We start from the raw sequence: 57671 nt of genomic DNA, 5'->3' as shown, positions 1-57671 counted from the left end.
AAGAGAATCCAGAAATTCGGGGCGAGCGCGCACGCAATGGATCCGAAGGCAAACATGAAGATGGAGAGGATCATTGCGGGCTTGCGGCCGTACCGGTCACCAATGGCGCCCAACACCAGACCACCGAGCCACCGACTAATAAAGGCGGCAGAAATGAGCGAAGCGCTTTGGACCAGGGAAAGGTCAAATGTTTCTTTGATAGCGGGAAGAGCGAAGGCGATGAGCACGAAATCGTAGCCATCCAGAAGTACGCCTAGCCAAGCGGCGAAAAAAGCTTTCCAATCTTCACGCGAAAGATACTGGTACCAGCGCTTTGGTCGGGATGTTGTTGGGGAATGCGGCTCACTCATATCGGTGCCCTTCCTGAGTATTTCATCATTGAAAATAGTTGTTGAACTTCGGTTGTCTGACAACGGGAATAAACTACGCTCATGCCTTGAGCTGCGCAAGCGATGGTTAAGGAATTACCCAGTGCCGTCCTTGTGCAAAGTGAAATGACATTGCTAACCTGTCAGACAATTGGTGAATCAGTCACAGCGTCCCCGCGTTTGCGTTCTCTTTGCCAAGGGGAAAATAAATACGATAAACCCGCGATATTGCGGGATTCCCGCCATGATGTGGTGGAGGGAGAAGGAGACCTTATGGGTCATATACGAGAAAAAATTCAGAGCCTTGGCGTTGCCGGTGCCCTCGTGGTCGCGGGTGGGCTTGCCGTCGTGGTTCCGGATGCCTTGGCCGATACTGAGGGGGTAGTTTCTGGCGCTATTATTGATATTGACAATCGTTATGAACAAGCCGAGGGTGATCCCGGCCAGGACCTTGGCGCACATATTGGAAAAGTGAAAAATCTCACTGAGGGTGCGGTGGCGGTAACGTTCTCCACAACCCAGGATTCCGGTTCGGCGGCCCTCCTCAGTGCATCGAATTCCACGGAAGATTCCACGAATCTCACCCTCGCCCTGCGGCACGGCCATCTCTACTGGGAAGTCCGCAATGAGCCTGAATCCGGGAAAGGGTGGTTGGCCAAAGCCGATGCTGAAGATGCCGGCCCGGTCAATGATGGGCGCGAGCACACGGCAGTTGTGAATGTGACGGGGGAGAATACCGCCCTCTACCTGGACGGACAGCAGGTCTTCTCCACCACCTCAACGAGTTTCTTCGATGATGTGGACGGCCTGGATTCGCTGCGCCTCGGGGCTAACTATGACTCCCACGGGAAACAGTGGGGATTCGCGGGAACGGTGAGCCGGCTGCGGGTCTTCGGTACGCCCGTCACGCCCTCTGATGTGGCGCAACTTTCCCCCGCCCCTGAACCGATCCTGACGGTGGCCGATTCCCGCGCGGAGGTGCCGGAAGCGGTGCGAACCGCCGCACGTAAAGGAAAAATCACCTACCTTTACGATATTGACCCGCAGGCAAGCGCAAGCGCGGCCCTGCGCCGTGGTGAGACCTCCGTTCAGGAACTTTCGGTGCGCGAGGATGATCTCAGCCTGGCCCAGGGAGGGGAGCGAATCTCGATTCCGGGTACGTGGACCCAGTCTGCGCAGACAAGTGTCGCCGTCGTCGTTGATGGTGACGCAAGTAAGGTTTACGCCAACGGAACACTCATCGGACGTAAGAATCTTCCTGCGCATTCGTTAAATACGATCAACAACGTGGTGCTGGAACATGCCCGCCTGCGCGTCTTTGACGGTGCCCTCAACGATGCTGAAGTCAAGACTCTGAGCGGGTATAGCAACCCCGGGGAATTCGCCCTTTTCGATAGCGGGTATGAGGATGCGGCAAGCTACCGGATCCCCGCGTTATTGCGCACACGCCAGGGAACTTTGCTCGCCACAGCTGATCAACGCGTACCCAATGCTTATGACAGCCCGAATGATATTAACCTCGTGCTGCGCCGCTCAACGGATAACGGGAAAACCTGGTCGCCACTGCGCACGCTGGTGAATCTTCCTGGAAGCGGGAAGCAAGCGGCCTCGGTTATCGATTCCTCGATGGTACAGAACGAAAAAACCGGAAGGATCACGCTGCTTGTTGATCTTTATCCGGGCGGGGTGGGCCAACCGAATAATCATGTGGGAACCGGAATGAACCCGGATGGTTCCCTCGCGTTGAGCAGCGCCACCGGTACCACTTTTGCCCTCAAAGACGGCGTTGTTACGGATACGCAGGGCGGGCACACCGATTATGCGGTGACGGAGGACGGCACCGTTACCCTCAAGGGCGAACGCGTCAATAATGTGTACGATCCGCTGTCGCAGAAGGTCCCCAACGGTTTATACATGCAGCCCACCGCGTACCTGGTGGAAATGCACTCGGATGATGACGGCGACACCTGGAGCGCACCGCGGCACCTCAACAACCAGGTCAAAGAAGACTGGATGAAATTCATTGGCACCAGCCCCGGGTCGGCTATGCAGATCCACGGCGGGGAACACGATGGTCGCTTAGTTGTTCCGATTTACTATTCGAACGCGGTAGCAACGGTGTATTCTAGTGCGGTTGTTTATTCTGACGACGACGGCGCCACCTGGCAGCGCTCCACTTCCCCGAATGATGTGCGGGTCTTCAACGGCGGGGCGATCAACTCCCAGACGGTGCGGCAGGGGAGGGCCTCCCTCCATGAATCCGCCGTGGTGCAAACCGGTGAGAACGAACTGACCATGTATATGCGAAATTCCAATCCGGGCGGGCGTATCGCGGTGGCGCGTTCCACGGACGGCGGGGCAACATGGAGCGCTCCCGAATTTGATAAGAACACCCCCGATATTTTCAGCTTGCCAGCAGCGAAGAACCTGTCCGGGCATACAAACGAGGTGCTCTTCGCTAATGCCTCGGCTCGCTTGCCCTTCCGTGGCCAAGGCGTGCTGCGCTACTCCAATGATGGTGGCCGGACCTGGAAGAATTCGCGAACTTTCCAGGCGGGGCGGTACGTCTACCAGGCCATGGTGGAGCTGCCCAACGGGAATATTGGGCTGCTGTGGGAACGTGAATGGCAGGGTCTTTACTACACGGAAGTTCCGCGAGCGTGGCTGCTCGATTACCCCGCCCAACTCATCAAATAACGCCATATAACGCAATAAAAAATAAAGGCGCACCATGTACACGGCAGTGTCGCAATGATGCGGAAAGAAAGGAAACAACATGGATAAGGCGACGGTTGGTGTGAGCTGGATGTTCCAGTTCCGCGCCGGGATGGATGGCGATCTCGTCGCTGTTCGCGGAGCGGAAAAGGGCTGGGTGCTCTCAATCAAGGCGGGGAGCTTATTCCTGGCCGGATCGAATGAGACGATGGAATTTGCCCTGGATATGGAGGACACCGCAACGGTGAGTGACCGTACCTGGCACACCGTGGCAATTACCTCCAGCTCCGCCGGTGCGAAAATCTACCTGGATGGATACCAGTGCTTCTCCACAACCGCGGACCTTTCTCCGGCAGCGGTACCGGGATCAAGCGCTCTCGAGAGCGTGTGTGCCCCGGGAACCGATATTCGCGGACTAGAAAGCTACGACCGTGTTCTGAGTAGCGGCGATATTCTGGCCCTCAGTCCGGCCCCTGAACCCCTGATTGAGTTCGCGGCCTCCCACCTCTCCGATTATGACGTGGCCGATGTGGCGGAGCTACGCGCGGGCAGCGTGTTTTTGCGCTACCGGGTGCGCGGGCCGGGGCAGCACGGAACGATGCTCGCGGCGGCCGGCAACGGTGTCGAGCAACTGAATGTATCGGTGACCGAACGCGGTATCGAATATCGGGTGCTAGGCCAACGGGGCGAATGGCGCACCTTCCTCGCCGAAGGCCACTGGGATGAAGGCCGGTGGCATGATGTGGTGCTGCGCGTGGGGCACGGCGCCGTTCAGATTTACGTGGATGGCTTCATGGAGGCCCACCTGCCCGGTCAAGCCTTCTTTGATGCGGTTTCGGCTTGCGATGAGATCGTCATCGGGCAGGACACGGCTGGCTCGCGCCTCTTCGGCGAGGTGCGTAATGCCGCTGTGTATTCCACGATCCTCAACGATGCGCAGATTAAGAAGCTTTCTTCTGTTCCGCCGCTGGAAACCCAGTGTCTTTTCGATGCCGGGTTTCACAACTCGGTAAGTTACCGGATCCCCTCGCTTATCACCTTGCAATCGGGCGTCGTCGTCGCGGGTGCTGATCAACGTGAAACGATTGCTAATGATTCGCCGAATTCTATTAACTTCACGATCCGGCGCTCTTTCGACAGTGGGGAAACCTGGGACGATCTCCAGACGGTGCTCACCTATCCGGGACACGGGGCGAGCGGTGCCTCGGTGATTGATTCCTGCGTGGTGCAGGATAAAAACACCGGGCGCCTCATTGTGCTCATTGATCATTTCCCCGGTGGGATGGGGCAGCCAAACGCGGAAGCCGGAATCGGCCTCGATAAGGACGGGAATTTCATCCTCCACGATGGGAACGGGGCGAGTTTTACCTGGCTCCCCGACGGCAGTGTTATCGATGCCGAAGGCCAGGCGGCGCCCTACCGGATTTCTCCTCGCGGCAATGTGACGGTGCTACGCGACGGGGCGGAGACGCCGGGAGGGAACGTTTTCCTTGCCGACGGCGAAGACCTGCACCAGACCTTATTGACGAAGCGCACCTGCTACCTTCAGATGATTTATTCCGACGACGACGGCGCCACGTGGTCGGCGCCCCGTAACCTCAGTCACGAGGTGAAAGAAGAGTGGATGTCCTTCTGCGGTACCTCTCCGGGGAATGGAATTCAGTTGGAAGGTAAGAAGCACCGCGGGCGGCTCGTGATGCCGATTTACTTCAACGGTGTGCACACCACGTACTTCTCCGCCGCGGTCGTCTATTCGGACGACGGCGGGGAAACCTGGAAGCGCGGCGCATCCCCCAATGACGGGCGCATCTTTGAGGGGCGCCAGATTGAGGGGCGCACGCTGGATACTGAAAAAGCTGCAACCCACGAATCCACCCTTATCGAGCGAGCTGATGGCTCTGTGCTTATGCTCATGCGCAACCAGCATCCGAGCGGGAAAATCGCGGCCAGCATCAGCGAGGACGGCGGTGAAACATGGGGCGACGTCTACTTCGTTGACGCCATCCCCGAGATCTTCTGCCAGCCCAATGCGGTGATGTGGCCGACCGTAGATTGCCCCGAACGGGTGATCTTTGCGAACGCTGCTCAGCTGCGCCCCTACCGGGGACGGGGCGTGCTGCGCCTGTCGGAAGACGGGGGCCGAAGCTGGATTGCCTCACGCACCTTCAACCCGGCGCATTATGTGTACCAGTGCATGGCGATTATGCCCGATGGCGATCTCGGTTTGCTCTGGGAACGCGAGATGCAGGGCTTGTACTTCACGAAGTTGCCCCTCGGCTGGATCAACGCGGCGAAGTAAGCGCTGAGTAATAGTCCAGATGATAACGGTGGCGCCCGCCGCTCGGGATATTCCCCGCGGCAGGCGCCACCGTTGTTCTGTCAGCACGCGTGCGCGCCGGTGCGCGCTTTTGCGCACTCGTGCCACTCGGCAGGAGCGTGGACAGTTGGGGTGCCGGCAGTTTTCCTAACCCATTATTTTTATCGCAGCGCCGGATCGCCGGTGCGGACGGTGTCGACCTCCGCGGGAGTGGGGGAGTAGGCGCCGTCATGGCTGACGGTCAGCCCCGCCGTAATAACCGCCTGGTGCAGGGCGGGGCGCACGTCGGAGAAGTGGGCGGCGCGCAGGCGCTGCTTGGCTTCCACCGATCCGAGGAGCCCGGCTTCCATAAGCCCGGCCAACATCCCGGCCATGAAGGAATCACCGGCTCCCACCGTGTCTCCCAGCTCCACATTGAGCGGATCGACGACGAGCATATCGCGCTCCCCGGCCAGCTTGACATAAGCACCCCACGGCCCGCGGGTGACCACCACCATGCCCGGCCCGGAGGTAACCCACCGGCGCATAATCCGCTCCACCGGTTCACCCGGGTAGAGCCATTCAAGGTCCTCATCGGAGGCCTTGACCACATCGCACAGCGCCACCAGTTCCTCAATGCTCTCCCGCACCTTTTCGGGAGAACCCATAAGATCCGGGCGGGCATTGGGATCGTAAGAGACCGTGCCGGTCAGTGCCTGGCGCTTGACGGCGCGTAAAATCTTCTTGCTCGAGGCACCCACCACCGCAGAGTACGAGCCGCAGTGCAGGTGGCCCACCGTATCCGGGTCCGGGATCTCAGGGAAGTCCGATTCGACGTCGAACTCATAACGCGCCCGGCCCTCGGCGTCGAGGAAGGCGCTCGCGGTAGTAGTGCGGCTGGCGCCGTCGGATCCGGGGACGATCTCCACACCCATGGCGGCGGCCTGCGCGGCGATCCGTTCCCCGCGCTCATCGCGCCCGAACCAGGTGGCGAGCTCCACGTGCTGGCCGAGCCGGGCGACGCCGGATGCCACATTGAGAAGTGAGCCGCCCACGACCTCGGTGCCGGGTCCGCTTTCTCCCTCACGGATAATGATGTCCACAAGCGCTTCACCGGCGCTCACAAATCGTGCCATTGGTGCCTCCCATCGCCACAGCTGTTCTGCGCGCAGGCCCGGGGCACCGTAACCTGGCTGCCCGACGCTGCGCACGCTTTCTTCGCACACCAGTTTATCTGGAAAATCGCCGTGATTTTGGGGCATACGGGGCGCGGAAGACCCCGCCCCGTGGCATAAAAATGTCAAGCCCGGGTGCGCAAAAAATTCTGGTTTTTGCGCGGGTGGGATAACGGGGCGAATAAGCTACCCTGGAGAACGTGCAGATTTGGACATCTCCTTCAGATATTTCGCCGGATTTTGACCGGAGCGTCGTGACCTTCGGGGTGTACGACGGCGTCCACCGTGGGCACCGTGCCGTGCTCACCCGCGCCGTTGATATTGGCCGGGAACTCGGTTGGCCCGTTATTGTTCTCACGTTTGATCCCCATCCGGCCACCGTCCACCGCCCCGAGGCACATATCCGCCTCGTTATGAGCCTGCAAGATCGCATTAACCGCATTGAAACGCTGGGTGTGGATGCGCTCTACCTTCAGCATTACGACGCCGCCTACGCCCGCGCCACCGCCGCAGAATTTGTACGGGACCAGCTGGTGGGCCAACTCCGGGCCGGCTTCGTGGTGGTCGGACATGATGCCCGCTTCGGGGCGGGGAACACCGGGGACGAGGCGGTGCTACGATCCCTCAGCACGGAGCTGGGCTTCGGCGTGGAAATCGTAGGTGAGCGGTGCGATGCGGCGGGGGAACGGTGGTCCTCCACCCGGGTGCGCGCCGCGCTCGCCACCGGCAACGTTGATCACGCCGCGCAGATCCTGGGGCGCCCGCACCGTATCCACGGCACCGTGGTACACGGGGCGCGCCGCGGGCGCGAATTGGGATTCCCCACTGCGAATCTCAGCGGGGATGACCTGGGTGAAGTTCCGGCTGACGGCGTTTACGCGGGGTGGCTGGTGCGCCGTGTGCCGGGCGGCAGCGCTGAAGAATACCTCCCGGCCGCCATCTCCGTGGGCACCAATCCCCAATTCGATGGCCAGGAACGCACCGTGGAAGCCCACGTGCTCGGGCGTAGCGACCTCAATCTCTACGGGGAGCCCATCAGTATCGATTTCGTCTCCCGCATCCGCCCCATGCTCACATTCGGATCGGTGGACGAACTGCTGGCCCGCATCGACCTTGACGTTTTAGAAACAGCGGATCGCCTGGGTGTTCCGCCCGCCGGCCGCGTCCCACCCGGCGCCGTGCAAGCCTAGCGCCGCCTGCGCCGTCAGCAAACGGCGGGTCGCATTCGCTAGGGTAAGTGCATGAGTACATTCGCTCTTCGCGTCGCCATCAATGCTGTTGCGCTGTGGGTGGCCACGCTCCTCATTCCCGGTCTGGCAATGGTGGGGGAGGCCCCCGATACCCTCCGTCTTATCGGATGGTTTGTGGTGGCTGGCCTCATTCTTGCCATTCTCAACGCTGTCATCCGCCCGATCTTGAAGTTCCTGTCCTTCCCGCTCTATATCCTCACGCTCGGGCTATTCTCCCTGGTGATTAACGCAGCGATGATCTCGCTTACCGCCTGGGCCTCCCAGGGTTTGGCGGTGCACCTGGTGGTGGGCAGCTTCTGGGCGGCGCTCTTCGGCGGGATTGTGGTCTCCCTCGTCAATATGGTGCTCAGCGGCTTCGTGGACCGCTCGTAGCGCCCCGCCGGCCCCACCGCCCGGTCAGCCCCGTCAGCCCCGCCACCCCCACCGCCCGGTCAGCCCCGTCAGCCCCGTCAGGCCCGTCAGGCCCCACCGTCCGGTCACCACCACCGAGCGGCAAAGGGAAAGCGGGGAAGGCCACACCCGCACTGGCGGATACGCCAGTGCGGGGCGTCGTCGCCGTGTGCTAGAATTTTTAGGCCGTTTACATCGGCCACGGTAGCGTCATGCCTGGGAGAACATGCCCCGGAGCTCCGTGCAACGGAAACTAAGGAGAATCGCATGGCCCTCAAGCCTGAAGAAAAGCAGAAGATCATTGCCGAATACGCCACGCACGAGGGCGATACCGGTTCCCCCGAAGTGCAGGTGGCGCTGCTCTCGGCTCGTATTTCGCAGCTGACGGAGCACTTCCGCTCGCACATCCACGACCACCATTCGCGTCGTGGCCTCATGCTTCTTATCGGCCAGCGCCGCCGCCTTCTCAGCTACCTCGCTGAGGAAGATATCGAGCGGTACCGGTCGCTGATCGCACGCCTCGGCTTGCGTCGATAAGTACTTAAAGCGGCTCGGGTTTCATCCCGGGCCGCTTTCCGTATGCCCGCAGGCGTGAGAAGTGGCTCAGCATCGCCGCAAGTGAACTGTGCGCGGCGCTCAGCTGCTTGCTCGGGCATTACGATAGACAGGGTGCGGTGCGCCTACGCACCCCAACATGTGGAGTACCGCGAACGTGGTCTTCGGTGATGGTTGACGAAGGCGGGAACGCTAGGGCCCGTTTTCGTGAATTACCACTGATGGCCGCCTCGCGGCCGAAATAAAAGGAGGTCCCGTGGAGGGTCCCAATATTCATAGTGTGGAAGCCGTTGTTGATAACGGCTCCTTTGGAACACGTACTATCCGTTTCGAAACCGGGCTGCTAGCCCAGCAGGCCAACGGCGCCGCCCTGGCCTACCTGGACGGGGAAACCACCGTTTTCTCCGCCACCACCGCTTCGAAAAGCCCGAAGGAACACTTCGATTTCTTCCCGCTGACGGTGGATGTGGAAGAACGCTCCTACGCAGCAGGTAAAATTCCCGGTTCCTTCTTCCGCCGCGAAGGCAGGCCCGGTACGGACGCCATTCTGGCCGCCCGCCTCATCGACCGCCCGCTGCGCCCGCTTTTCACCAAGGGCATGCGTAACGAAGTGCAGATCGTGGAAACCGTGCTCTCCATCCACCCGGATGATGCCTACGACGTTCTCGCGATCAACGCCGCGTCCCTGTCCACCTCGCTGACGGATCTGCCCTTTGCCGGGCCGGTTGGTGGCACCCGCGTGTCCCTCGTGGACGGGCAGTGGATCGCCTTCCCGCGCTGGTCGGAAATGGCGCGCGCCACCTTCTCTATGGATATTGCCGGGCGTATTGTTGGGGACGACGTCGCCATCACCATGGTGGAGGCCCAAGCTCCCGAACAAACGGAAGCGAACGTGGCCGCCGGTGGCATTGCCCCCACCGAAGAAGTTATTACCCAGGGCCTGGAAGCTGCCAAGGGCGTTATCCGCACCCTCTGCGAAGCGCAGCTCAGCCTCATCAACGAATGCGGGAAGCCCACCGCGGACTACCCCTTCTTCCCGAATTACACCGACGCCCAGTTCGAGGCCGTCGGCAATGTTCTTGGTGATCGTTTCAACACCATCCTCGGGATTGTGGACAAGGTGGAGCGCGATACCGCACTCAATGACCTCACCGATCAGATCGTTTCCGAGCTGACGGTGCCCGCCGATGCCCAGTTCAACCTGGAAGAAGACGGCCCCGGGCTCGCCGCCGCGGTCAATGACCACTTCAAGGAAGTCATGCGCCGCCACGTCCTCACCGAAAACGTGCGTATGGACGGGCGCCGCCCCACCGATATTCGTTCGATTTCCGCGCAGGCCGGTGTGCTGCCGCGCGTGCACGGCTCGGCGATCTTCCAGCGTGGCGAAACCCAGATCCTCGGGGTAACCACCCTCAATATGCTCAAGATGGAGCAGCCGCTGGATAATCTTTCCCCGATTACCCACAAGCGCTACATCCACCACTACAACTTCCCGCCCTACTGCACCGGCGAAACCGGGCGCGTGGGCAGCCCCAAGCGCCGCGAAATCGGGCACGGGCACCTGGCCGAAATGGCGCTGGAATCCCAGCTGCCCAGCCGCGAGGAATTCCCCTACGCGATCCGCCAGGTCTCCGAGACGATGGGCTCGAACGGCTCGTCTTCCATGGGTTCGGTGTGTGCCTCCACGATGTCCCTGCTCAACGCGGGTGTGCCGCTCAAGGCCCCGGTTGCCGGTATCGCCATGGGCCTTATTTCCGCTCAGATTGACGGGGAAACCAAGTACGTGACCCTCACCGATATTCTCGGTGCGGAAGATGCCCTGGGCGATATGGACTTCAAGGTGGCCGGCACCCGCGACTACGTGACCGCGCTGCAGCTGGACACCAAGCTGGACGGCATCCCCGCGGAAGTCCTCTCCGCGGCGCTGTCCCAGGCCCGTGACGCCCGGCTGGCCATCCTCGATCTCATGAACCAGGCCATTGACGGCCCCGATGAGATGGCGCCCACCGCCCCCCGTATCCTCACCGTGAAGATCCCGGTGGATAAGATCGGCGAAGTCATCGGCCCCAAGGGCAAGATGATCAACCAGATCCAGGAAGATACCGGCGCGGAAATCACCATCGAGGATGACGGCACCGTCTTCATTGGTGCTGCCGACGGCGCCTCCGCGGAAGCCGCTCGTGACACGGTCAATTCCATCGCCAACCCGCAGCTCCCCGAAGTGGGCGAACGCTACGTGGGTACCGTGGTCAAGACCACCACTTTCGGTGCGTTCATCTCCCTCACCCCGGGCCGCGACGGCCTCCTCCACATCTCCCAGATTCGCCGCCTCGTGGGTGGCAAGCGCGTGGAGAACGTGGAAGATGTCCTCAATGTGGGCGACAAGGTCGAGGTCGAAATCGGCGAAATCGATGATCGCGGCAAGATCTCCCTGGAAGCGGTCGTTCCGGAAGGCGAAGCGAACGCCGAAGCGGAAAGCTCCGATCAGGGCGATAACGGCGCTCACGGCGAAGCGGAGGAGAGCGCCCCGCGGCAGAACCGGGCGCGTTCCCGTTCGCGCCGGCGCAGCGAGTCCTCGGCGCCCAGCGCACCCTCGGCAGACGACTCCGATGCTGACTCCAGCTCAAGTCGCGGTTCGCGTGGAAGTCGCGGTTCGCGGCGGCGTCGTCGCACCGTCCACACGGACGAAGACTAAAACCCGCGCCCACGGGCGCTAAGGCATAGTGAACTCCCCGAATGTTTCCGGACGTTCGGGGAGTTTGCGTAACTATCCAGAAAAGTATTCCCATGATGTATAGCGAACTGCCCCTTCCGCTTAACGCGGGCGCCAGTCTCAATATTGACGACGACGGCGCACTCCTACGCCGCACCGTCCTCCCCGGCGGGCTACGTGTCCTCAGCTACCGCCTGCCCCATATTCACTCCACCTACGTCAGCATGTGGGTGGGCGCCGGGTCCCGCGACGAAGTGGCGGAGACCCAAGGATCCACCCATTTCCTTGAGCACCTGCTGTTCAAAGGCACGAAGCGGCGCAGCTCCCTCGATATTTCGCGAGAAACGGACTACCTGGGCGGGGGATTCAACGCGGCCACCTCGAAGCAATACACCCACTATCACGGCCATATTTTTGACGAGGACCTGCCCCAGGCCATCGATATCCTCGCCGATATGCTCACCAGCGCGACCCTCAGCGCCGAAGATTTCGCGGTGGAACGCGGCGTTATCCTCGAAGAACTCGCCATGTATGCCGACGATGCCACCGATACCGCCATGGAAAAAATCCCGCAGCTGGTCTTCGGGGATCACCCGCTGGCGCGCCCCGTTGGGGGAACGGCGCAGACGGTGCGGGCCCTCCAGCACGAGGCGCTCCTCGAGCACTATCACGGGGTCTACCATCCCGATGAAGTGGTGGTGGTTGCCGCGGGCGCCGTCGATCACGAAAGGCTATGCGAACTGGCGGTGGAGGCGCTGAGCGCCGGAGGCTGGGACCTGAGCACGGAGCGCGACGCCCACCCGCGCCGTATCGCCCCGCCTATCGTCTACCAGGAAGCGCGCGAGCTGCACGTTCCGAAGGAAGTGGAGCAGGCGGCGGTTATCGTGGGGATGCCGGGGTTGAGCTTGACCAGCGAGGACCTGCCCACCTTGCTCGCCCTCAATGCGATTCTGGGCGGAGGAACCTCCTCGCGGCTTTTCCAGGAAATTCGGGAACGGCGCGCCCTGGCCTACTCGACCTATTCCTTCCCGATCAGCTACCGCGAAGGCGGCATGTTCTGCCTGGCGGCCGGTTGCGCCCCGCATAATGTGGGCACCGTGCGCGAACTCATGATGACCGAATTGGATCGCCTCGCCCGCGACGGAGTGAGCGAAGAAGAAACGGAATCCGCTTTCCGGCGCCTGCGCGCCGATATTGTGTTCGACGCCGAACGGGTGGGCACCGCCATGACCCGGCTCGGCACCTCCGAGCTGGTACGTGGCAGCCTCATTTCGCATGAGGAACACCTGCGCCGTGCCCGCGCCGTGCGCGCCGCAGATATAAACGAGCTGGCCCGCCGCATCGCGGCAGGCCAGCGTTCGTGCGTAACCGTGGGACCGGAGAACTAGCGGGCGCTCCGCTGGGCCGCTAGTTCGCTAGTCGGTTTTCGGCTATTCGGCGTCCTCCGGGCTAGGCGCGGATGGGGCGCTATCGCTCGATGGTGCAGACGGGGCGCTTTCGGCCGACGGTGCGGACGGGGCACTGGGTGCGGAGCCCACGCTCGGCGCCGACGGCGCGGCCGCCCCAGTCTCCGCCTCGTGCGCTTCCCTCGCATCCGCCGCGGGCTCGCTCGCGGCCGGCTCGCCCACCGGGGCGTGCACCACCTTGAGGGTGCGGTAGCGGTTGAGCGCCGCGGCAATATCCACCGCGCGCGGCCGGGCCAGGAAGGCCGGTTTTTCGCCGGCTCCCAGGGCATCCAGGCCGTGCGTGGCAATGGTCTCCTCCAGGCGTGCAATACCTTCCGGAACGGTGTATTTGCCGCGCAGGCACAGAGCGCGGGTGGGATCGGTCAGGGAGCGAATCGCCCAGGCAATCGCAGCGGTTTGGCCCGGATCCACAATCTGGGGCACATCGCTGAGATCAATATCAGCGCGGTCCAGAGAAATAAGATCCACCCCGCGCGACTTCGTTTTCGCCTTGACCCCGTGGGCCTTGAGGGGGAGCGGATAGCGCGGCGCCGGGTGCGTAAACTCGGCAATATCATTGCGCTCCCGCGGGTGCGCCGCGGCAACCTCCCGGGCCTGCTCCGTAACATCGTGGCACACATAGTGGTCCATGAGGAGCACCCGATCCGCGGCATCCAAATAATCGCCCGAGCCACCCATGACCATAATGGTGGAAATACCGGCGCGCGCCATACCAGCAATCCGATCCACAAAAGGCGTAATTGGTTCCTGGTTTGCCGGCACCAGGGCACGCATCCGCTCATCACGAATCATGAGATTTGTGGCCGAGGTGTCCTCGTCAATAAGCAAGACCCGCGAACCGGCCTCAATGGACTCGGCAATCGCGGCGGCCTGCGAAGTAGAACCCGAAGCATTTTCGGTGGAAAAATCAGTGGTATCCGTGCCATCGGGCAGGGAATTGATGAAAGCTGAGACATCCACACCGGTCACCCAGCGCCCATCGGCGGCACGCACCTTCATCGCGCTGGGATCCATGGCGACCAGCTCGCGCCCATCCCCGGGAATATGCGGGTAAACGCTGCGCTCCAGCGCGGAGAGCAGCGTGGACTTACCGTGGTAGCCCCCGCCAACGATCACCGTAATACCCGGAATAACCGGCATACCGGTCACTTCACCGGCATGGGGCAGCTGCACGCTTTCACGCAAATTTTCCGGGCTGGAGAAAGCAATGGCGTCACTCAAAGGCAGATCGGAAATACCCGACCGGCGCACCAGTACTGCGCCGTCGTTAATAAAACCAATCCAGCCGCGCTCCCGAATCACGTCCTGAAGGGCGAGATAATCCTCATACGTTTCCACATGTTTACGTAACGCGTCCCGGTGAGCCGCAAACTCTTCCCCTTCGGAGGAGAAATTGAGCGTGGCTTCGATGATCTCGGGAAGGTACTCGTCGGCGGTTTGGGCCATGGCATGCCCGAGGATCGTGCGCCCTTGCGCGGGGAAATGGCATTGGAAACGCAGCTCCACGTGATTGGCGAAAACGGTGGCGCTGGAGCGCTCCAGAATTTCTTGTCCCACTTTCGCGATGGAAATATCGCGAGAATGGCGGGCGCGTTCCGCAAAAGTACGGGCTAGGAAATCAGCAACAGCCAGGCGTTGCTCCGGAGTGGTGAGCAAATCAGCGGGAATCCCCACCTTCGCTGGATCGGCGGTCACCCGCAGCGCGGAGGGCGGTGCGTAGGGATCGGATTGCACCCGATCAATATGCACCGTGTACATGCCGTAGTCGTAATCGCCGATAACAGACTTGTAGGCAGGGTAATTGCGTCCGTCCAGTTCGTGGAGGCGGTCGATAAGGTCGACGTCGTCTCCTTCGACCCGCGCAAATTCGCGCCGTTCACGGGGCGCCCCGCCCCGCCTATCCCGACGGTCATATTGGCGATCCCGGCCCCCGCGCGGGCCCCGGCCTCCCCGGTAGTCCCGCCCGCCGCGGGCATCGTAACGTTCCGAGCTGTGCTCATATCCAAAACTCATAACACCTAGTCTATCCAGGCCACGTAGCATGGACGGTATGACTATCAACGTAGCTGTGGTGGGAGCGGCGGGACGGATGGGGAGCACCGTGTGCACCGCCGTCACCGCCGCCCCCGACATGAACCTGACCGCCCGGATCACCAAGGATGATCCCATCAACGCCCAGACCCTGGCGGGCGCCACTGTGGGAGTGGACTTCACCGTTCCCGATGCCACGGAAGATACCGTGCGAGCCCTCCTGACTCACGGCTGCCACGCCGTCGTCGGAGCGACGGGGTGGACTCCGGAAAAAATCGCACGGATTGAGGCCGTGGCCAAGGAAACGGGGCGCCATGTGCTCATCGCCCCGAATTTCGGTTTGAGCGCCGTGCTCACCATGATGTTCGCGGAAATGGCCGCCCCGTATTTCGAATCCGTCGAAGTGGTGGAAATGCACCATCCCGATAAAGTGGATGCTCCCTCGGGAACGGCGCGCGCCACCGCGGAGAAAATCGCGGCGGCCCGGGCGGCGGCCGGATGCGCACCCGCCCCCGATGCGACCTGTGGGCCGGCGCCCGCCCGCGGGGAGAAAATTGCCGGCATCCCGGTGCACGCGGTGCGCCTACGGGGCCTGAACGCCCACGAAACGGTGCTGCTGGGCAACCCGGGTGAACAACTCACCTTGCGCCAGGATTCCTTCACTCGCGAATCGTTTATGCCCGGGGTGCTTCTCGCTATCCGCGGCATTGACCAGCATCCGGGCGTGCAGGTGGGGTTAGAGCAGTATATGAGCTGGGGACGATAGGCTGAGCCCATGGACGAGCACACTTTGCCTTCACGCAGTTTCGGATCCGTCAGCGTTGCGATGGTGACCCCATTCCACGCCGACGGCTCCTTGGATGTTGATGCCGCGGTGGCGCTGGCCACCACTCTCGTGGACCAGGGGTGTGATGCCCTGCTCCTCTCGGGCACCACCGGGGAATCTCCCACCACGCACCAGCCCGAAAAAGATGTACTGGTGCGGGAAGTGTGCGCGGCGGTGGGGGATCGCGCCATGGTCATTGCCGGTGCCGGTTCTAATGACACCGCCCACGCCGTGCGCATTGCCCGCGGTGCCGAAAAAAGTGGGGCGCAGGGGCTGCTCGTCGTCGCCCCGTATTACAACCGCCCCTCCCAAGAGGGCGTGTACCAGCATATTTTGAACGTGACGGAAGCAACCGATCTGCCCGTCATGGTTTACGACATCCCGGGGCGCACCGGGGTGCGGCTCGAATTGGATACGCTGCTACGGCTAGCGGAGCATCCGCGCATCCTCGCCGTCAAAGATGCCACCGGGGACGTGGCGGGCGGTTTCGTGAAAATGGCGCGCACCGGCCTGGAGTATTACTCGGGGGACGACGCCCTCAATTTCGCCTGGCTCGCCCACGGTGCCTCCGGGGTGATTTCGGTGGCCGGGCACGTTATTGCGGCGCGTTTGCGGGCTCTGGTGGAGCAGGTCGATGCCGGGGATCTTCCCGCTGCCCGCCGGGAAGCCGCCGCGCAGCGCCATATTATTTCCGCGATTATGGGCAGCGGCCAGGGCGCCGTTATGGCCAAAGAGGCGCTCAAGCTCCTCGGGGTTATCCCCTCGGCAACCCTGCGGCTACCCCTGGTGGGAGCCTCCGCGGCGCAGATCGCGGAACTGGCGGAAGCGCTGCGCGCCGAAGGGCTCCTCGCGGACTAGCAGGCCACTAGTTTTACGCCCGGGCATGAAGCACCTATGGAAGCGCCCCGCTTCGTGAGAGAATACAGGGGTGAGTGATGAAGTGAAGAAATCTGTACCACCGCTGCGGGACGCCGTTCGTATCGTTCCCCTAGGTGGGCTCGGTGAAGTTGGCCGCAATTGCAATGTTCTTGAATACCAGGGAAAACTGGTGGTTGCCGATTGTGGCGTGCTGTTCCCCGAAGAAGCCCAACCCGGTGTTGATCTTATTCTCCCCAATCTTGACTACCTGGAAGATCGCCTCGAGGATATTGCCGCCATCGTGCTCACCCACGGGCATGAAGACCATATCGGGGCGGTGCCCTACCTGCTGAAAATGCGCCCGGATATCCCGGTGATCGGCTCCCAATTGACCATTGCTTTCGTGGAGGCGAAACTCCAGGAGCACCACATCACCCCGAATGTCACCGTGGTGGCCGAAGGGGATTCCATGAGTATCGCGGGCATGGAATTTGAGTTCATTGCCGTCAACCATTCCATTCCGGATGCGCTGGCCCTGTTCATCCGCACCCCGGAGGGCAATATTCTCATCACCGGTGATTTCAAGATGGACCAGCTCCCGCTGGACGGGCGCCTCACCGACCTGCGTGCATTCGCAGCGGCCGGGGATGAAGGCGTGGACTTGTTCATGTGCGATTCCACCAACGCGGAAATCCCCGGTTTTGTGCATTCCGAGTCGGAAATTCAGCCGGTGATCGATTCGGTGATCGGCGGGGCCACCGGGCAGATCGTCGTCGCCTCCTTCGCCTCGCACGTGCACCGGGTCCAGCAGGTCCTCAACGCCGCGGCCCACAATGGGCGCAAGGTTGCCTTCGTGGGCCGATCCATGGTGCGCAATATGAAAATTGCGGAGGACCTGGGGTATTTGGACGTGCCAGAGGGCACCGTCGTCGATCTCAAAAATATGAAGGACCTGCCCGAAAACCGCCGCATCTACATGTCCACCGGCTCCCAGGGCGAACCCATGGCGGTGCTTTCCCGCATCGCGAATCGTTCCCACCCCAAGGTGGCGATTAATCCCGGGGATACGGTGCTGCTGGCTTCCTCGCTTATTCCCGGAAACGAAAATTCGGTGTTCCGGGTGATCAACGGGCTTATCAAGCTCGGCGCGAATGTTATCCACCAGGGAAATGCGCGGGTGCACGTATCGGGGCACGCCGCCCAGGGCGAATTGCTCTACTGCTACAACATTTTGCAGCCGGCCTACGCCATGCCCATTCACGGGGAGGTGCGCCACCAGGTCGCTAATGCCGGTGTCGCGGTGAAAACCGGGGTGCCTGCCGATAATGTGATTCTGGCGGAAAACGGTTCGGTTATCGATATGATCGACGGCGAAGTTCGCCTTGTCGGCTCGGTGCCTTTCCAGAATATTTACGTGGACGGCTCGTCGGTCGGGGATATTACCGAATCCGAACTCAAGGACCGCCAGATCCTCTCCAACGAAGGCTTTATTGCTATTTTCGCGGTGGTGGATACCAATGCGCGGCGCATCGTTACCGGCCCGCACCTCCAGGCGCGCGCCATGGCCGAAGATGAAACCGTCTTTGACAGCATCACTCCGGAAGTCACGCGTGCCCTGGAAGAAGCCGTGGCGAAGGGCTCGGATAGCTACGGGATGCAGCAGGCCATGCGGCGCGTGGTGGGGCGCTGGGTCTCGCGTAAATTGCGCCGTTCGCCCATGATTATTCCGACCGTCGTGGAGGTGTAGTCCCTCTCGCATGCGGCGCGCCGGGAGGGGCAACTTTTTGCACAAAGGCTAGGCTTTTGATGTGAAGTTTCAGCGACGTGTCAAAAAAACCGAGAAAGAGACGACGGCGCCCGCGCGCCGTCCGTCCCGCCGTACCGCACCGTCCGCTAACGGTGCGGGTATGGAGCGGGCGGAGGGGCGCCAGCTGACGGGGAATGTGCGCAACGCCCTCGTGGCGACGTTCCTCGGTCTCGCGGTTATTGTGGCACTGCGCGAATGGTTCAATATTTCCGGGGTGCTCGGCGGTGTTATTCACCACGCCACCGCAGGTATCTTCGGGCTGCTCTCCGTTCTTATTCCCGCCGTTTTCCTGGCCCTCGCTATCAGGCTGGTGGTCCCGGCGCGCGGGAATGAACACCGGCGGGGACTGCTGGGCGGGTTGGTTATTGTGGGGGGCCTTGCNCAGGCTGGTGGTCCCGGCGCGCGGGAATGAACACCGGCGGGTACTGCTGGGCGTGTTGATTATCGTGGTGTGCCTGGCCGGCATTATTCACGTTGTGAAACAACCGCGCAGCCCGGCCGACCACTTCGCGGACGTAGAAAACGCCGGCGGCCTGATCGGCTGGCTCGGCGGGGGCGTCCTCGAGATGCTGTTCTCCCCGTGGGGCGCTGTTCCCATCCTCGTCATTATTATTTTGTGGGCCGGGCTCTATATCGCCGACGTCTCCATGGCGGATATTGCCGCCACCATTCGGGACCGGCGCGAACAGCGCCAGCTTGATGCGGGGGAGGAGATCGCCAACCGCGGGCATTCCGCCTCGGTTCCCTACGATTCCCCGCATGATATTGACGCGGCGGAGAACACCACCCGGCTCCCCAGCGCCGGGCGCACGTCGCGGCGCGGCAAGAAAACCGCGCGCAGTTACTTGGATGCGGCACTGTCCGGGGCTTCTTCTGAGCACGACGACGCAGCTACCGATCCCGCCTCCAGTGACGGCGGGAACGGGGCGGACGGGGCGGCTGGGGCCGCCTGGGCAGACGGTGCCAGCGGCGCCAATGGCTTTGTCTTTATCACCCTCTGATGTGTTTCAGAGGGCAGGGACGAAGACCCAAACGGGGCGGGGCCCGCCCCGTCGGAAAAAGCGCCGGGGNCGCTCGACCCGAGTATTTTGTATGAGCTGCCCTCCCCGGATTTGCTCAAACGCGGGGCGGTGCATCCCGAACGCACCGAGGCGAATGATCGCGTTGTTGCCGCGCTCACCCAGGTCTTCACCGATTTCGGGGTGGATGCGCAGGTGGTCGGCTTTTCGCGCGGACCGACGGTTACCCAGTACGAAGTGGAGCTGGGGCCGGGCGTTAAAGTCGAGCGCATCACCCAGCTCTCGAAAAATATTGCTTACGCGGTGGCGAGCGCCGATGTGCGTATTCTTTCCCCCATTCCGGGTAAATCCGCGATCGGTATTGAGATTCCCAATGCGGACCGTGAAGTGGTGCAGCTAGGTGATGTTTTGGCTTCCGACGTGGCGCGCCGTGACCACCATCCCCTCACTGTGGCAGTGGGGAAGAATGTGCGTGGGCAGTTCGTGGTCACCAACCTGGCAAAAATGCCGCACCTGCTGGTGGCGGGCGCTACCGGCGCGGGAAAGTCATCGTTCATTAACTCAATGATTACCTCGGTACTTATGCGCTGCACCCCGGACGAAGTTCGGATGATCCTCGTGGATCCCAAGCGCGTGGAGCTGACGATTTACGCGGGTATTCCCCATCTCATCACCCCGATTATCACCAACCCGAAGAAGGCCGCCGAGGCGCTGGAATGGGTGGTCAAGGAGATGGATGCGCGCTACGACGATATGCAGTCCTACCGCTTCAAGAACATCACCGATTTCAACGAGGCGATACGGGCGGGCACCGTTAAGGCACACGATCCGCACCGTACCCTCCAGCCCTACCCCTACCTGCTGGTCGTGGTGGACGAATTGGCTGACATGATGATGGTGGCGCCGCGCGACGTGGAATCCTCCATCCAGCGCATCACCCAGCTGGCGCGCGCCGCCGGTATTCACCTGGTGCTTGCCACCCAGCGTCCCTCCGTGGACGTGGTCACCGGCCTCATCAAAGCAAATATCCCCTCCCGCCTGGCCTTTATGACCTCCTCGCTGGCAGATTCGCGCACCATCCTCGATCAGGGCGGGGCGGAGAAACTCATTGGCCAGGGCGACGCCCTCTTCATGCCGGGCGGTGCCCAGCCAATTCGCCTCCAGGGTGCCTGGGTGGACGAGGCGGAAATTGAGCGCGTTGTCGAGCACGTGAAAACACAGTTACGCCCCCAGTACCGCGAAGATTTCCAAGAAACGGTGGAAGCCGCCGGGCGCGAAAAGAAACAGCGTGAAGAAATCGGCGAGGACCTCGATATTCTGCTCCAGGCCGCGGAAATCGTGATCACCACCCAATTCGGATCCACCTCCATGCTGCAACGCAAATTGCGCATCGGGTTTGCCAAGGCGGGGCGGATGATGGACCTGCTCGAACAATACGAAATCGTGGGGCCCTCCGAAGGCTCCAAAGCCCGCGACGTGCTGGTGGCCCCGGAATTGGTGGAGGATGCCCTCGCCATGCTGCGCGGAGAACGCGACTCTATTTACGAGGACGAACCGAGCGAGGTGGAAACCGGGGCCGGAGCTGGGGCACCTGGCGTCGGTGCTCCGGGAGCTGGATCTGCCGGCGGGGCAGGCGGCGCGGCAACGGGGCACGGTGCGGACGGCGGGAACGCCGGGAACGGTGCTAACGGCGCCTACGCTGGAAACGGTGCGAACGGCGCAAACGGTGCGGGCACAGCGAACGGTGCTAATGGCGCAAACGGTGCAAACGGTGCGAACAGCGCCGGAGCCGGTACCGGGTACGCAAACCGCTACGCCGAAGATCCACTGGCACACGACCCGGAGAGCACCGCCCCCACCTGGTACGACGACGATGACCCCGCCGGCGAATCCGGGGAGGACGCCTGGCAGCTCACGGGGCGGTAAAGTAGGGCCATGTCTCACACGAACGCTCCGGAGGCGAGCGAGCCGCCCCTCCTCAATATTGCTAATGCTTTGACGGTCGCGCGGATCATCCTCATCCCCGTTTTTATCTGGGTGTTCTGGGAGCCGACCGCCACCCGCAGTTTCTGGGCCTGGGTAGTTTTCGCCGTCGCCGCGTTCACCGACCGTCTCGATGGGCAGCTGGCGCGTTCGCGGGGCCTCATCACCAACTTCGGGAAGCTCGCCGATTCCATCGCTGATAAAGGCCTCATCGCGGCGGCGCTCATCATGCTCTCGCTCCACGACCGGCTGTGGTGGTGGGTCACTATCCTCATGATCGCCCGCGAAATTTTCATCACCCTGGTGCGGATGCTCGTGGTGACCAAACAGGTCATGGCGGCCGGCTGGATTGGCAAACTCAAAATGTTTGCCCAGTCCATCGGCGCCGGTATCCTCATGCTGCCGTGGATTGCGTGGCTCGGGCACCCGGGCGGAGATATTTTCCAGTGGCTCGGGTGGATCACCCTCGGGGTGGCGCTTGTACTCTCGGTGTGGTCCGCCGTCGGGTACGTCGGCGATGCGGTGCGGATCGCCCGCGGTAGCGGCCACGAGGCGCACTCATGACGACGGCGCAGCCAACTGGCGCCGCGGACCTCGCCGCGCTCACGGAAACTTGCGTGAGGAACTTGCACGAACGCGGCCTCAGCCTCGCCTGCGCGGAATCCCTCACCGGCGGGCTGCTCACTGCACAATTCGTCACCATTCCCGGAGTTTCCGCGGTGCTGCGCGGGGGAGTGGTCAGCTATGCCACCGACCTCAAAGCCAGCATCCTCGGAGTGTCCAGCGAGCGTTTAGCCAGCCACGGGCCGGTGGACCGGGAAGTTGCGCTCCAGATGGCCCGTGGCGTATGCGACGTCGCCGGAGCGGATGTCGGCATGGCCACCACCGGGGTAGCCGGGCCCGGCCCGCATGATGGACACCCGGCGGGAACCGTGTGGATCGCGGTGAGCACGCGGAGCGGGGCGCACCTGGCGCGCGAGCTCCATATTGCCGGGGGGCGGAGCGACGTACGGAGCGGGGCGGTGCGCGGCGCCGTCGAACTTCTTGCCGCGTTTTTGCACGACGGCGCAACCGATCAGTGCGCCAATTCAGCTGTGTCCTGACTAACTCCTGTTCGCTCCCAGTAAATCTTCAGATTCGCCTGGCTTAATATTTGTGGAACCTTTTGATGGCCTCGTGCCACGAGCCTGGCACCGGAGGCGATGAAGATGTTTCGCTCTGTGGGGAATAAAAACAGGAAGTAGGCGTTGAGGTTAGTGATGACAATTGATACCCGTACCGGCGTAACCCGGAAGAATGATTTCGTAGTGCGTCCTGAACAACGCCAACCCGCTCTCCTTCGCGAAGAGATTGGCGAGGTTTTGCGGGCCTACCGGCAGCGGCAAGGGCGTACCCTGCGGGAAGTTTCCTCCGATGCACGTGTTTCCCTCGGATACCTCTCCGAAGTCGAACGCGGTCAGAAAGAAGCTTCCTCGGAACTCCTCGCCTCGATCTGCCGGGCGCTCAACGTGCCCATGAGTCACGTGCTGCGCTTGGTTGCTGATCGGATTGACCTGGTTGAAGGTCGCATCCCGGCTCACCTGCGCGTGCCGGAAAGCCCGGCAGAACTCATGCGCGGGGAACTTTCCACTACGAAGTAATCCCTATACACCACGTCGCAAACGGCGCGGTCAAGGTAGCGCCCCGCTCGCGAAGCGGGAGTGCTCGGAGCTAGCTACCTAGCTTCAGTTTCCCTTGATACGCGCCGTTATGCTGTGTCGAGCGCTTCTCACCAGGCGCCCTAATCGAAGCCCCACACCAATAAAGGAATGCAAAGCACCGGTGCGCGAATCTGAATTCTGGCTCAATATTGATCGTGCTTTCCCGCACGGGCGCGGGAGAAGCGCAGCCCAAGATCTCGTTCTTTCCGCTCTGGGTGACCGTAGCCCGGCCCAAGCCCTCGAAGCCGGGGAAGATCCGCAGCGGATCTGGGATGCCGTGTGCGAGACGATGGGATTCCCGGATTACTACCATTACCTCCACCGGCTCACCCCGGAAGATTTCGCGGCCCGCGAGTAGCTGCGCGAATGCAGCGGGTGACACACCGCCTCCATGCGGTACCGAACAACCGTTCGTATTAGAATAGTCCACAGATCCTCAGGCGTCAGCGTTATCCACAGGAGTTTCGCGGCGCCTAAGTATGTCGTAGGCCGGATATACAGTGATCTCGAGCCTCTCGGAGAGGGAGTGTCTCGCCTAGGCCTGATCTGTAGGAAACGTGAGTAAGGATGGGATATGGCCGCAGCTAAAGCTAGTGCCCGCACCAAAACGGTCGGGCGCCCCGCAGTGGATGATCGCAAACAAGCAATTGATACCGCTCTGGCGCAAATTGATAAGCAATTCGGTAAGGGCTCCGTGATGCGGCTGGGTGACCATGTCCGTCCGCGGGTGGAAGTCATTCCTACCGGATCTATCGCTCTGGATATTGCCCTTGGCATTGGTGGTTTGCCGCGCGGGCGCGTGGTGGAAATTTACGGTCCGGAATCTTCGGGTAAAACCACGGTTGCGCTCCACGCTGTTGCTAGCGCACAGCGCAATGGCGGGATAGCCGCGTTTATCGACGCAGAACACGCGCTTGACCCAATCTATGCGCGGGCTCTGGGCGTTGATACTGATTCGCTGATCGTCTCCCAGCCGGATACCGGAGAACAGGGCTTGGAAATTGCCGATATGCTCATCCGCTCCGGCGCGATTGACATCATCGTCATCGATTCCGTGGCAGCCCTCGTTCCCAAGGCCGAAATTGAAGGCGATATGGGTGATTCCCACGTTGGCTTGCAGGCACGCCTCATGAGCCAAGCGCTGCGGAAAATGACCGGTGCGCTCTCCGCCTCGGGCACCACCGCCATTTTCATTAACCAGCTGCGTGAAAAAATCGGGGTGATGTTCGGTAACCCGGAAACCACCACCGGTGGAAAAGCCCTCAAGTTCTACGCCTCTGTCCGTATGGACGTGCGGCGCATTGAGACCCTTAAAAACGGTAGTGAACCCGTGGGGAATCGCTGCCGTGTCAAGATCGTCAAGAACAAGATGGCACCGCCTTTCAAGCAGGCAGAATTTGACCTCATCTACGGTGAGGGAATTTCCCGGGAGGGAAGCCTCCTCGATGTTGGTGTGGAACTGAATATCATCCGCAAGGCCGGTGCCTGGTTCACGTATGAGAGTGACCAATTAGGCCAGGGTAAAGAAAAGGCCCGCCAATTCCTCATGGATAATCCGGATTTGCGTGATGAAATTGAGGATAAAATTCTCCGCAAGGCCGGCCTGAGGGAAGACCCGGAGGAAGCTGAAGCAAGCGAAACTGAAGCTAAGGCCGGAGCTGATGGCGCTACTGCCGGCGCTGGCGGTACTAAGCAGGCCGCATCGGCGAAAAGCACCGGTAATGCCGCGGAAACCGTTGATTTCTAAGTAGGTGGTCGCGGTGGCACACTACTCGGATACCGATACCGATACCGATACCGGCGGCGGTCGATCACGCGCTGCTAGCTACGCGCGTAGCGGCGGCCGTTCACAGCGCGGTGCTAGTAGATATGGGCGCGGCGCTCGGAGAGGGCCTGACCTCGAGTCCTTGAGTGAAGAGGAACACCTGCACCGGGCTCGGGATATTGTTTATCGCCAGCTCGGCATGATGGATCGTTCCCGCTATCAACTCAGCCAGGCGCTCCACACCCGCCAGGTGCCGGAAGCCGTGGCTGAGCGGGTACTCCACGAATTCGAGGCGGCCGGCTATATTGACGATGCCAAGTTTGCGCGCACGCTCACGGCGGCTCGCCGGCGTGATAAGAACGCTTCCCGGCGTGCCATCTCAGCGGAACTTCGCCGCAAAGGCGTAGACGCAAGCATTATCGAGGAAGTGCTTGCTGATATCGAACCGGAAGCGGAACTCGATTCGGCGGTGGAGCTTGCTCTCAAGAAGCTACGCAGCGCCTCAGGGAAACCGGAAACGCTCGCCCAACGTACCTACGCTATGCTGGCTCGGCGCGGCTTCACCGCCGAACAATGCGCCCAGGCGCTCCGTCAAGCCCGCGCGGTGCTCCTAGAAGAACGCGCTGCGGAGGAGTGCGTCGCTGAGGAGTGCGCCGCGGAAGAACTTGCCGCGGAGCAAACTGATGATGATCAATACGGTTACGCGGCAGATAAGGCGGTGGCCGGGTGATTATTGCAGTGGTGGGCCCCACCGCGAGCGGAAAAACATCCGTCTCGCTGGAGCTGGCGGAGCTTCTGGGCGGGTCGCAAAAAGTGGAGATCATCTCCGCCGATGCCATGCAGCTCTACCGCGGCTTAGATATTGGTACCGCCAAGCTTCCGGTTTCCCAGCGGCGCGGAATTCGCCACCATCAGATTGATGAGTTGGATATCGCGGAAGAAGCTTCGGTTGCGGCCTACCAGAAGCATGCCCGGCAGGATCTCGCTGCTATCACCACGGCGGGGAAAATTCCGCTGGTGGTGGGAGGTTCGGGGCTCTATGTATCTGCGCTTCTTGACGAATTGCAGTTCCCTGGAACTGATCCCGGGTTGCGTGCCGCGATTACGGAGGAAGCCCGCCGTGATTATCCCCGGCTCCTGCGGGAGCTAGAGGAACGCGATCCGCAGGCATACGCCACCATCGATACGCGTAATGAACGCCGCGTCATTCGCGCCCTGGAAGTTATTCGACTGACGGGAAAGCCCTATACCCCGAGTTTTCCGCGCCATACCTCCCACTACCAGGATGTGCATATCTTCGCGATTCGCCGGGAATTAGCCGATCTTCACGCCGCAATTAATGTGCGGGTTGATGAAATGATGCGGGAGGGGCTCCTGGAAGAAACCGCCGGCTTGCTACGCCTCGGCTTGCGGGAAGCCCCCACCGCATCACGTGCAACCGGCTACCCCCAAGCCATGGCCATCCTGGACGGCACTCTTGGCCTCGCTGAAGGAACCGAAGAGATCCGTGTCGCCACCCGAAAGCTCGCGCGCCGGCAACGCTCATGGTTCCGGGCCGATCCCCGCATCACCTGGCTGGAAGCAGGTACGGACACGCCAGCTCAGCTAGCCGCGCGCATCCTCACGAAACTCACTCGGTGAGTCCGAGGAACGGCGCGGCGGTTACCGAAGGAGCGCTTCCGTCAGTATCGAGTTAGCTCCCGTATCACTACCGGCGAACGTACAAGACCCGGAATCCCTTAGAGGAACCGATCTTCTCGCACTGATACCCCTCGTTTACCAGCCAGGAAGCAAGGGAATCAGCACCCAGATTCTTCTGCACAACCAGATACGCTTCCCCGTCCTCACTCAGACGGCCCAACCACGTGGTGAGCAGCTCATGCAGGGCAGCTTTCCCGATACGGATAGGAGGATTCGACCACAGCAACCGAATCGACTTCTCGCCCAAACGTTCTAGAGCCTCATCCGGAGCCAACACCTCGCCTCGCAAGCCATTCGCTTCAAGATTGACGCGGGTCAGCTCGCGCGCCCGCTCATTCACATCCACCGCGATAATCTGAGGTGCCTCGGCGGCCAAAGCCAAGGTGATCGGCCCCCAGCCACACCCGAGATCCACCGCGATATCGCCCGGCTCCAGCTCCGGCTCGGGCACTTTTCGTAAGAGCACTGCGGTGCCTTTATCGAGGCCACCGCCGGAAAAGACGCCGTCGTCGACCGTAACGGAATAGTCCCGCCCGCGGATCGTTACCTCGAGGGTGCGCGCATTACTCGCGGTATCCGGATGCTCTGAAAAGTAGTGCGAAGTCATAACACCAGCTTAAAGGAGCGTGCAGCGGCGCGGAAACTGTCGCGCAAACTGTCGCGCAAACTCCCGCGAAAGATCCCGCGCACATACCCGAAGCACGCGCGCCACTTCCCGGTAGGAAACTCCGGCGCAACGTGAGAAAATAAAAGCGAATACAAAGGAGAACGTGGCCATTAGCAACGAAGTACATGAACACAAGCACCACGTCGGTGATGTCGATATCTCCACCCGCCGCGGCACGGTACTCCAAGCCGATACCGCCTGGCAGGCCAATACCGATAGCATCCACCGTGACCACACCGGCCTCCAGGAAGTAGAAGGCCTGGCGCGCGGTATCGAACGCGAACAAGGCATCGATGTTGAATACCGCCAAGTTCGCCTCGAAAGAGTCATCCTCGTGGGAGTCTTTTCTGAGAACCGCCCCCGCGCCGAAGAATCCCTGCGTGAGCTCGCCGCACTGGCGGATACCGCCGGCTCAACGGTACTGGCCGGAGTAATCCAGCGCCGCGCGTTACCCGACCGCGCCACCTACCTGGGCGCCGGCAAGGCACGCGAACTCGCCGCGATGGTCGAAGCCCAGGAAGCCGATACTGTCATTGTCGATACCGAGCTCGCGCCCTCCCAGCGGCGCGCCCTCGAAGATATCGTCAATGTCAAAGTGATCGACCGCACCGCGCTCATCCTCGATATTTTCGCGCGGCATGCCCAATCGAAAGAAGGCAAAGCCCAGGTCGAGCTCGCACAGCTCGAATATCTCCTCCCGCGCCTGCGCGGTTGGGGTGAATCGATGTCGCGGCAGGCCGGCGGGCAGGTGGCTGGTGGTGCCGGCATTGGATCGCGCGGCCCGGGTGAAACCCAGCTCGAATTGGATCGACGCCGCATCCGCCAACGCATGGCAAAACTCCGCCGCGATATCAAAAAGATGGCACCGGCCCGCTCCACTCGGCGTGCCGAACGGCGCCGTACCGGGATTCCCTCCGTGGTGGTGGTTGGCTACACCAACGCTGGGAAATCCTCGCTGCTCAACCGGCTCACCGGTGCGAATGTTCTGGTGGAAAACGCGCTTTTTGCCACTCTTGATCCGACGGTCCGCAAAGCCATCACCCCGGAAGGCCGCGAATTCACCCTCTCGGATACCGTGGGATTCGTGCGGAATCTGCCCACCCAGCTGGTGGAAGCTTTCCGCTCCACCCTCGAGGAAGTGGACGGGGCGGATGTCCTCCTCCACGTCGTGGATGCCTCCAATGCGGATCCGGTCGCGCAGGTCACCGCTGTGCACGAGGTGCTCGCCGATGTGCCCGGGGCCCGCGATATTCCGGAAATTATTGTGCTCTCCAAAGCCGATATTGCCGATCCGGTCGATCTAACCGCGCTGCGTTCCCGTTACCCGTCCGCTATCGCGGTGTCTTCCCACACCGGGGCGGGTATTGATGAACTCCTCGCGCGCATCGAAGAAGAACTGCCCCACCCGAATATTGAAATCGACGCGGTCATTCCCTTCGAGCGCGGCGATCTTGTTTCACGGATCCTGGAAGAAGGGGAACTCCTGGAAGAACTTGAGTATCTGCCCACCGGAACCCGCATCCACGCGCGGGTACGGGCAAATATTGCGGGTCAGATTGAGGCCCGCTGGGGTGCCCAAACAGACGTGCCCACCAGGATACGGGCATGAGGAAAGAACTAACCGAGATCCTCGAGCTGGTGGTCGCGGATCTCGGGGGAGCGGTCCGCGAGGGGCAGAATCGCATGGTCGAGGAGACCGCCACCGCGCTGGAGGACTCCTCCCACCTGCTGATTCAGGCCGGGACGGGCACCGGGAAATCTATCGGCTACCTGGTCCCGCTCATGGAATGGTCGGTGCGCACCGGCCAGCGCGCGGCTGTTTCCACCGCCACCCTCGCCTTGCAGCGCCAGATCGTGGGGCAGGACGCGCCGCGAGTGGCGCGGGCCGTCAGCGCCGTGACCGGCCACGAACCGCATATTGCCCTGCTCAAAGGCTGGAATAATTACGTATGTTTGCGTAAAGTCCACGGCGGCTACCCGGAGGATGATGCCCTAGTCAGCCGCGCCGAAGGGGAATACGGCGCCAGCGCAACCGGCGAAGAAGTGATGCGCTTGCGCGAATGGGCCGCGGAAACCGAGACCGGGGACCGTGATGATCTTGTTCCCGGTGTCTCGGAGCGTGCCTGGCGCCAAGTCTCCTTGAGTAAACCCGAATGTGTGGGCGTGAAGTGCCCGCTGCGCGAGGTGTGCTTCCCGGTGCGCGCCCGCACCGAGGCTGCCGAGGCAGATATCGTCATTACCAATCATGCGATGTTGGGCGTGCATAGCTCGGGCACCCCGGTGCTCCCGGACGTAGATGCTTTCGTTGTGGACGAAGCCCATGATCTGGCTGACCGGGTCACCAGCCAACTCACCTTCGCGCTCTCCCACGGCGAGATCACGGGATTGGCGCGCCTACTGCGCCGCGAAAAAATCTTGGCTGATGGGATCGAACGGGCCCGTAACGGCGTCGTCGATATTCTTGATGAGCTGGAGGAAGGTCGCCTCACTTCCCTTCCGGCGCCCCTGCAGGACGCTCTTATGTTGCTATTGCGTGAATTGCAGCTGGTGGAAAACGACGTCGCAGCTCTGCCCGGTAGTACCGAATCGGATGCCGCAACGAAAGCGGTGGTGCGCCACCGGCTTTCTACCTGCGTTGATATGGTGAGTGCGATGGTCAGTGACGAGGTGGCGAACGGCTCTCTCGTCGTGTGGGTATCCCGTGATCTGGAGGGGCGGTCGAGTTTGTGCGCGGCGCCTCTCGACGTGTCCGCGCCGCTGGCGGATACTCTTTTTGAGGCGCGCCCCGCGATTCTCACCTCCGCCACGCTCGCCATTGGCGGGCGTTTCGACCTGGCCGCTCGGCAGATTGGTTTTTCGTATCCGAGCCAGGGGCCGTGGCGGGGAATCGACGTCGGCTCTCCTTTTACCTACCACCAGCAGGGTATTCTCTATATTGCGCGCCACCTGCCCGTGCCGGGAAAGGACGGGTACGGGGAGGAAACGCTGCGCGAACTCGTGGAGTTGATTGAGGCTTCCCGGGGCGGGGCGCTGTGCCTTTTCACTTCCCGTAAGGCTGCGAATGAGGCCGCGGCTTTCGCTCGTGATCACCTTGACCTGCCGATTTTCCTGCAGGGCGAAGACCAGTTGCCCACGCTTGTGAGGGATTTCGCGGCGGATCCGCATGCCTCGCTTTTTGGCACGCTTTCGCTGTGGCAGGGCGTGGATGTGCCCGGCCTGACGTGCCGCCTGGTGACGATTGATCGGATTCCCTTCCCGCGCCCCAATGACGCATTGGTGCAGGCACGTTCGCGGCGAGCTAATGAGCGTGGATTTAACGGCTTCATGGATGTTTCTGCCGCGCATGCCGCTTTGCTGCTGGCGCAGGGGGCCGGGCGCCTGATCCGCAGCGAGGGTGATCGGGGCGTGGTGGCGATTCTGGATCCACGGCTTGTGACGGCGCGTTACGGCGGGTTCTTGCGTGCCTCCCTCCCACGTATGTGGGGTACGGCCGACGGTGCTGTGGTGCGTGCGGCCCTGGGCCGGCTCGCGGAACAGCTGGGGTAACGGGAAGTAGTACGACGACGCCGCCTCGCGCCGGCGCGCTGACCTGCCACAAGCGTGGGCTTGGCAATGGCTGGGCCCGGGGACTCAGCCCGGAGGCAGCTCCGGGCTAGGACTTAGCCGAAGCTGGCTGAACCAGAGGCTGCTTAGAGGGTGCGCAGCACCATAACGACGCGGCCGAGTACTTCGCTATCATCGGCGGGAATGGGAGAGTAGGCGGGGTTGCACGGAAGTAGCGTGACGTGGCCATCGCGGCGTTGGAGGACTTTGACCGTGGCTTCGCCATCGATCATGGCGGCAACAATTTCCCCGTTTTCCGCGGTGGGCTGGCGGCGCACCACCACCCAGTCCCCATCGCAGATTGCGGCATCAATCATTGATTCGCCCTGCACTTTTAGCGTGAAAAGCTCACCGGTTCCGGTCAATTGGCGCGGGAGCGGGAAAACATCTTCTATGAGTTCTTCGGCCAGAATCGGAGCCCCAGCCGCGATCTTCCCGACGACGGGAACATTGATCGCCTCGCTAATATCAACCGGAACATCGGATTCCAGGCTGCTCTGAGCGGGTTCACCCACCGGGAACAAGGTGCTTTCCCATGCTGAATCACCGCGAGAACTACGGGCATGGGCGAGCCCCGCTTCTGTGAGTTCAATCATGCGTGGCCGGCGCGGGTTACGTGAGATATAGCCCTTTTCTTCCAGTGCATCGAGCTGGTATTTCACCGAGGAAGGGGAGGACATGCCTACTTCCTCACCGATTTCCCGCACCGTTGGGGGGACGCGGTGGGTGACGATCCCGTTAATAACAACGTCCAGTATCTCTGCTTGGCGAGCTGTGAGCTGAGGACGATCCATATGCACTCCCGAGAGTTCGTGCCGATTTTTATGTCGTAAGGGCGGGTTTGAATAGTTCTATGAGGGCGAGGCCCGGAACGTTACCGAAGCGAACGGAATCGAACGAACGTTCTAGACAAACCCTCACTGTCGTACTAGTCTAACATACAGATGTTCGGCGAACGAATGTTCGAGGAGTGGAAAATGAGTGTCGCATACCAGGAGATTCCGCGGGAAACTAGCCGTGCTCACACCAGCCGGCGGCACCCGAAACTGCGGGTGGTGGGTGAGCACCCGGCTGCGCGCCAGGAGCTGCGCGGCGAAGAAATGCGCTGCGGGGAGGATCGTGGGGATGCCCGCCCAGGTGTCCTAGGGGATGCCCGCGGGGGAGCTTCAGTTACCGCGCTGCGGGTGGTGCAAGCTCGTCGGCGTTGGAATACGCCGGCCCTGGGTGCGGTGCGCCGTCCGGTGGCTTTTGCGCCGCAGTCGATTGCCCGGTCAGCTACTCAACGTGCAGAGCCAGCGGCGGTCCGTTCGCGTACCGCTCCAGCTTCGCTGGATGTCATTGTTCGCATGGGGGTGCGGGTGGCACTGACTATCGCTGTCACCCTCCTGCTGGCCAGCTTTGCCATGATCGTGGGTACCACTTTCCTGGAAACGGGAATGGCCACGGTAACGGTGCAAGGCGGAGATACTCTGGCCAGTATTGCTGCCAGCATCCCGGGTGTTCCGGATATTTCCACCGGGGTGGCGGATATTGTCAATCTCAACGGACTCGCTTCTCATGACCTGGTTCCTGGCCAGGTGCTGGAGATTCCAGGCTATTAGTCCCGAGCTACCGGCTGGGTGTAGGCAGCACGGCCGGTGCGGGTAGTACCACGGGTAGCACTAGTGGATCTGTCATAGTTACGCGGTTGGCGTATTATAGCTGAGACATTTAGAATGATTAATGTGCATTGCCCATTTTGTCGCAACCCTGATTCACGGGTGATTGATTCTCGTACCGCTGATGACGGTCTGTCCATTCGCCGTCGTCGTGAATGCCCGAACTGCCACCGGCGCTTCTCCACGCTGGAAACAGCCAGCCTCGTGGTTGTCAAACGCTCGGGTGCTACTGAACCCTTCTCGCGTCAGAAAATCATTAGCGGGGTGGGGAAAGCCTGTCAGGGGCGCCCGGTTACCGAAGATCAACTCGCGCTGCTCGGGGCCCAAGTGGAAGAAAAAGTCCGCTCCTCGGGAAGCTCGCAGATTGATGCGCATGATATTGGTCTTGCCATTCTCGAACCGCTCAAGGCTCTTGACCTGGTCGCGTACCTGCGTTTCGCCTCGGTCTACTCGAATTACGATTCCATTGACGACTTCGAGCGAGCCATCGCAGATCTACGCCAGGATCCGGATGTCCCAGTTGCATCCGAATCGCCGGATTTTTCGAAACCCCAATCCTGAGGGGCCCACCCGCGCAGAAGCAGCGTCAACTGGAGCTTCTCCCGGCCCTCATACACAACCTCGGTTCCAAGCGCGCAGAAGCAGCGTCAGCGCAGGGTACTACCGATAGCGCCGGGTGCTCCGGTGGCCGGGGCTATGCGGTTTCTTCGGGCTTGGCGCGGTCTTTCTGATCGGTCGCGTCGTCTCCAGTGGCACCCTTTTCTTCCGCTGCGGGTGTGACGGATCGTGTAGCGCCAGCAACCAGGTCGTGACCGGAACGCACCACCCACGTGGCAAAAGATTCCAGCGTGGCTCCCGCGGAGCGCACAAAAGCAGCAATCGTTTCGCCACTGGGGGCCGTTTTATCCACCCACTGGCGTACCACATCGCCACTTTCCGCCGCGGACTTCGTGACACTGGACGCCCAGCTTTGAATCTGATCAACAGTCAGGTTATATGTGGTCTCCAACCCGGCCAAGACCCGCTCGAAAGTCTCACGGGTCATATCGCTCACCGCAGTAGTAGCACTACCTGCAACCGCGCCGGCTTTCTTCACCCATACGCCGGCTTTCAGCTCGAAATTATCCAGCTGTTCGCGCACCGAGCGGCGCATCACTTTCCCCAATTGGGACGTGGGAAGCGCGTCAAAAAGAGCGATGGAGGAGGGCATCGCGTAATGGGCGAGCTTACCCTCCGCCCAGCGGCGCACCGCTGCCAGATCAACCGTTGATCCCGGCTCTAAAACAAGAGCCGCTACCACAGACTCGCCACGCTCCGCAGCGGGAATCCCCACAACGGCCACATCGCGCACCTCCGGCATCCCGCGCAGAACCTCTTCCACCTCGGAAGGGTAAATATTGAAGCCAGAAGAATTAATCATTTCCTTTGCGCGATCCGCCATAACAACGAAAGGCCCATCCCAGCGCCCCAGGTCACCGGTGCGCAGCCAATCCTCGAACATCGCCTGCGCCGTTTCCTCTGGCTCACCCAGGTAACCAGCGAAAACCTGCGGGCCGCGCACCAAAATCTCACCCACATCCACGGCGTCCTCCGCCAAATTATCGGGATTGGCGATACGTACCTCGGTGCCGGGGAAAGGAACGCCCAAAGTGGACGGGCGCCGATCCGGACTCATCGGAGACCCGGAAACCACCGGAGAAGATTCGGTCATCCCGTATCCCTCAATGAGGAAGCCCCCGGTGCGTTCCTCCCAGCGGCGCGCCACCTCATCCGGCAGCGCCATTGCGCCTGACACCCCGAAACGAATCGAGGACAGGTCAATAGTTTCGCCGGCGGCTTCCCGCTTCTCCACCTCGGCAAGGATACGAGAAAACATGGGAGTCACCCCGGGCAGCACCGTCATGGGCCGGCGCTTCTGAGCAGCCAAGAGAGACGGAATATCAAAATTCGGCAAGAAAATAGCGGTAGCCGCCAGATCCAGGGCGCACATCATCATGAGGGTGAAACCGAAGGCGTGGAAGAGGGGGAGTACCCCCGCGATTACCTCGTGATGATCAGCCTCAAAAGGCACCCAAGCAATAATCTGCTTACGGTTGGACACCAAATTCCGGTGGGTGAGCATAACTGCTTTCGGCTTGCCCGTTGTACCCCCGGTGAACATATAGACAGCGACGTCCTCCGCCTGCGGTTTACGGAACGTTGCAAGATCCATCGGGGCCGCCTTCCGCCACTCCCGATCAAAAGAAGCCACATGAGGGGGAACCTCCCCGCGCAAACGAGCGCGCTGGGTGCGGGCCTGGGCCACCGGAAGCTTGAGAAGCATCCGTGACGTGAGCGGCAAATCACGGGAAAGATCAACCGCGAAGTAGTGGCGCGGGTCGTCAGCGGCCGGTGCCATCGTGGTAATGGTTTTCTCCCACGCGATAACAACCCGTGCATCGACCATAGCGATCTGGCGGTGCAATTCGGGTTGCGGGGCCAACGGATTCATTTCCGCCACGGTTGCCCCCGTCAGGATCGCACCCCACAGGGCATACATATGTTGCGGGCAATTCGGCAAAGCTAGAGCAACGGTATCCCCGCGCTGCACCCCCAAATTACGCAGCAGCGTAGCAACCTTGCGGGCACGCTCAACAAGTTCGCGATAACTCGTCGTCGCACCGAGGAAATCCAAGGCCACCCGATGGGGGTACCGGTCAGCAGCGCGCAGGAGCGACTCTTCTAAAGTCTCCTCATCCACCGTGATATCGGAAGGCACCCACTCCGGGTAAATATCCAGCCAAGGTTTCACGGTCATTCCTACTCCTTCACCCACCCGAACGGCAGCCTCACAGCATTGACTAATCAATCATAGTGGTAACAATTGGGAGCTGCGGTCCATGTCCGGCGAACCGCAGCCTACGAACCCACGCGCGGCGAACCCCGGCCGGCGAACCTAAGCCCGCCAGCGCTCCACGGTACAGCTAGACTCCTGTATCCGCCGCGCTCGCGGTGAGTCCGGCCGGGAGCTCTCCTTCAGAAACCACGGAGAGCAGCTGGGTGGGGCGCGTCATCGCGACGTAAATATTGCCCGGCCCTTCGGCTAAAATCTCAGCCGGTTCCAGCAACACAACAGCGTCAAATTCCAAGCCCTTGGATTGGACCGCCGTGAGAACCTGGATACGCGCTGTGACATCGCGCCCCGTCACATCCACAGTCCATTCACCCAGCTCCGGGGCCGCGCCGATAGCCGCTGCCACCTGCGCGACCCGAGCTTCCGGCACAATAACCCCGAGGGTACCGGCTTGCCCGTAGCGGGCATCCAAGCGCTGGCACACCTGCGCCGTCGCCGCAATAGCGCCCGCCCCAAGAGTTCCCGGCGCGCAACGTTCAGCGATCTCCACGGCGCCGCCCTCGGTACGCGCCGCACGTACGGGGCGCACCTTCACCCCGGCCGCGCGCTGCACCGCACCGGCGGTATCTAAAATAACGGCCGGTGTTCGGTAGGAAACCGTGAGTTCTTCCACCCGCACCCGGTCAGCCAGGCGGCCCAGCAGTCCTTCCCAGCCGGCGCGCGGCGAACCATCGGGGCGCTGGTCCAGGTCACCGACCACCGTCATGGAACGCGAGGGATTGCGCCGAATGAGCATCTCCCACTGCATGGGGGAGAGCTCCTGAGCCTCATCAACCACCACGTGCCCGTAAGTCCAGGTGCGATCCGCGGCGGCCCGTTCGGCCAGCGAACTTCCGTCCCCGCGCCCGCCCATGCGTTCGGCCAGCAGCTCCGCGCTCACGATTCCGCCGCCCACGCCCAGGGCCTCCATCGTTTCGCCGGCGTAGCTAAGCCGATTGCGCTCGGCCGCATCGCGAGCCGCCCGCGCGCGGCGCTCCGCGTCGGTGGCAAAAGGCCCGAGAACCTCAGCGAATTCATCAATGAGGGCAATATCCGCGATAGTAATACCGTGGCCGGCCGGGCGCGCGAGCGCGGCCCGCTCGGCAGCGCTCAGCTCGGGGGCTACCTCGGCAAGGAGATGCGGCTTGGTGAGCAGGCGCTCGAGCAGCGCTACCGCGGAGGACGGCATCCAGCGCAAATTAATCTCCCGGCGCGCGTCAATACTCTCCGCCACGTCCGCAATAATCCACGGATTTTCCGAAAGCTCAACGTCCTGGCCTTCAGCCACCTGGCGGGCTAATACATCCACGAGGTATTTCGCGTAGGTATCGCGGGCCTCATTATGGCGCTTACCGGTGCGGCGGGCTCGCCGCTGCGCATTCTCCACATCCTGCGGGGTTAACCGCACCTCAACCCCGCTGATGCGCATGCGCACGGGGCGGCGTAGCGGGCGCTCCAGGAGGGTGCGCACCGCCCGCGGGGCAATGGTGCGCCACACCAGGCGCCCTTTGATCTCCGCGGCCGGGGCAGTGTCGACGGCGCTGACCGTCACGCCGGGCACCAGTCCGGCGATCGTCGTCGACACCACATCTGATTCGCCCAGCGAAGGCAACACCTGATCGATATAGCGCAAAAAGACCGGCGAGGGGCCCACAATGAGCACGCCGGAACGCGCCAGGCGCTCGCGGTGGGTGTAGAGAAGATAGGCCGCGCGGTGGAGGGCCACCGCAGTTTTCCCGGTGCCCGGCCCGCCCTGGACCACGAGCACATTATTGGAATCGGCGCGAATAATACGGTCCTGTTCGGCCTGAATCGTCGCGACGATATCGTTCATTTTCCCGTCGCGCGCCGCATTCATTGCCGCCATGAGGGCGCCCTCACCCGTCAAATTGAGGTCCGAGGAGGCCTGCGACGAATCAAGAAGCTCATCTTCCACGCCGGTCACGGTGCGCAGGCGCGTCTGAATATGGCGCCGGCGCCGTACCTTCCCCGGATGGGCCGCGGTGGCCCGATAAAACGGTTCGGATTGCGGGGCGCGCCAATCCAGAAGCAGGATATCCCCGGCCTCGTCCTTCAAGCCGATACGCCCGATGTGATCCGTTTCCCCCTCGCGGGTATCGAGCCGCCCAAGAACCAAACGGTTTTCCACGCGCCGCAATCGGGTGAGGTTATCTTCGTAATGGGTGGCGAAGGAATCGCGCTCGGTCATTTCACCGGCGCTTTCCTGACCGCTCTGACTGCGAACCGCGGCCAGGCGCTGGGCGTAAGCCTCGCGCTGGCGGTCAAGGGCACGGTACGCAGTGTCCACGAAAAGCTGTTCTTCCCGTATCGCGTCCTCGCGCGCGCTGTGAGGATCGTTAACCACGAGCGGCTCCTCCTGATGACCGAAAACTATCGGGTGGCGTCCTGCAAAAAAGTAACAATCAATTATTACGGAAAACACCGGAGCGCGCTATAGTGCGGTGACGGGAACGACAGTGATCAGCCGGTGGCGAATACCGGAACCGTGTGTGCTTGCGTCTCGTTGTAGAGATTGCCGTTATGGAGGTACGACGGCGCCCAGGGTACTTGGCCAGGCCGGTAGTCTAGGCTGGAGGGGAAGCTAGCGAGCTGGAGAGGGAGGAGGATTACGGTGAACTATTTCGTTTACCCCTGCGAGGGGAAACATGAAGATTCCTGGGCGAACGGGGAGCGTTTCGAGAGCGTCGTCGTTCATCTCACCGATCCCATCAATGACATCGGTTCGGTTTCCGAACTTATTGCCTCCCAGCTCTACACCCTGGATCTCAGCCCGGTGGCCGATATTAATGTGGACGGGCTGGTCGATTACCGGGCGCAGCGCCCGCGGGTGCACTACCTCAACGGTGCTCTGGAAGATATTGCTATCCCCGCGCTCGGGCTCTTCCACGCCAAAGATATTGAAGGTACCTCTTTTTTGCTTCTGCTCGGTACCGAACCTGATTTTTGCTGGCAGGGTCTCAATTCGGAGCTCATGGCGGTATTCGCGCAACTGGGGGTGAAACGGCTCTACCGGGCCGGATCGGTTGCCGGTGCGCTGCCCCATACCCGCCAGCCGGATATGCTCATCCGCACGCGCAATGCCGATCCGGTGGCTCCCGCCCTGGAAGCCGATGTATGGTACCCGGCTTCTTTCTCTGATTTTTTGGAATACAGCCTCGGGCAAATGGGCGTGGCGACGTTCTCGGTGACGGTGCGGGTGCCCATGTATATTGCCGGGCACCATTACGCGGCCGGGGCGGCTAGCGCGCTGTCCATGCTCGCGAAAACGGCCGGGCTGAGCTTGCCACTGGGAGATCTGGAGGCCAGCGCCGCCGAAGAATCCGAGCAGCTTGCCCAGCTCACCGAGCAGAATGAGCAGCTCGCGGAGATTGTGGCGGCCTTGGAACACGAATATGATCGCGCGGAAGGGCACCCCGGGCTTATCCAGGCCCCGCAGCATACCCTCACCGTTCCTAGCGCTGATGAAATTGGGCGGGCCGCGGAAAGTTTCCTCGCCCGAGTGGATGCCTCGATGGTCAAGCGTAAGGAGCACGCGGATAACGAGCAGGCGCAGCTGACGGAGCGCCTGGAAAATATGCGGGCCGCCTGGCAGCACGCTAGCAATGGGCACCAGCCCGGCAGTGAGGCGCACACCGGAGGCGAGGCTCAAGCAGGAGCTGAGGCGCAGACTGAGGGTGAGACGCGCAGCGGAGCCGAGCGGGACGCCCACGGTGAGGATGGCGGGGAGCAGGCGCCGCAGCGCCCGCGCGGCCGGCACGCCGCGGATTAGGCATTCGCGGGCACGTAGCCGATATCGGCATCGCTCTCGAGGATGGCGCCGCGGGCCCGGCGCCGTAAATCCGCCCGCCCCACCATGCGCGCCGGGAGCGGGAGCCGGCGCACCAGCCTCTCGATCTGCGCGAAAGCAAATTCTCGCTGGGAGGCAGCCAGCACAATATTGCCGAAACGGCGCCCGCGTAGCACCGCCGGATCCATAATCGCCAGCACGTGCTCGAAATTCTCGAGGAGAGCCCGTGACTCATTCGCGAAGCGGGTCAGGCCGGTGGAGGCCACCGAGTTGAGGAGATACACGCCCTCCGGTTGCAAAACCTGGGCGACCCGCGCAGCGGCGTCGCCGGTACGTAAATGGGACGGGACGTCGCGGTCAGCGAAAGCATCCCGCACCACCACATCCCACCGTGCCGCCGTGGTATCCAAGGTGACGCGCGCATCCTGCACCCGGATGCGCAAACGCGGGGACGGGGGCAGATCGAACCATTCACGCACGTAGGTGGCGAGTTTGCCGTCAATTTCCGCCGCGAGCTGGCGCGAGCCGGGGCGGGCGGCATCCAGGGCGCGCGGGAAAGCACATCCGGCCGCACCCAGGTGGAGCACGCGCAGCGGCTCGCGCTTGGGGTACATGGCCTCGAGAATGCACCTAAACTGTTGCATATACTCGAATTCCAGATACGTGGGATCGTCAAGGTCCAGGGCGGAAGATTCCACCCCGTCCAGGTAGAGCGTCACGAGGGAGGGGCGATCCGAGCGCCGATCCAGTTCGGCGAGGGCATAATCAGTTCGCACGGGTTCTGTAGGCACACTCACAGTTCCAGCCTAATGGAGAGAGCGCCTTCGCGAGGGGAACTCAGAAAACGAAACCGCGCGCGAGAGTGCGCGAGCGTAGCGGAGCGAAGAGAAACTGGGCGCACGGAAACCGGGTGAACGACCCCGGGCGCGCGGACACCGCACCCGAGGAAATGGAGCGAGAGGGAACGGAGGGCTCATGTCACGCGCACCGCGATCACGCGCCGCCCGCCATTCCTGGGGCGATGACGATTCGGGAACACCCATCCTCCATATTGATATGGATGCCTTTTTCGTATCAGTAGAGCTTCTCGATCACCCGGAGCTGCGCGGGCGCCCCGTCGCGGTGGGTGGCCAGGAACGGGGCGTCGTGGCGGCGGCGTCCTACGAGGCGCGTGCCTTCGGGGTGAATTCCGCGATGCCGGTGGGGCAGGCGCGGCGGCGCTGCCCGAATCTCATTATGCTCACCCCGCGCCTGGGGCTTTACCGGGTTGTTTCGGAAAAAATCATGGCGATTTTGCGGGAGGTCACCCCGCTGGTGGAGCAGCTTTCCGTGGACGAAGCTTTTCTGGACGTCGGGGGAGCGCGCCGGCTTTTCGGCTCACCTGTGCATATCGGCCAGCAGCTGCGTGCCCGCATCCGCGCCGAGGTTGGGGTGCCGGCCTCCGTGGGGATCGCCGCCACCAAACACGTAGCCAAAATTGCCTCCGCGCACGCCAAACCGGATGGGCTTCTCCTCATTCCCGCCGCGGCCACCCTCGAATTTTTGCACGACTTACCCGCCGGAGCGCTTTGGGGCGTGGGCGGGCGCACCGAAGAACGGTTGCGTTTACACGGGATCGAAACGGTAGGCGACGTCGCAGCTGCCGGCCCGGACCAGCTCCGCCGCCTCCTCGGCACCGTTGCCGGGGATCACCTCTTCCAGCTGGCCAGCGGCGTCGACCCGCGCCCCGTCACCCCGAGCCGCGAGGAAAAATCCATCGGACGCGAAGAAACCTTTTTCGACCCCCTGGCTGACCGGGAGGAATTGCATCGTATTCTGCTTTTCCAGGCGCATGACACCGCCGCCCGGCTGCGTGCAAAAGGCCTGGTGGGGCGCACCGTCGCCATTAAGGTGCGCTTCCCGGATTTCACCACCATCACCCGCTCGGCAACACTGCCACAAGCCACTCAGGTTGCCGCCGAGATCTACGAACGCGCTCGCGAGCTTCTGGACGGGGTGGAGATGACCGCCGCCGGCTTGCGGCTCCTGGGCTTGCGCGTGGAGAACCTGAGCGAGCAAGGCGGCTACCAGCAGCTCGCTTTCGATGACGATCCGCGCCGCGGGGAAGCTGAGAGCGCCATGGATGCAGTGCGCTCGCGCTTCGGGGCCGGGGCGCTCGGCCCGGCAAGTCTCTTGCAGTCCCCGGGAACGGTGCGCGGCGGCGGGGCTGAACGTGCGGGAACGGGGCACAACGGCGGGGCTGAACGGACCGGCACGGAGCGTGACGGCGCGGCGCCGGGAAGCTCCGCTCCAGGCGGACGCACGGTGCGCGAGACCGGTGTATCGTGACACAACATATCGTGACGCTGGCGCGCCGCGCACGGTAGACTGGCAGCAGTACATTAACAAGGAGGCACAGTGGCCCTATCGGACTACGAGAAGAAGATGCTCGCGGAGCTGGAAGCGCAGCTCACCAACGAGGATCCCAGCTTCGCACGTAATATGAAGCCCGCTGCGCCGGAAGTGGAAGCCATCAGTCGGCAACTGTCCGTGCGCAATCTCGTACTGGGGATTCTCGGGCTGGTCGCGGGCATCGCCATTCTTATCGGCGGAATTTCCGCACCGAAGATGTGGTGGCTCGGTTTGCTCGGCGTCATTATTATGTTCGCCTCGGTGTGGTACGCGCTCGCGGGCGTGCACACAGAGAAAGTAGCGGTGCCTGCCGGAGGTGGCGGGGCGCCAACGTCGTCCGGGCCGGGCGGCGTATCGTCCTTTATGCGGCGCCAGCAAGAAATCTGGGAAAAGCGCCGCCGCGGCGAGCACTAGAATCTCTGTGGTTTCGGCCTAGCCGGCCGGTAACTCAAACTCAGCACCCATAACGGTGAGAGGATAGCGATCCTCTCACCGTTTTTCTTTTTCTTTTTAGGTACGACGGCGCCGCCGGGCAGGGGCGCGCCGGGCCATCCACGGTGCTCCACGAAGCGAGCCAACCGCCCCACGCACTCCAGGCGCCACTGTTCCTGCGCCCTACACCACGGATTACTCACCACTGATCACCCCACCACACTCCACCAGCGCTCCACTCGTTTTTCCGTGTTCTGGCGCGCTTTTCTAGGAATCACTAGCGCGACATACCCCCGCCGTGGCAAACTGGTGGAGGAAAGTGGAGTAAAGTGGAGGCAAGCGCCACGAGAGGGGGTGCGGTAGATGTTCCTCGGCACGTATGAGCCCAAATTGGACGACAAAGGCCGAATCATCCTGCCCGCCAAATTTCGTGACCAGCTCCAGGGCGGACTGGTGATGACGCGCGGTCAGGAACACTGCATCTACGTTTTCCCGCTCGCGGATTTTGTGGAATTGCAGCAAACCCTGGCTAAAGCCCCCTTGACGTCCAAAGAGGCGCGGTCGTACACCCGCGTGCTGCTCTCCGGCGCCGTGGATGACATCCCTGATAAGCAGGGGCGGATCACCATCCCGGCAATGCTGCGCAGCTACGCGAGTCTGGATCGCAACCTCGCGGTTATCGGCACGGGCAACCGGGTCGAAATCTGGGATAGCGCCGCGTGGGCGGCCTACCTGGAGGATCAAGAATCGGCTTTTGCCGATAGGGAGGAAGAGGTCATTCCCGGCCTCTTCTAGGAATCGCGTGATCGCGGTGGCGGTCTTTCGCGAGAGCTCTGAGGCACTTCCCCAGCTTCAGATCGCTCGCGGGGGATCACTATCGCGGGCGCCGCAATGAGAAGGGCACAGGATGGAGAGAGCACGCACCCCGGGCGCACCGCGCGCCGCTGGGAACGCGCTGCATGCCCCGGTGCTCGTGGACACCTGCATCGAGCTCCTCGCTCCCGCCTTCCAGGTTCCCGCTCCCGTCCTCATTGACTGCACCCTCGGGATGGGCGGGCACACCGAAGCCTTCCTCGAGCGTTTCGAGAACCTCACCGTTATCGGAATCGACCGCGACCCGGCCGCCATCGCCTTGGCGGGGGAGCGCCTGGCCCGTTTCGGTAAGCGGTTCCGCCCCGTCCAAACCACGTATGACGGCGTGGCCACGGCAGCGGGTAATCGCCCCGTGGATGGAATCCTTATGGATTTGGGAGTGTCCTCCCTGCAATTGGACGAAACCGAGCGCGGGTTCTCCTACGCCCATGATGCCCCGCTCGATATGCGTATGAACGCCCAGGTCGGGCGCACCGCCGCGGATATCCTCGCGAGCGCATCGGTGCGGGAGCTCACTCGGATTCTGCGCGAGTACGGGGAGGAAAAATTCGCCCACCGTATCGCCACCGCGATTGTGGAACGGCGCGCCAGTGCCCCGTTCACTCGTACCGGAGAACTGGTGGAGATCGTGCGCTCCTCGATTCCCGCCCCGGCGCGGCGCACCGGTGGGAATCCCGCCAAGCGCACCTTCCAGGCTCTGCGTATCGCGGTGAATGACGAACTCGGAACGCTCGAACGGGCCCTGCCGGCAGCCCTCGCCACGTTGCGGGTGGGTGGGCGCATCGTCGTCGAAGCGTACCAGTCCCTCGAGGACCGCTTGGTGAAACGGGCCTTCGCCGCCGGCGCCACCTCCCGAGCCCCCAGGGGCTTGCCCGTTGAACTTGAAGAACATAAACCCTGGCTGGAACTCCTCACCCGAGGAGCTATTCAAGCCGATGAAGAAGAAATCACCCGCAATTCTCGTTCCGCCTCCGTTCGCTTACGCGCGGCCGAGAAAATTCGCCCCGGAGGTCAGCTATGAGCGCACAGCCCCACGTTGTTGCAGCGCCGCGTACCCGTCCCGTCATCTCGGGGCGTCCCGAGCTGACGCTTATCCCCACTCCTGCGGCACACCGTGGCTTCCTCGGCACCGTGATCATCTGCCTAGCGCTCTTCTTCGGCGCGTTTGCCACAGTTTTCGCGCTTAATACGCGTATGGTAAGCACGGCGTACGAAATCCGCTCCGTCAAGCAGGAGCTGGCGGTCGCGCAATCGGTGGAGTCCACCCTCACGGATGAAGTGGTGGGGGCATCCACTCCGCAAGGCCTCAAGGAACGCGCGCAGGCCCTCGGCCTCGTCCCCGCCACGGACGTTCAGCACATGGACCTGGGGTCCGCTACAATTCTTGCTCCGATTCCGGGGGAGTGACACGAAGGACAAGCGCATGAAGGAACTAGCTCGCCGCTGGAAGGCCGCGCAGCCGCACGTACGGCGCGTGCGCACCATGGCGATTATCTTCTTCTTCGCGCTGGGGATCCTCGGGGTACGGCTCATAGACCTGCAATTTATTCGCGCCGATGCCCTGGCTGCCTCGGCGGATGCTTTCCGCACCCGTACCTACACCCTGCAGGCCAAACGGGGCGATATTGTGGACGCCAACGGGGCGGTTCTCGCCACCTCCGTGGAGCGCTATAACGTGGGCGTCAACCAGAATCTCATCGGCTCCTATCGGCACTACCAAACCGATGAGAACGGGGACTACGTCCTGGATGCCAATGACCAGCTCATCGTGGAGGGCACCGGGGCAGCGGAAGCAGCGAAAGTACTCGCGCCCCTGCTCGGCGTAGATCGGGCGGAACTGGGAGGCACCCTCCTGGGTGGTGAGAAGAAATCCACCTTTGTATACATCGCCCGGGATATTTCCCCCGAAAAATGGCGGGAAATCAACGCGCTGGGAATTCCGGGAATCGAACCCGAGCAGTTCATGAAACGCGAGTACCCCAACGGTTCGGTGGCCGGAAATGTGCTCGGTTATGTGGGGGAAACCGCGGATAATCCGGTGCCCACCGGCCAGGCGGGGATTGAGCGCACCTTCAATGACGCGCTTTCTGGCACCGATGGGCGCCTGACGGTGCAAACCGCCGGAGGCGGCGCCGTCGTACCGAATGGGAAAACCGAACGCGTGGATCCGGTCAATGGTGCGAGCGTGAAACTCACCATTGACCGTGATCTGCAAAACGCCCTCATGGAGTCTCTCGATGCTTCGGTGGATGCCAATGCCGCGGATTGGGGCGCCGCCGTTGTTATCGAAGTGGGGACGGGGCGGGTGCTTGCCCTGGCCGATTCCCACGCCCCCGATCCTTCGCGTCTCCAGGAAGCGAATCCGGATTCCTGGGGTTCGCGCGCCGTGCAGGCGCCGGTCGAGCCGGGCTCCTCCGGTAAGCTCCCCACCTTCACGGCGGCTATCGATACCGGCACCGTCACCCCGCTCACCCAGTTCACGGTGCCGGACACCATCACCATGCCTAATGGTGAAAGCATTTCCGATAACGACCCACATCCCACCCAGGGGATGACGGTGGCGGGGATTCTCGCCCAGTCCTATAACACCGGGCTCGTCCAGATCGGTGACACCGTGGACGATAACGTGCGCTATGACTATATGCGCAGCTACGGGCTGGGAAGCCCCACGGGGATAGAATTACCGGCCGAATCGAGCGGCATTCTGCGCCCGCCGGAGCAGTGGGGCCAGCGTGACCGCTACACCACTATGTTCGGGCAGGGCTGGGCGGCCACTACCGTGCAACTCGCGCAGATCGGGGCCACCATCGCCAACGGGGGAGTCTATATCCCGCTCCATGTTGTGGACTCCACCACCGACGCCAGCGGGCGCACCACTCCCACCGTTCCCGGGGAAAGCCACCGTGTCATGAGCGAGGAATCCTCGCGCACCATGATGAATATGATGCAGGCGGTTACCAATAACCAATCCACCGGATGGCGCGGGAAAGTCCCCGGCTACAACGTGGCCGGCAAAACCGGCACCGCCCAGGTTCCGGACGCCAACGGAAACCTCACCCGCCGCGTAGGTACCTTTATTGCGGCCATCCCGGCCGAAGATCCGCAGATCGCGGTGGCGATAGCGGTCTACGGCGGGGCCGGGGCCGGGGACGGTGGGGGGACGGCGGGGGCCCCGTTTTCGCGAATCGCGCCCCTCCCGCGGCGGNCACCTGGGTGCCATTGCGGCCCGAGTCTACGGGGAACCGGCCGAATGCTTGCGCAGTTTCGCGGTGACCGGCACCAATGGAAAAACGACGACGACGTACCTCCTGGACGGCCTGCTTACCGCGCTGGATCGTACCACCGGGCTGGTGGGAACCGTGGAAACAAAAATTGCGGACCTGTGCGCCCCGGCGCATTTGACCACGCCCATGCCCGCGGATCTGCAAGCACTGCTCGCCCTCCTGGTGGAACGGGGCGGGACGGATGTATCCATGGAAGTCTCCTCCCACGCGCTGGCGCAGCACCGTACCAGCCCCGTGGTCTTCAGCGTGGCTGGATTTACTAATCTCACCCGGGACCACCTCGATTACCACCGCACCATGGAGAACTACTACCAGGCCAAGCGCAGCCTTTTCACCCCGGAGTGCTCACGGCGGGCGGTTATTACCGTTGATGATGAGTGGGGTAGGCGCCTGGCTGGGGAAACCGAGGTGCCCACCGTGGCCCTCGCCGTGTTCTCTCAGCTTGGGGGGAGGAGTGGGTACCAGGTGCGCGATATCGAGCGCGGCCCCGTCACCTCCTTCACCCTGGCCCATAGCGACGGCTGGGAGATGACGGTGCGCACCGGCCTGCCCGGAGATTTCAATATCGCCAATACCGCGCTCGCCGTGGCCATGGTGCTGGAAAGCGGGGCGGACCGCGGTGCGGTTGGCGCCGTAGTAGGCGCCGGGCTCACACCGCAAGTCCCCGGTCGTATGGAAGTGGTGGGTAGCGCGCCGCGCGTCGTCGTTGATTTTGCGCATAATACCGCGGCGCTGCGCCTGGCGATCAATGCTCTGCGCCCCACCACCAGCGGTCAGCTCATCGTGGTGACCGGAAGCGCCGGGGAGCGCGATGTGGACAAGCGCCCCGAGATGGGCCGGGCGGTCGCCGAACTGGCCGACGTCGTTTACATCACGGACGACGATCCGCACGAAGAAGATCCCGCACCGATCCGCGCCGCACTCCTGGACGGGGCCCGCAGCGCGCACAGCCCCGCCCGCATCGTGGACATCGCTGATCGCGCCACCGCCATGCGCACTGCCATCCGGGAGGCGGCACCGCAGGATACCGTGCTGCTGGCCGGGCGCGGGCACGAAACTTATCAACCGGTGGCCGGGGGGCGTAACATTCCGCTGGACGACCGCGAGGTAGCGCGGGCGGCGCTCGCTGAGCGCGCTAGCTCCGTTGGCCGGGGTAGCCGTGCCGACAGTGCTGGCTGGACTGACCGCGCTGACCGGGGCGATTGTTCTGACCGTACTAACCGGATCGTCCTCGACAAAAACACGCAAGAAGAGAAAGACACGCAATGATTTCCATGTCCTCCGCGGAGGTTATCGCCGCCGTCGGCGGGACCGCGCTCGCACCGTTGTGCGATACCGAGGTCACCGCGGCGGTTATCGATACCCGCGCCATCACGCCCGGCGCGCTTTTTGCCGCCGTGAAAGGCGCGCGCGTGGACGCGAATACCCTGAGCGGCCAGGCGCGCGCGGCAGGGGCCAGCCTTATTCTCACCGAAGATGGCCAGGCCGCCCGTGCCGGCGGTGCCGAAGCTGAACGCATTATCGTGGTCGATGATATTCCCGCTGCGCTCGGACGCCTGGCCCGGCACAACCTTGAGCTGGCCCGCCACGTCAACCCCGACTTGCGGGTTATCGCGGTGACCGGCAGCGTTGGGAAAACCACCACCAAGGATCTTCTCGCCGCCATATGCCGGGAACGGGGGGATGTGGTTGCCCCACCCGGATCGCTCAATAACGAAATCGGCTTACCACTCACGGTGCTCCGTGTGGGCGCGAACACCGCCACCCTGGTGGCGGAAATGGGCGCCGACCATATTGGCAACCTCGCCTACCTCACCTCTATCGCGCCCCCGGATATCGCCGTGGTGCTGGTGGTGGCCCGCGCGCACCTGGGCGAATTTGGCGGCATTGAGAACGTGGCGCGCGCCAAGGCAGAACTCGTGGAAGGCCTGCGCGAGGACGGCATCGCCATCCTCAACGCCGATGATCCGCGAGTGGCGGCCATGGCCGGGCAGGTCGCGAGCGGCCGGGTACGCACCTTCGGGCGCGTGCATCCGGCGGACGTGACGGCAAGCGACATCACCCTCGGAAGCGACGGTCGGGCCAGTTTCACGCTCCATATGAACGACGGCGCAGCTAGCCCCGCGCCATCCGCGCCGTACACGTTGCCTGCGCCGTCCGCACCGTCGGAACTGTCTGCGCCGTCCGCCCCGTGCACCTCAAAGATCAACCTCGGACTCGTGGGAGAACACCAGGTCATGAACGCGCTCGCGGCGGCCACCGCCGCGGCCGCCGCCGGGGTCAGCCTGCCCGCCATCGTGGCGGGGCTATCCAGCGGGCCCGCCAGCGCCCACCGTATGGATGTATTCCGCCGCGGCTCCACCCTCATCATCGACGACTCCTACAATGCCAACCCGGATTCCATGCGCGCCGGCATTGCCGCGCTCGGACAGCTCGGGAGCGGGCTCAAAGCCGCAATTCTCGGCGATATGCTCGAACTCGGAGCTGCCTCGCGGGAAGAACACCTCGCTCTCCTCCCGGCCCTGGAAGCCGCCGGGGTGAGCCTCCTCATCGCGGTTGGCCCCCAGGTGGCGGCGCTCGCGGAGGCAGCCCGTGACGCCGGTATCACCGCCCGCGCGGTCGGCGCGTGGGAGGAAGCCGAGGCTGAGCTCTCCGATATGCTCAATGAGGATGGGGCACTCCTCATCAAAGGTTCGCACGGTTCGGGCGTGTGGCATATCGCCACGCGCCTCAAGGGGGAATAGTGCTCGCGCTTATTATCGCTTTTGCGGTCTCGCTTCTTGTCACCCTATTCGGGACCCCGCTTCTCATCCGTTTCCTCGTGCGTAAACAATTTGGCCAATTTATCCGCCAGGACGGCCCCACCTCGCATCTCGTCAAGCGCGGCACCCCTACTATGGGGGGCCTGGCTATCGTGGCAGCGGTTGTTATCGGTTACCTGGTGGGCAATATCGGAGCGGGGCGCAGCCCGGGAATGTCCGGAATTCTCCTCCTCGGTCTCATGATCGGCATGGCGGGCGTAGGCTTCGCCGATGATTTCACCAAAATTTCCCGCAAACAAAGCCTGGGGCTCACCCCCTGGGCGAAAATCGCGGGCCTGGGGATTGTCGGCGTCGCCTTCGCGGTGCTTTCCCTGATGTTCGCGGATGAAAACAACCGAACCCCGGCATCCATGCGCATTTCCCACGTGCGCGATACCGGCCTGAGTCTCGCCTTCGCCGGTACCGCCGTCGGCATTATCCTCTTCATTATCTGGGCGAATTTCCTTATCACCGCCTGGTCCAATGCCGTCAATCTCACCGATGGCCTGGACGGCCTATCCACCGGTGCCTCCATCATCGCTTTCGGGGTCTACACCCTCATCACCATGTGGCAAAGCAACCACCCCTGCTACGGGCTCGTGGACGCCGCCCCCGGGTGCTACCCCATCCGCGACCCGCGCGATCTCAATATCATCGCGGTGGCCCTCGTCGGAGCGCTTATCGGATTCCTCTGGTGGAACACTTCGCCGGCCCAAATCTTCATGGGGGATACCGGCTCCCTCGCCCTGGGCGGCGTCTTCGCGGGAATGTCCATCTACACCCACACCGAATTCCTCGCCGTGCTCATTGGTGGGCTCTACCTGCTAGAAGTCATCTCCGACGTAGTCCAAGTGGGCGTCTTCAAAATGACACGAAAACGGGTATTCCGCATGGCACCCATCCACCACCATTTCGAACTCAAAGGGTGGAACGAAGTCACGGTTGTGGTGCGCTTCTGGGTGATCCAAGCCCTGTGCGGCTTTATCGCCCTGGGTATTTTTTACGCTGAGTGGTTGATGCAAAGATGAGTGAGTGGCAACATCCGGGCGCGGCGGAATTGGCAGGGCGCCGTATCGCCGTCGTCGGTTTAGGGAAATCAGGGCGGGCCTGCGCGCGGGCACTGACCGAGCTCACCGAGGCGCGTGTGAGCGTATGGGACGCCGATATTACTAAGCTCGGGGCGGTCACCGCGCTCCCCGTGGATACCGGCGGGAGCGACCCGACCCCGGCCGAACTGGCGCGCAAAGTGCTGGCGTGGCGGCCCGACGTCATTATCCCCGCCCCCGCCATACCCGAAATCGGCCCGCTTTTTACTACGGCTGCCGACCACGGCATCGAATTGTGGTCCGAAATTGAACTAGCCTGGCGCCTGCGCACCCACGACGGTGCGGGGCACGCCGCCCCGTGGCTCGCCGTCACCGGTACCAATGGCAAAACCACCACGGTAACTATGGCGGCCCATATTTTGCGCGCCGCGCACCTTGGGGCCGAACCCATTGGGAACGTCGGCAATCCCGCCGTCACCGCCGTGAGCGCCACCGGCCCGGATGCCCCGCGTGCCTTCGCACTGGAGCTTTCTTCCTTCCAGCTGCGCACCACCCACACCATGGAGCCGGCCGCCAGTATCTGCCTCAATATCGCCGACGACCACCTCGAATGGCACGGCAACCGCGCCGCCTACGCCGCCGCGAAAGCCCGTATTTACGAACATGTGCGCACCGCCGCGGTCTACCCGGTGGGCGATAGTACCGTCCAGAGCATGGTCGATAGCGCGGACGTGCGCGAAGGTGCGCGCGCCATTGGCATCACCACCGGTATTCCCGCCGTCGGGCAGATCGGTATCGTGGATGGCCTTATTGTGGACCGTGCCTACGGAAAGCAACGGTGGACTAGCGCCGTGGAGATCGCTTCGTTGAACGACGTCGCCCAGCTGGCTCCCACCACTGCGGCGCTGCCGCGCCACCTCATCTGGGACGCCCTGGCCGCCGTGGCCCTCACCCGGGCCATTGATATTCCCGCGGAGGTGGTGCGCGCCGGGCTCCAGCATATGCGCCCGGGCCACCACCGCATTGAGACGGTGAGCGAACGCGCCGGGGTGCGCTACGTGGACGATTCCAAAGCCACCAATGCCCACGCCGCCCTCGCCTCCGTCTCCGCGCTGGCGGAGGGTACCTGCGTGTGGATTGTGGGTGGGCAACCCAAGGGTGCCCGCTTTGAATCCCTCGTGGCACAGGTGCGGGACAGGCTGCGCGCCGTCGTTGTTATTGGCGTGAATCAAGAACCTTGGCACGCGGCCCTGGACGGCGCTAACCTCCCCGTCACGTATATCGATCCGGCGGCCTCCGAACCTATGGCGCGCGCGGTGCTGGCTGCCTCGCGCTACGCACAGACGGGGGATACCGTCATGCTGGCTCCCGCCAGTGCCTCCATGGACCAATTCACCTCCTACGCGGATCGCGGTGATCGTTTCGCCGCCGCGGTGCGCGCCCTGCCCGCACCGTCGGAAGGCAGTGCTGTAACGGGGGACGGTGCCCCGGCAACGGGCAGCACTTCGGCGGGGGACGGTGCCCCGACGGAGGAGACGGTGCAGGATAACGGTGCAGCGGATAGCGCCACGGAGGCGCGTCATGCGTGAGCGAACTGAGAAGCCGCAGGCACCGAGCGTCCCGGAGGAACGCGTACGCAACGTCATGCACCGTTCCATCCTCCTCCTCGTGGTGGCCACCGCGATTCTCACTCTCCTCGGGCTCCTCATGGTGTTTTCCGCCATCACCCCCGGGGCGGTACGCGCCGAATACGAAGACGGCCCCAACCTGTTCCGCTCCGCTTACCTCCAGATGGCCTACGCCGCCATCGGCACCGTTTTGGCGGTGATCTGCGCGCGTATTCCCCTCGCTGTTTTCCAGCGCTTGTGGGGCCTGGCCCTCGGCTTCGGGATCCTTTTGCAGCTCCTCGTGCTCACCCCGCTGGGTGCCTCCGTTGCCGGTAACCGCAACTGGATTGCCTTCGGCCCCATCCGGCTCCAGCCCTCCGAATTCCTCAAACTCGCCATGGTGGTGGCCCTGGCCGCGGTGCTCGGGCGCATGGTGCAAGGGGCTCACTTCCAGCTCTCCGATTGGAGCGGCCCCATTGGCATCACCGGCGCGTCCATCGGTGCGGTGCTCGTGGGTGGCGATATGGGAACAGCCCTCATCTTCCTCCTCATCGGCGTGGGAATGTTCTGGATGGCCGGCTTCCCGGGGCGCTATTTCCTTATCAGCGGGGCGCTGGGCTTCTTCCTCGTCGTCGTGCTTATTTTTTCCAGCCGGTCGCGCATCACCCGTATCCAAGACTTCTTCCAAAATCTCTTCACGCTTCCCACCGGGCAAACACCCTCTCAGGCTGATTACGCGCTCTGGGCTTTCGGCTCCGGGGGGCCGGGCGGCTCCGGCCTGGGCACCGGAATTGAAAAATGGCCCGGGAACCTCGCCGAAGCACATACCGACTTCATCTTCGCGGTGGTGGGAGAAGAACTCGGTTTCTTCGGATGTGCCGTCGTCATCGTGCTGCTCGGCACCATCGGCTACGCCCTTCTCACTATTTGCATGTACCACCCGCACCGTTTCGGCCGTTTCGTGGCCGGGGGAGCCACCCTGTGGCTATGCGGACAGGCTGTGGCAAATATGTTCGTTGTTACCGGCCTGCTGCCCGTTTTCGGAGTGCCGCTGCCCTTTATGAGCCAGGGCGGCTCCTCCGTGATCTCCTGCCTCATGGCGGTGGGAGTTTGCGTGGCGGCAGCTCTGGCGGTTCCGGGCGTGAAAGAATCATTCCGGCGCTCCAGCTCACTCGCGGGCCGGGTGCGCGCAGTTATCAGGAGGACTTCGTGACACTAGTGCTCGCCGGCGGGGGAACCGCCGGGCACGTCAATCCGCTACTGGCCACCGCCCACGAACTCGCCGGGCGTGGGCACCGTATCCTCGTGGTCGGCACCGCTACCGGTATGGAAAAGGACCTCGTTCCCGCCAGCGGCTTCGATTTCGCCACCGTGGAACGCGCACCGTTCCCGCGCCGTCCCGATAAGGACGCACTACGTTTCCCCGTGGCTTTCCCGCGAGCGGTGCGCCAAGCCCGCCGTATCCTCGCCGCGGCCGGAGCTGAGCTGGCTGTTGGTTTCGGAGGTTTCGCCTCCACTCCCGTCTACGCCGCGGCGCGCCGGGTCGGCATCCCGGTAGTGGTGCACGAACAAAACGCGCTACCGGGCCTGGCCAACAAACTCGGGGCACGGGGCGCGGCCGCCGTCGCCCTCACCTTCCCCTCCACACCGCTGCGTGCCACGCGCGGTATCACCCGCACCGTCGGCCTGCCGCTACGCCCCGCCATCGCAGCCCTGGCCAGTGCCGATAGGGCGCAAGCACGCACCGCCGCCGCGGCGCGCCTCGGCCTGGATCCGGGGTTACCCACCCTCGTGGTCACCGGGGGTTCCCTGGGCGCCGCCCACCTCAATGACGTGATGACCGCCGCTGCATCCCGCTGCGCCGCCGCCGGCGTGCAGATACTCCACCTCACCGGGCGGGGTAAAGCGGCCGTGGCTCAGCGCACCGCCGCCACCATCCCCAGCTACCACGTGCTCGAATACCTGGAAGAAATGGAACTCGCCTACGCGGTGGCCGATACCGTGGTGTGCCGCGCCGGGGCCGGCACCGTCGCGGAAGTTTCCGCCTTGGGTATCCCCGCCGTCTTCGTTCCGCTCCCCATCGGTAACGGGGAACAGGCGCGCAACGCCGCGGATGTCGTAGCTGCCGGCGGGGCGCTGCTCATTCCCAATGCCCAGTTCACTGCCGATTCGGTGAGCACCGTGCTGGACATCGTCACTGATGCATCCACCCGCACCCGCATGGCCCAGGCCTCGCGCGCCATCTGCCCGGCCGACGGCGCAGCCCGGCTCGCCGATCTTATCGAGGAGGTTCTCAGGTGACCCATATCCATCTCATCGGCATCGGCGGGGCAGGCATGAGTGTGATCGCCGATCTGCTCCACGCTGAAGGCTGGACCGTGACCGGCTCCGATGCCCGCGCCTCGGCCACCACGGAGCGCCTGGCGGATTCCGGCATCACCCTGTGGATCGGAACGGAACCGGAGCGCCTTAGCGCCGACACTCTCGTGGCGGTCTCTTCCGCCATCCGGGAAGATAACCCCGAGCTCGCGCGGGCCCGCCAGCTCGGTGCCTGCGTCATCCACCGCTCCCAAGCCCTCGCCCTCGCGAGCGGGGATCGCGATTTTGTGGCGGTGGCCGGCGCGCACGGGAAAACCACTACGTCGGCGATGCTGGCGGTGGCACTGGAGGAAGCCGGTCAGGCACCGTCCTGGGCGATTGGCGGGAGCGTGCGCGGGCACGGTTCTGGAGGGCACCTGGGCACCGGGAAGGTCCTCGTTGCCGAAGCCGACGAATCCGATGCTTCCTTCCTCAACTACCGGCCCCGTATCGCCTTGGTCACCAACGTCGAACCCGATCACCTCGACCATTACGGCAGCCGGGAAGCTTTCGAAGAGGCCTTCGCGGAATTCGCGCGTTGCATCGTCCCCGGTGGGCTCCTCATTGTTTGCGGCGACGACGCCGGTGCGGCCCGCCTGGGTGCTCAAGCGGTAAGCGAAGGTATCCGGGTGGTCAGCTACGGGCGTGGCGCCGCGCTCCCCGGCGTGGAAGCTCACGTGGCCCTCGAGGACGGGGCGTTACGGTGCGGGGAAAGCTGCGCGCCGCTCTCCCTCCAGGTTCCCGGATCCCATAACGAACTCAACGCGGCCGGAGCGGCCGCCGCCGGTATAGAGCTGGGCGTGAGCCTGGCGGATATGGCCCGCGGGCTGGCGGCTTTTACCGGAACGGGGCGGCGTTTTGAGCTGCGCGGCGAGGCTGGGGGAGTGCGCCTCTTTGATGACTACGCCCACCATCCCACCGAAGTGGAAGCCACCTTACGCGCTGCCCGCGCTGAGGCCGGGCAGGGCAGCGTACGAGTTCTCTTCCAACCGCACCTGTATTCACGCACCCGCAATTTCGCGGATCGTTTCGCCACCGCTCTCGAACTGGCCGATACCGCCATTGTTACCGCCGTGTACGGGGCCCGCGAAACGCCTTTCGACGGCATCGAGGGCGATATGATCACTTCCCGCATGGGAGGCGCCGGGCATTTTATTGCCGATAAACACGAGGCCGCGCGGGCGCTCGCAGCGAGCGCGAAGCCGGGGGATCTGCTCCTCACCATGGGGGCTGGCGACGTGACCGCACTAGGCTCCGAAATCCTGGCGGCACTGGGGGAGGGGACGGCGCGGTGAAAGAACCATCCCGACGCCGCTCCGCGCGCGATATTAATCCGCACACGGAGATCACTTACGTTCCCACCGCCGCCACCGCCCCGGTGGTGTACGACGACGGCGACGCCCCGCTAGCCGACCTAGGGAGTACCACCACGGTATCCCTGGACGAGCGCCTCGAGGAAAAAGCTTCCGAGAAACGCCGGGTACGCTGGCGGCGCCTCGGGGTGGTTGGTGCGGTACTCGCCGCGCTTGCCGCCCTGGCCTGGGTGATTTTCTTTAGCCCGCTGCTGGCCTTGCGGGCCAGCGATATTACCGTCTCGGGTATCCCCGCGAACGCGGCGGTGACGGCGGAAGACGTCACCGCCGCCCTCGCCGAACGCTCGGGAATCCCGCTCCCACGCCTGGATACCGAAGCGCTCGCCACTGACCTGAGCGCCCAATTCCCACCCATTAAAGAAGCGCAGCTGCGCCGCAGCTACCTCCACGGACTCGAGGTCACCCTCACCGTGCGTGAACCGGTGGCCTGCCTGGTGGGCAAAGGAGCATGTTCCGCCATGGATCGGGACGGCGTGAGCTTCCCGGTTCTCCCCGAGGTGGAAGCCAGCCTCCCGCGTGTGAGCCTGAGTCCCGGGCCGGCCACTCGCTCCGAGGATGGTAGTGACGGCCCTGGTATCCGCATCGCCCTTGATGTGCTGGCCAGCCTCAAGGATGATGTGCGGGCTCAGGTAGCCGGGGTATCGGTGAGCGATAGCGGGCGGGTCGGACTCGATCTCAACTCCGGGCAGAAAGTGATCTGGGGGGATGCTCAGCGCTCCGATCTGAAAGCGGCAGCACTGGCCACCGTGATTAGCGTTCCTGGCCAGGTGTACGACGTGTCAGAGCCCACCGCCGTCGTCGTTCATTAATCCTGAACCACTCGGCTACCGCACCGTTCCACGGCGCCATCGCACCGTTCCATACGAATCGCGCACCGTTCCAGGCTATTCCCGCACCGTAGTGCCCCACTGCAGTATCGTTCCACCCGATTTCGACCCAGCAGAGCAAACCACTTCGCAACACACCAGCGCGGAGAATTGCACCGTTGTCATTCACCTACTATCTTTTCCGCGAAGTCAGGAACGAAAAACCTCAAGTTTTACTTGAGGTTCGGGAGGAAAACTCATGGCCGTAGTCAATAACGCCGCCAATATCAAAGTCATCGGGGTCGGCGGGGGCGGTGTCAACGCTGTTGACCGCATGATTCAAGACGGACTTGCCGGTGTGGAATTTATTGCCGTTAACACCGACGGGCAGTCCCTGGTGAAATCCGAAGCGGAAACCAAACTCGATATTGGTCGCGAGGTTTCTAAGGGCCTGGGAGCGGGTGCGGATCCTTCGGTGGGTAAGCGCGCCGCGGAAGAAAACGTGGAAGTTATCCAAAGCGCCCTCGAAGGCGCGGATATGGTGTTCGTCACTGCTGGTGAAGGCGGAGGGACCGGCACCGGTGCCGCCCCCGTGGTTGCCAAGGTGGCTCGGGATTTGGGAGCGCTGACTGTCGGCGTCGTGACCCGTCCCTTTGAATTTGAAGGTGCCCAGCGTGCCAATAACGCCTCCATGGGTATCGCGGAACTGCGCCAAGCGGTGGATACCCTCATTGTTATCCCCAATGATCGCCTGCTGGAGATCGCCGAGGAAGATCTCACCATTATTGAGGCCTACCACCTCGCCGATGAGGTGCTGCGCTCGGGCGTCAAGGGAATTTCGGATCTTATTACCATTCCAGGTCTGGTTAACCTCGACTTCGCGGACGTCAAGGCCATTATGAAGGACGCGGGCACCGCCCTCATGGGTATTGGTTCGGCCTCCGGGGAAGATCGGGCGGTGCGCGCTACCGAGAGCGCCATTTCCTCCCCGTTGCTGGAAGCCTCCATCGACGGTGCACACGGCGTACTTATTTCCTTCCTGGCCGGTGCGGACTTTGGTATGAAGGAGCTTGCCTCCGCCTCCAAGATGGTCAAGGAAGCGGTGGATCCGAACGCGAATATTATCGTTGGCCAGATTATCGATGAATCCCTTGGCGACGAGGTGCGCGTAACGGTGATTGCCGCGGGCTTCGATGAGGCACGTGACCACCTTTTGCAGATGGATGGCGTGCCCGCCGGGCACGATGCCGTGGAGCCTATTGAGGACCTCGCCCCGGTGGAACCCGAACCGGAAGTCGAAGCCGTGGCGAGCCCGGCCCACCCGGTGGCCAGCCCCGCCTATACGCCGGCCCAGCCCGAAGCGCAGCCGGCTGCGCAGCGCCCGGGAACTCACCGCGCCATCCCGCCGCGGGTGGAAGAACCCCAGCGCCCCGATCTGGATATCCCCCGTCTCTTATACCCCTCTTGCTGTGTT

Annotated in this window: 45 protein-coding genes and 2 pseudogenes (1 of these 47 only partly in view); 39 read left to right on the top strand and 8 right to left on the bottom strand. The window is 62.8% G+C overall.

Translation table 11 applies throughout. From position 1 onward, the window contains the following. Positions 1-350, bottom strand: the 5' end (the start) of a protein-coding gene (locus tag CZ322_RS08700; RefSeq protein WP_087070974.1) for an MFS transporter. It extends 1132 nt beyond the left edge of the window; 350 of the gene's 1482 nt are visible here — the first part of the coding sequence; the start codon lies at positions 348-350; the stop codon falls past the left edge of the window. A 291-nt stretch (positions 351-641) separates the two neighbouring features. Between CZ322_RS08700 and CZ322_RS08695 the strand changes: the two genes are divergently transcribed. Both CZ322_RS08695 and CZ322_RS08690 read left to right on the top strand, forming a co-directional pair. Further along, positions 642-3065, top strand: a complete 2424-nt coding sequence (locus CZ322_RS08695) for a sialidase family protein (protein ID WP_087070973.1) — start codon at positions 642-644, stop codon at positions 3063-3065. A gap of 79 nt (positions 3066-3144) precedes the next feature. Further along, entirely contained in the window at positions 3145-5382 is a 2238-nt protein-coding gene (locus tag CZ322_RS08690) for a sialidase family protein (RefSeq protein WP_087070972.1), read from the top strand. A 179-nt stretch (positions 5383-5561) separates the two neighbouring features. On the opposite strand, the gene CZ322_RS08685 is transcribed toward CZ322_RS08690, so the two are convergent. Further along, on the bottom strand, positions 5562-6515 hold the full coding sequence (locus tag CZ322_RS08685) for a carbohydrate kinase family protein (protein WP_087070971.1): 954 nt from the start codon (positions 6513-6515) through the stop codon (positions 5562-5564). Between the two features lie 239 nt (positions 6516-6754). On the opposite strand from CZ322_RS08685, the gene CZ322_RS08680 reads away from it, so the two are divergent. The 5 genes from CZ322_RS08680 to CZ322_RS08660 all read left to right on the top strand — a co-directional run bounded on the left by CZ322_RS08680 (position 6755) and on the right by CZ322_RS08660 (position 12850). After that, positions 6755-7744, top strand: coding sequence for a bifunctional riboflavin kinase/FAD synthetase (locus tag CZ322_RS08680; RefSeq protein WP_087070970.1), 990 nt, complete (start codon positions 6755-6757; stop codon positions 7742-7744). A gap of 51 nt (positions 7745-7795) precedes the next feature. Then, positions 7796-8176 carry a phage holin family protein gene (locus CZ322_RS08675; protein WP_026428556.1) on the top strand — a complete coding sequence of 127 codons (381 nt, stop codon included), beginning with the start codon at positions 7796-7798 and terminating at the stop codon, positions 8174-8176. Between the two features lie 285 nt (positions 8177-8461). Next, a complete protein-coding gene (gene rpsO, locus CZ322_RS08670) occupies positions 8462-8731 on the top strand; it encodes a 30S ribosomal protein S15 (protein WP_016442511.1) in 270 nt (89 codons plus the stop codon). Between the two features lie 274 nt (positions 8732-9005). Further along, positions 9006-11444, top strand: coding sequence for a polyribonucleotide nucleotidyltransferase (locus CZ322_RS08665; RefSeq protein ID WP_087070969.1), 2439 nt, complete (start codon positions 9006-9008; stop codon positions 11442-11444). A 92-nt stretch (positions 11445-11536) separates the two neighbouring features. Then, complete coding sequence (locus CZ322_RS08660; RefSeq protein ID WP_087070968.1) at positions 11537-12850, top strand: M16 family metallopeptidase; 1314 nt, start codon at positions 11537-11539, stop codon at positions 12848-12850. 42 nt (positions 12851-12892) lie between these two features. On the opposite strand, the gene CZ322_RS08655 is transcribed toward CZ322_RS08660, so the two are convergent. After that, positions 12893-14941: an ABC-ATPase domain-containing protein gene (locus CZ322_RS08655; RefSeq protein ID WP_087070967.1), complete on the bottom strand. Its 2049-nt coding sequence runs from the start codon at positions 14939-14941 to the stop codon at positions 12893-12895. Between the two features lie 37 nt (positions 14942-14978). On the opposite strand from CZ322_RS08655, the gene dapB reads away from it, so the two are divergent. The 12 genes and pseudogenes from dapB to miaA all read left to right on the top strand — a co-directional run bounded on the left by dapB (position 14979) and on the right by miaA (position 26558). Then, positions 14979-15725 carry a 4-hydroxy-tetrahydrodipicolinate reductase gene (dapB, locus tag CZ322_RS08650; protein ID WP_087070966.1) on the top strand — a complete coding sequence of 249 codons (747 nt, stop codon included), beginning with the start codon at positions 14979-14981 and terminating at the stop codon, positions 15723-15725. Between the two features lie 9 nt (positions 15726-15734). Further along, positions 15735-16643, top strand: coding sequence for a 4-hydroxy-tetrahydrodipicolinate synthase (gene dapA / locus CZ322_RS08645; RefSeq protein ID WP_087070965.1), 909 nt, complete (start codon positions 15735-15737; stop codon positions 16641-16643). A gap of 70 nt (positions 16644-16713) precedes the next feature. Next, positions 16714-18390: a ribonuclease J gene (locus tag CZ322_RS08640; RefSeq protein ID WP_087070964.1), complete on the top strand. Its 1677-nt coding sequence runs from the start codon at positions 16714-16716 to the stop codon at positions 18388-18390. A 449-nt stretch (positions 18391-18839) separates the two neighbouring features. After that, on the top strand, positions 18840-19451 hold the full coding sequence (locus CZ322_RS10435) for a hypothetical protein (RefSeq protein WP_200807187.1): 612 nt from the start codon (positions 18840-18842) through the stop codon (positions 19449-19451). Positions 19452-19493: 42 nt separating this feature from the next. Beyond that, positions 19494-21395: pseudogene (locus CZ322_RS10430) on the top strand (DNA translocase FtsK); the annotation flags it as partial. A 9-nt stretch (positions 21396-21404) separates the two neighbouring features. Further along, the gene (gene pgsA, locus CZ322_RS08630) at positions 21405-22016 is read left to right on the top strand and encodes a CDP-diacylglycerol--glycerol-3-phosphate 3-phosphatidyltransferase (protein WP_087070963.1); all 612 of its coding nucleotides are present in this window, start codon (positions 21405-21407) and stop codon (positions 22014-22016) included. Next, complete coding sequence (locus tag CZ322_RS08625) at positions 22013-22555, top strand: CinA family protein (protein ID WP_087070962.1); 543 nt, start codon at positions 22013-22015, stop codon at positions 22553-22555. Before pgsA ends, CZ322_RS08625 begins: the two co-directional genes overlap by 4 nt. Before the next feature lie 156 nt (positions 22556-22711). Beyond that, entirely contained in the window at positions 22712-23092 is a 381-nt protein-coding gene (locus CZ322_RS08620; protein WP_026428564.1) for a helix-turn-helix domain-containing protein, read from the top strand. A gap of 181 nt (positions 23093-23273) precedes the next feature. Then, a complete protein-coding gene (locus CZ322_RS08615; RefSeq protein WP_234984521.1) occupies positions 23274-23510 on the top strand; it encodes a DUF3046 domain-containing protein in 237 nt (78 codons plus the stop codon). A gap of 216 nt (positions 23511-23726) precedes the next feature. Then, a complete protein-coding gene (gene recA / locus CZ322_RS08610) occupies positions 23727-24899 on the top strand; it encodes a recombinase RecA (protein ID WP_087070961.1) in 1173 nt (390 codons plus the stop codon). A 160-nt stretch (positions 24900-25059) separates the two neighbouring features. Next, positions 25060-25647 (top strand): regulatory protein RecX, encoded by a 588-nt coding sequence (locus CZ322_RS08605; RefSeq protein ID WP_087070960.1) that lies wholly within the window; start codon positions 25060-25062, stop codon positions 25645-25647. Beyond that, complete coding sequence (gene miaA, locus CZ322_RS08600) at positions 25644-26558, top strand: tRNA (adenosine(37)-N6)-dimethylallyltransferase MiaA (RefSeq protein WP_087070959.1); 915 nt, start codon at positions 25644-25646, stop codon at positions 26556-26558. Before CZ322_RS08605 ends, miaA begins: the two co-directional genes overlap by 4 nt. Positions 26559-26625: 67 nt before the next feature. On the opposite strand, the gene CZ322_RS08595 is transcribed toward miaA, so the two are convergent. Further along, the gene (locus CZ322_RS08595) at positions 26626-27225 is read right to left on the bottom strand and encodes a class I SAM-dependent methyltransferase (RefSeq protein ID WP_087070958.1); all 600 of its coding nucleotides are present in this window, start codon (positions 27223-27225) and stop codon (positions 26626-26628) included. A gap of 163 nt (positions 27226-27388) precedes the next feature. Here CZ322_RS08595 and hflX point away from each other — a divergent pair, with 163 nt between their 5' ends. Together hflX and CZ322_RS08585 are read left to right on the top strand one after the other, a co-directional pair. Next, positions 27389-28894: a GTPase HflX gene (gene hflX / locus CZ322_RS08590; RefSeq protein ID WP_234984520.1), complete on the top strand. Its 1506-nt coding sequence runs from the start codon at positions 27389-27391 to the stop codon at positions 28892-28894. Next, positions 28891-30831 carry an ATP-dependent DNA helicase gene (locus CZ322_RS08585; RefSeq protein ID WP_087070956.1) on the top strand — a complete coding sequence of 647 codons (1941 nt, stop codon included), beginning with the start codon at positions 28891-28893 and terminating at the stop codon, positions 30829-30831. Before hflX ends, CZ322_RS08585 begins: the two co-directional genes overlap by 4 nt. 143 nt (positions 30832-30974) lie before the next feature. Here the strand turns inward: CZ322_RS08585 and lexA are convergent, their stop codons facing one another. Then, a complete protein-coding gene (gene lexA / locus CZ322_RS08580; protein WP_087070955.1) occupies positions 30975-31682 on the bottom strand; it encodes a transcriptional repressor LexA in 708 nt (235 codons plus the stop codon). Between the two features lie 183 nt (positions 31683-31865). Here lexA and CZ322_RS08575 point away from each other — a divergent pair, with 183 nt between their 5' ends. After that, complete coding sequence (locus tag CZ322_RS08575; RefSeq protein ID WP_159455023.1) at positions 31866-32489, top strand: LysM peptidoglycan-binding domain-containing protein; 624 nt, start codon at positions 31866-31868, stop codon at positions 32487-32489. A 114-nt stretch (positions 32490-32603) separates the two neighbouring features. Next, the gene (gene nrdR / locus CZ322_RS08570; RefSeq protein ID WP_026428570.1) at positions 32604-33107 is read left to right on the top strand and encodes a transcriptional regulator NrdR; all 504 of its coding nucleotides are present in this window, start codon (positions 32604-32606) and stop codon (positions 33105-33107) included. Between the two features lie 133 nt (positions 33108-33240). Here the strand turns inward: nrdR and CZ322_RS08565 are convergent, their stop codons facing one another. Both CZ322_RS08565 and CZ322_RS08560 read right to left on the bottom strand, forming a co-directional pair. Continuing rightward, entirely contained in the window at positions 33241-35343 is a 2103-nt protein-coding gene (locus CZ322_RS08565; RefSeq protein ID WP_234984519.1) for an AMP-binding protein, read from the bottom strand. Between the two features lie 166 nt (positions 35344-35509). Further along, positions 35510-37783 carry a HelD family protein gene (locus tag CZ322_RS08560; protein WP_087070953.1) on the bottom strand — a complete coding sequence of 758 codons (2274 nt, stop codon included), beginning with the start codon at positions 37781-37783 and terminating at the stop codon, positions 35510-35512. 267 nt (positions 37784-38050) lie between these two features. On the opposite strand from CZ322_RS08560, the gene CZ322_RS08555 reads away from it, so the two are divergent. Then, a complete protein-coding gene (locus tag CZ322_RS08555; RefSeq protein ID WP_159455022.1) occupies positions 38051-39208 on the top strand; it encodes a PAC2 family protein in 1158 nt (385 codons plus the stop codon). Here the strand turns inward: CZ322_RS08555 and CZ322_RS08550 are convergent. Then, on the bottom strand, positions 39205-40023 hold the full coding sequence (locus tag CZ322_RS08550) for a spermidine synthase (RefSeq protein WP_311370822.1): 819 nt from the start codon (positions 40021-40023) through the stop codon (positions 39205-39207). The two genes, CZ322_RS08555 and CZ322_RS08550, sit on opposite strands and share 4 nt — an antisense overlap. Before the next feature lie 178 nt (positions 40024-40201). Here CZ322_RS08550 and CZ322_RS08545 point away from each other — a divergent pair, with 178 nt between their 5' ends. From CZ322_RS08545 to ftsZ, 15 genes and pseudogenes are all read left to right on the top strand, one after another. After that, positions 40202-41554, top strand: a complete 1353-nt coding sequence (locus tag CZ322_RS08545) for a DNA polymerase IV (RefSeq protein WP_234984518.1) — start codon at positions 40202-40204, stop codon at positions 41552-41554. Between the two features lie 69 nt (positions 41555-41623). Beyond that, the gene (locus CZ322_RS08540; RefSeq protein WP_087070950.1) at positions 41624-42031 is read left to right on the top strand and encodes a DUF3040 domain-containing protein; all 408 of its coding nucleotides are present in this window, start codon (positions 41624-41626) and stop codon (positions 42029-42031) included. A gap of 381 nt (positions 42032-42412) precedes the next feature. Next, complete coding sequence (gene mraZ, locus CZ322_RS08535; protein WP_087070949.1) at positions 42413-42844, top strand: division/cell wall cluster transcriptional repressor MraZ; 432 nt, start codon at positions 42413-42415, stop codon at positions 42842-42844. Between the two features lie 112 nt (positions 42845-42956). After that, positions 42957-43943: a 16S rRNA (cytosine(1402)-N(4))-methyltransferase RsmH gene (gene rsmH / locus CZ322_RS08530; RefSeq protein ID WP_087070948.1), complete on the top strand. Its 987-nt coding sequence runs from the start codon at positions 42957-42959 to the stop codon at positions 43941-43943. Beyond that, positions 43940-44329: a hypothetical protein gene (locus CZ322_RS08525; RefSeq protein ID WP_087070947.1), complete on the top strand. Its 390-nt coding sequence runs from the start codon at positions 43940-43942 to the stop codon at positions 44327-44329. Before rsmH ends, CZ322_RS08525 begins: the two co-directional genes overlap by 4 nt. 16 nt (positions 44330-44345) lie before the next feature. Continuing rightward, a pseudogene (locus CZ322_RS08520) lies at positions 44346-46088 on the top strand (peptidoglycan D,D-transpeptidase FtsI family protein); the annotation flags it as partial. Then, positions 46075-47475 (top strand): Mur ligase family protein, encoded by a 1401-nt coding sequence (locus CZ322_RS08515; protein WP_234984517.1) that lies wholly within the window; start codon positions 46075-46077, stop codon positions 47473-47475. The pseudogene CZ322_RS08520 and the gene CZ322_RS08515, both read left to right, overlap by 14 nt. After that, positions 47472-48950 (top strand): UDP-N-acetylmuramoyl-tripeptide--D-alanyl-D-alanine ligase, encoded by a 1479-nt coding sequence (locus CZ322_RS08510; RefSeq protein ID WP_087070946.1) that lies wholly within the window; start codon positions 47472-47474, stop codon positions 48948-48950. The genes CZ322_RS08515 and CZ322_RS08510 overlap by 4 nt, the downstream gene beginning before the upstream one ends. After that, positions 48950-50035, top strand: coding sequence for a phospho-N-acetylmuramoyl-pentapeptide-transferase (gene mraY / locus CZ322_RS08505; protein ID WP_016442544.1), 1086 nt, complete (start codon positions 48950-48952; stop codon positions 50033-50035). Before CZ322_RS08510 ends, mraY begins: the two co-directional genes overlap by 1 nt. Further along, a complete protein-coding gene (gene murD / locus CZ322_RS08500) occupies positions 50032-51642 on the top strand; it encodes a UDP-N-acetylmuramoyl-L-alanine--D-glutamate ligase (protein ID WP_087070945.1) in 1611 nt (536 codons plus the stop codon). Before mraY ends, murD begins: the two co-directional genes overlap by 4 nt. Beyond that, entirely contained in the window at positions 51635-52873 is a 1239-nt protein-coding gene (locus CZ322_RS08495; RefSeq protein WP_087070944.1) for an FtsW/RodA/SpoVE family cell cycle protein, read from the top strand. Before murD ends, CZ322_RS08495 begins: the two co-directional genes overlap by 8 nt. Then, positions 52870-53961, top strand: coding sequence for an undecaprenyldiphospho-muramoylpentapeptide beta-N-acetylglucosaminyltransferase (murG, locus tag CZ322_RS08490; protein WP_087070943.1), 1092 nt, complete (start codon positions 52870-52872; stop codon positions 53959-53961). The genes CZ322_RS08495 and murG overlap by 4 nt, the downstream gene beginning before the upstream one ends. Next, complete coding sequence (murC, locus tag CZ322_RS08485) at positions 53958-55313, top strand: UDP-N-acetylmuramate--L-alanine ligase (protein WP_087070942.1); 1356 nt, start codon at positions 53958-53960, stop codon at positions 55311-55313. The genes murG and murC overlap by 4 nt, the downstream gene beginning before the upstream one ends. After that, complete coding sequence (locus tag CZ322_RS08480; protein ID WP_087070941.1) at positions 55310-56200, top strand: cell division protein FtsQ/DivIB; 891 nt, start codon at positions 55310-55312, stop codon at positions 56198-56200. Before murC ends, CZ322_RS08480 begins: the two co-directional genes overlap by 4 nt. Positions 56201-56456: 256 nt before the next feature. After that, the coding region (ftsZ, locus tag CZ322_RS08475) for a cell division protein FtsZ (protein ID WP_087070940.1) at positions 56457-57671 on the top strand (1215 nt) is incomplete at its 3' end.

This window comes from Actinotignum timonense, assembly GCF_900155575.1.
In the GTDB taxonomy this organism is placed as follows: Bacteria; Actinomycetota; Actinomycetes; order Actinomycetales; family Actinomycetaceae; genus Actinotignum; species Actinotignum timonense.
The sequence above is the reverse complement of the archived record's forward strand: the minus strand, read 5'-3'. Positions and strand labels throughout refer to the sequence as shown.

Excerpts from the sequence above, each read along its gene's own strand:
- CZ322_RS08695 (WP_087070973.1), top strand. The coding sequence starts at position 642 with ATGGGTCATATACGAGAAAAAATTCAGAGCCTTGGCGTTGCCGGTGCC.
- CZ322_RS08690 (WP_087070972.1), top strand. The coding sequence starts at position 3,145 with ATGGATAAGGCGACGGTTGGTGTGAGCTGGATGTTCCAGTTCCGCGCC.
- CZ322_RS08685 (WP_087070971.1), bottom strand. The coding sequence starts at position 6,515 with ATGGCACGATTTGTGAGCGCCGGTGAAGCGCTTGTGGACATCATTATC.
- CZ322_RS08675 (WP_026428556.1), top strand. The coding sequence starts at position 7,796 with ATGAGTACATTCGCTCTTCGCGTCGCCATCAATGCTGTTGCGCTGTGG.
- rpsO (WP_016442511.1), top strand. The coding sequence starts at position 8,462 with ATGGCCCTCAAGCCTGAAGAAAAGCAGAAGATCATTGCCGAATACGCC.
- CZ322_RS08660 (WP_087070968.1), top strand. The coding sequence starts at position 11,537 with ATGATGTATAGCGAACTGCCCCTTCCGCTTAACGCGGGCGCCAGTCTC.
- CZ322_RS08655 (WP_087070967.1), bottom strand. The coding sequence starts at position 14,941 with ATGAGTTTTGGATATGAGCACAGCTCGGAACGTTACGATGCCCGCGGC.
- dapB (WP_087070966.1), top strand. The coding sequence starts at position 14,979 with ATGACTATCAACGTAGCTGTGGTGGGAGCGGCGGGACGGATGGGGAGC.
- dapA (WP_087070965.1), top strand. The coding sequence starts at position 15,735 with ATGGACGAGCACACTTTGCCTTCACGCAGTTTCGGATCCGTCAGCGTT.
- pgsA (WP_087070963.1), top strand. The coding sequence starts at position 21,405 with ATGTCTCACACGAACGCTCCGGAGGCGAGCGAGCCGCCCCTCCTCAAT.
- CZ322_RS08625 (WP_087070962.1), top strand. The coding sequence starts at position 22,013 with ATGACGACGGCGCAGCCAACTGGCGCCGCGGACCTCGCCGCGCTCACG.
- CZ322_RS08620 (WP_026428564.1), top strand. The coding sequence starts at position 22,712 with ATGACAATTGATACCCGTACCGGCGTAACCCGGAAGAATGATTTCGTA.
- recA (WP_087070961.1), top strand. The coding sequence starts at position 23,727 with ATGGCCGCAGCTAAAGCTAGTGCCCGCACCAAAACGGTCGGGCGCCCC.
- CZ322_RS08595 (WP_087070958.1), bottom strand. The coding sequence starts at position 27,225 with ATGACTTCGCACTACTTTTCAGAGCATCCGGATACCGCGAGTAATGCG.
- CZ322_RS08585 (WP_087070956.1), top strand. The coding sequence starts at position 28,891 with ATGAGGAAAGAACTAACCGAGATCCTCGAGCTGGTGGTCGCGGATCTC.
- lexA (WP_087070955.1), bottom strand. The coding sequence starts at position 31,682 with ATGGATCGTCCTCAGCTCACAGCTCGCCAAGCAGAGATACTGGACGTT.
- CZ322_RS08575 (WP_159455023.1), top strand. The coding sequence starts at position 31,866 with ATGAGTGTCGCATACCAGGAGATTCCGCGGGAAACTAGCCGTGCTCAC.
- nrdR (WP_026428570.1), top strand. The coding sequence starts at position 32,604 with ATGATTAATGTGCATTGCCCATTTTGTCGCAACCCTGATTCACGGGTG.
- CZ322_RS08565 (WP_234984519.1), bottom strand. The coding sequence starts at position 35,343 with ATGACCGTGAAACCTTGGCTGGATATTTACCCGGAGTGGGTGCCTTCC.
- CZ322_RS08545 (WP_234984518.1), top strand. The coding sequence starts at position 40,202 with ATGTCACGCGCACCGCGATCACGCGCCGCCCGCCATTCCTGGGGCGAT.
- mraZ (WP_087070949.1), top strand. The coding sequence starts at position 42,413 with ATGTTCCTCGGCACGTATGAGCCCAAATTGGACGACAAAGGCCGAATC.
- rsmH (WP_087070948.1), top strand. The coding sequence starts at position 42,957 with ATGGAGAGAGCACGCACCCCGGGCGCACCGCGCGCCGCTGGGAACGCG.
- CZ322_RS08525 (WP_087070947.1), top strand. The coding sequence starts at position 43,940 with ATGAGCGCACAGCCCCACGTTGTTGCAGCGCCGCGTACCCGTCCCGTC.
- CZ322_RS08510 (WP_087070946.1), top strand. The coding sequence starts at position 47,472 with ATGATTTCCATGTCCTCCGCGGAGGTTATCGCCGCCGTCGGCGGGACC.
- murD (WP_087070945.1), top strand. The coding sequence starts at position 50,032 with ATGAGTGAGTGGCAACATCCGGGCGCGGCGGAATTGGCAGGGCGCCGT.
- CZ322_RS08495 (WP_087070944.1), top strand. The coding sequence starts at position 51,635 with ATGCGTGAGCGAACTGAGAAGCCGCAGGCACCGAGCGTCCCGGAGGAA.